Origin of the sequence: Arthrobacter sp. M2012083 (assembly GCF_000281065.1) — a bacterium.
In the GTDB taxonomy this organism is placed as follows: domain Bacteria; phylum Actinomycetota; class Actinomycetes; order Actinomycetales; family Micrococcaceae; genus Arthrobacter.
Map to the genome: position 1 here is coordinate 172169 of NZ_AKKK01000006.1, position 56781 is coordinate 228949.

The following is a 56781-nucleotide window of genomic DNA, read 5'->3' on the forward strand; positions in this document are numbered from 1 at the left end:
ACTACCTGCTCATCGGCATCTACATGAACGCTGCCTTCCCAGCCATACCGGCGTGGGTGTTCATGATCGTCTCAATCCTGGCCGTGACCGTTCTGAACATCTTGGGCATCACCGCGATTGCCAAGGCCAACTTCGTTGTGGTGGGACTTCAGGCCCTCTTCATTGTGCTGTTCGTTGCGCTGGGACTGTCATCAATTACCGGTACCGGCAATCTTGACTTGATGGCTCCGTTCACCGGCGTCGATGGGGCAGAGGGCGTCTCCCCGATACTGGCTGGCTCGGCGATTCTCTGCCTGTCTTACCTGGGGTTCGATGCCGTTTCAACCTTTGCTGAGGAGACGAAGGACCCGAAGCGCAATCTGCCCAAGGCCATCATGCTCACCACCGTGCTGGCAGGCGTGATCTTCCTCGGGCTCGCGTACATCAGCCACCTTCTACTGCCCGTCAGCACATTCAATGATGTGGACGCGGCGGCCATCGAAGTCATTGGCGCGGCGGGCGGAAACCTGCTCGTCGCCTTCTTCACCGCCGCATACATTGCAGGAAGTCTTGGATCGGCGCTCACGTCTCAGGCGTCCGTTTCGAGAATCATTCACTCGATGGGTCGTAGTGGTGTGTTCCCTGCTGCATTGGGTCGGCTCCATCCTCGATTCCGCACGCCCGTGCTTCCTATTCTTCTGACATCCGCCGTTTCGCTTCTGGCCTTTGTCTTGGATCTCCTGACAATTTCGTCGCTGATCAGCTTCGGTGCGCTGGTTGCTTTCTCCGTGGTCAACCTGGCCGTGATCAAGCATTACTTCGTTGACGAGAAGGCGCGCGGAGCGCGGGGCACGGTTCACAACCTTGTCCTGCCGGGTATTGGTTTCGCCCTGACGGCCTGGCTATGGACGAGCCTCAGTGGGTTGTCGTTCACGTTTGGGCTTATCTGGGCAGGCGTGGGCGTGGTCTACCTAGCCTTCCTGACTCGCGGATTCCGCAAGCCTGCGCCGCAGTTGAAGCTTGAGGAAGTTTAGAGGCCGATATTTCGGAACACATCCTCTACGAGGACGCTGCCCAGATCACAGGATGCTCGCCAAGCGCGTGCACTCTTCCCAGAGGCGCTTCCGCGCGGCAGGATCAGAGCCCATGCCCGGCGTCGGCAGTTCCTTGCGTTTGCCCCAGAGCTTTCCGGACACCGCGGCAGTCTCCGGCGCGGTGGCCAGCCAGACGGGCGTATCGGCAGCCTTCTCAGCAGTCGCGCCGAAGGTGTTCGTCATCCAGCGGAAAGGTCCGCCAACGTCCTGTAGCAGCGCAGTGTGCTTTATGAGGCCCGGGTGCACGGCGTTCACCACAACGTTGGATCCGCGAAGGCGCTCCGCGAGTTCCTGCGTCAACAGGACCCGGCCGAGCATTGTTGGGGGAGTGGCGCGCAGGTAACTGTAACTGCCCTTGGCGGTTTGTAGATCGTCGAAGTCGATCTTGGTGGTGGATGGGCCTCCCGAATACTTGGAAGCGATATTAACGATCCGCGAAGTCCGGCCCCCGTCCGCGCCAGCGCCGCGTTTAAGCGCGTCCAAGAGCAGATTCGTCAGTAGGAAGTAGCTCATCACATTGGTGGCGAACGTGAGTTCAAGCCCATCCGGAGTCACGTGACGCTCCTTGCGGAAGACTCCAGCCGCGTTGACCAGGACGTCCAGCTCGTCCTGGCGCGAAAGCATCTCGTCCACTGCCCAACGGATTGAGCCCTGGCTTGAGAGGTCGCAAGCGAGCGGTTCGAGAACCGCGTTCGGTTCTTTGGTGCGGATATCGCGGATGGCATCTTCTGCCCGGGCTGTGGAACGTCCAACCACGACGACGGACGCTCCCTCGCGTGCAAGTGCAGTGGCAATGGCCTTACCAAGGCCGCCTGTCGCGCCGGTCACGAGCGCTGTTCGTCCATGCATCGAAGGCATAGCTTGATCACAGCACTTCCTGGCACATTTGGCGAGGCATTTGGGCCCAGGATTTCCTAGTTCTTGGGTGCCTTTGCCTTGGGCGTCTTAGGTGCTTTGGGCGGCAGCTCCGCCACATGGGCGAATGCCCGGGCCACCCAAGGCTCTGCCTGTGCGGGATCATCGTTCCACGCTTCGGGCAAGCCGATATACCCGCCCATCGGGCGTTCCGCGGGGCCGAAGGGTTGAGTTACTTCTTCCGCCTCCAGCGCGGCCTTGTCAGTCTCGGACAGGCGGATGCCGATGGTGGGGCCGAACAAGCCGGCGAACATGTTGCCGTTCACGAAGGCGCCCAAGTTGCCGAACATCGGTTTGACGACGACATCCGGATGATCAGGGAGCACAGAGCGGAAGCGTTCCTTGTCGGCCTCTGAGGGTTTGGGCATCTGCATGGGAGTTCCTCCCGGATAAGTGGCGGCGTGACTTGCCTGAAGCATACGACGCCGATGAGTCGCCATCCAGAGGGTTAGGAGCAGCCAATACGGTCCCTCGGGGCACTCTCAAGACCTTCAATGCGAACGTCCTCTGGCAGGGGCGGGGTCTATCTCAAATGGATAAATTTCAGAAGAAGTTTGTCCAGCGCTTCCCATCTCCCCAAATCTCTGTAGACTAGACGGTGTTGTTGTGTTTGGCATTTGGTAGTTCAGGCAGTCCCCACGATCCTTCCGGATCGTGACCTTCTGAAGTAACGGTGGAGAACACCCCACACCCGGAGACCCGAAAGTCGGGACAATCTCCACCTTCAGTAAGGACTGAAAAAATGGCTACAGGTACCGTGAAATGGTTCAACTCCGAAAAGGGCTTCGGCTTCATCTCTCCTGAAGATGGCAGCCAGGACGTTTTCGCTCACTACTCTGCGATCAACTCCTCGGGCTACCGCTCCCTCGAAGAGAACCAGAAGGTTTCCTTCGACGTCGAGCAGGGCCCCAAGGGTCCCCAGGCAGTAAACATCCAGGCTATCTAGTCTTCGGATAACTCAAGAGCGGGGCCGGTCATTGACCGGCCCCGTTTTTTGTCTGCCCTCATGTAGAAGATATCTTCTAGTACCTCTTGTGCCGATAGAACATATATCCACATAGCGAATTACACCCGTGTAATTCCCTTCCAGCTCTCCGTAACGTGGGAAGCAGTCCACCCGCAGAGCTGAAGGAGCATCCTCATGGATCGCCCAATATTCGAACAGCCGCACCACCTAGACGCGTCGCGCCAGCACCTATTTTTGCCCAAATCACCACCTAGACGGCCCAAAACCGGTCTGTGCAAGGCCGTATTGCCACCTAGTCCCGTTTTCAAGATCTAGCCTGCGAAGTGAGCCTCATGACGGGCACCCACAAAAACAGAAGGCTAGGTCGCGTGTTCGATTCAGAGGTTCAGCGAATCCTCGACTTTGTTGCCCGCGGCATCGGTGTGAGGGTTGTTGGCGCCCCTGGCAGCGGGAAGACGTCGGTGGTACGCAACGTCATGAGCAATCTGGAGAAGACCGGAGTTTCCGTGCACTTCATCAGTGGACTCCGTACACACCGCACTATTCCGTACTCGGCCATCAAGGGGCTCGGTCTGGAAATGAGGCCTGGCCGCAGCGGTGTCTTCGATATCGCTGATGTGTTCTCGAGCCAGCTGGCCAAAGCCGGCAAACACCTGCTGGTTGTTGACGATCTCCACCTCGTGGACAGTGAGTCCCTGGCAGTACTGGAGGCCGTCCGGCGGAGATCCGATTGTCCAATGGTGGCCACGGCCCCGGAAACATGGGCTTTCTCCAGGGGGCAGCTGGCCGTCCTCAACAACGGTAGGGAGGCGCACCTGCAACTGGATCCGCTCCACTACGAGCAGGTCCACCTTCTCATCGCCCAGGTTCTTGGTGCCCCGGCAGACGCAGACACGACTGCCCGCATCCTCACCAAGTCCGCCGGCAACCCGCGGCTCATCGTGCGGATCGCAGAGACCGCCTCGCTGAGCAACCTGCTGGTCATGAAAGACAAGCAATGGTGTATGACTGCCGACACTCTATGGAACGAACACCTTCGCGGCACACTTGAGGCTCTCCTGGCTGAACTGAATGCCGAGGAGTTCACGGCGCTGCACATCATGGCGATTCTCGGTACCGCACGGGTTGATGTTCTCCACAAAGTCATCCAGCCCGATGCCTTGGAAGGCCTGGAGCGCAGGGGATTCCTGTCCGTTCTGGCAGACCACCACAATGGCTCAATAGCGGCTATTAGTCCGCCCGTCATCGCTGACTACTTCCGAGGAAACAAGAAGCTCCGGGACCGCAAACTGCTGCGCAGCAAGATCGCTGGCGTCCTTGAAGCTGCCCCTCAGATGGCCCCCGAGGAGCACACCACGGCGGACTGCCTCTCCCGCGTGCTTTCATCTCTCCGTCTGGAGAAGGGCGACGAGGACGCTATAACGTCCAGGCACTTCCACGACCACAACGCGGACCGCGAACGCATCCGCTTCGAACGATGGCAAACCAACAAGTCAGCGGCCAACGCAGCAGCGCTCCTCCGCATCTACTGGGGTGCTCCCGTGAATGTGGCGCGTGCCAGTCTTGTCTGCGCTGAGACAACAGACTCCGACGCCGACCCCAGGGACCGCTTGCTGGTCACCATCACCGAGGCCATGCTTGCGATCCAGACGGGCCGCGGGCCAAGTGCCGCCGTCGACATCCTCCAAAGATTCGCCGGGGACAATCCGCAGCTGGTATCTGAAGTAGAGAACGCCGTTCTGTTTATCAGTGCTTCCCACGGCAGGGTTCCAGCCGGATCCGCTAAGGAGCCAAGTGTTCTTGGGGGTCAAGGATCGGGAATGGGGACGTTGGTCCATGGGTTGCTGGAGCTGTACCGCTTCAAACCAGCTGCAGCTTTGGAGGCCGTTGAGGGTGAAGGAGACGATGATGCTTTTTCCCATCTCCGGCCGTTCATACAAGGCTTCGCCCTCTTCGCCGCTGGACGCGTGGAGGAGTCGTTGGTCTTCGCCTTGGATTGGCGGGCAGAAGCCCGCAAGAATCTGGACCAATTCGGCGTCGTCACCAGCAGCTATGTGGCCGCACACGGCCTGCTCTACCGAGGACACTTTGAAGAGGCCGAGTACCTCATGAGCAGCGTCTTTGCGATGGGGCGTCCGGGCTTCGTGGTGGACTCGCTCTACGACGCGATGCTCAGATTGGCTGGGCTCCGGCACGCGACAACTGCCATATTGCCGACGCTTTCCATAGCCGCCCAGGCGCGGACGGAGGCGCCGGACGTTGGTCCAATACCCGGCATCGGCAAGGGAGCGTACGAGCTCATCGCCCATAACAACGCCCAACCTTCTGTGTTCGACCGCAAAGCCGCCAAACTCATCAGGCGGCAGCTGAAGAGCGGTTACGTCCTTGAAGCCATGATGACTGCGCTGCTTTGTACGTGCCTTTGCCCGGGCAGGCCCGTTTTGGATCTGCTGCAGAAGATCCTGCGGGAGAGCGGCCTCACGGTCCATGACCAGCTCGTTGCCATCGCGACCGCGGTGGTTGAAGGCGACCACAAGCTGTTGGGGCTTCTCCTCAAGCACTATGAACCTGACGTCGACACGTACCAAGTGGGCATGCTGCTCCGAGGAGCTCTCAAGCGCCACGTCATAGACGGTGACGCCGCAGCAGCTGACGCCCTGGCTCAGGCTTCTTCCATCTTCGCCGTCCGCTTCCCATCGGCCAACGAGCAGCTCTCCTTTAATTCCTTCAGGACCACACCGTTGACCGAAAGAGAGATCGAGATCGCCGTACTAGCCGGGCATCGCACTAACGTGGAAATCGCGGAGCACCTCGGCATCAGCGCGAGGACTGTTGAGAACCACATCTCCAACGCGTTGCGGAAGACTGGTGCAACATCCCGCAATAGTCTTTTCATGCTCGTGGGGAATTCACTTCCGCCGCGCTGAGCCGGGATAGGCTGGATTCACCTCCAATCACCGGCCTCTCACGCTCCGCGCTGAGCCCGGTTCCTCAGTGTGAAGGGTGTCCGTGAGCAACTCCCCGGCTTTGGCCCGCCGACTCGGCACGTTCGATGCTTCGCTTATTGGTCTGGGATCAATGATCGGCGCGGGAGTCTTCGCGGCCTTCACCCCAGCCGCTGCAGCTGCAGGATCAGGGCTGTTGATCGGATTGGTAGTGGCGGCCTTCGTTGCCTTCTGCAACGCAACCTCGTCCGCCCAACTAGCTGCGGCCTACCCAACGTCCGGCGGTACCTATATCTACGGTCGGGAGCGGCTCGGCCCTTGGTCCGGGTTCCTGGCAGGGTGGGGATTCGTCATAGGCAAAACGGCGAGTGCCGCTGCCATGGCGATGACCTTCGCGGCCTATGCCGCACCGCCTGGTTGGGAACGCCCGGTGGCGATTGCCGCCGTCGTGATTTTGACCGCTGTGAACTATCACGGGGTGACCCGCACAGCCGGGCTAACGCGAGTGCTGGTGGTCGCCGTACTTGCTGCCCTGACGATTGCTGTCGCAGCGGTCTGGGGTGGCTCGGGTCCTGACTTTGGCGGCTTTATGGGGGAGGGGCTGCTGGCTCATGGCTGGTACGGCATCCTGCAATCTGCGGGCCTGCTGTTCTTCGCGTTTGCAGGGTACGCAAGGATCGCGACGATGGGTGAGGAAGTGCGCGAGCCCAAGCGCACCATCCCCCGGGCGATCAGTATTGCCTTGGGGATCACCATCGTCATCTACGCCGCGATAGCGGTTACTTTGCTGGCGGCGCTCGGCCCCGAAGGAGTGGCCGCCACGCCGACACCCTTGGCCGATTCGGTGAGCGCCGGCACCTTTGCCTGGGCTTCCCCGGTGGTCAGAGTCGGTGCCGCCGTTGCGTCTCTGGGGGCGTTGTTGGCACTCGTCGCAGGACTTGGCCGGACCAGCCTGGCCATGGCGCGCGAACACGATCTGCCGCACTGGCTCTCCGCTGTGCATCCGCGCTACAAGGTCCCGCATCGTGCCGAAACCGCGCTGGCTGTAGTGGTCTGCCTGATCATCGCCGTGGCTGATCTTCGAGGGGCAATCGGCTTCTCGTCATTCGGAGTGCTGCTCTACTACTTGGTTGCCAACATAGCCGCTTACACTCAGCCGCCGGAAGACCGCCGCTACCCGAAGTTCCTTCAGGTGGCCGGAGCTGTTGCATGCGTGGTTCTTGTTGCCACCCTTCCGCCTGTGTCCGCCGGATTGGGTGTGCTGATGTTCGCAGTGGGCATCGTGTACCGCTTGGTTCGTTTGCGTATTGATCGTCCTGCCGGCTGATGTCCCGGCTGGGCACGGCCCCACCTGGGGGTAGTCGGGTGGAGCCGTGCCGCAGTGCCTCCTTTGCGTGGAGCGAGTGGGTAACCCGCCGGACACCGGGAATCCCGCCCCGAGAGGCACAAAAAGAGACTATGGCCAGCAATGGCTTCTAGGTGTTCGAATCCTCAAACTAGGTGGTGGGGAGACCTATATTTGGGGGAAAATTCACCAAAAATAGGTGCTGAGTGACAGCGTCTAGGTGTTGGCCCGCCGTCGAGCGTTCCTGCGTTCCACAGACTCCATGTAGGTGATGATGCTCGCGATAGTCAGAGCTACCGAGCAAACAACTGCCAGTGCGGTGGACGCTTCCTGGAACGGAACCACCACCAGGGGGCTGAGCATCATTGCATTGCCAAAGCCGGATGCAGCGAAGAGTCCTGCTTTAAGTAGCAGGCAGGTGAGCGGTTCGGCAATCAAGATCGCTACGGGTGCCACCACGCCCAGAGCCATTGTGAGAACGACAGCCGTGGTCCGCAAATCTGCAGGATCAAGGATTGCCAGGCCTTCTGGAGGGGGCGCCGTTCCCAGCAGGGTGGCCGACACCGCCGAGCAAACAGCTATGACGCACGTGATGATGCGAAGCGCCGCCGGGTAAAAGTGCGTGATCACTGGCAAGTCCTTGTCGTTGTAGGTTCAACCCCCGTCCGTAGTGGTAGTAGTCCGAACCAAGGACATATGACGCGAAACCCCTTCTTCGCGCTGAGAGAATCACGAAGATTTGGGGAACCCCCCCACGACATCGAGCGAAACCTGCACACGTTGGAGCTGTGGGTGGCCGCAGCTTCTGAGGCTGCGGCCACCCAAACTGCCGGTTACCTCTCGCAGCCGATCCCATCATTGTCATTGCCGTCAAGCTGGTAGATATCCGTACCGATCACAGTTACGGGACCCTTCACGTAAGCCGGACCGTTGCCGCTGCCACCCGCGCAGTCAACGTCCGATGCAATGGGTACGCAGGCTCCCGCATAGTTTGGGTCGCAACCGCTCTGGGCAGGAGGGGCAGGCGGAACTACTTTCGGCTGGACTTGGGCTGCAGCGGCGTCCGCAGCTGCTTTATCGACAGCCGCCTTATCAGCCGCGGCTTGAATGGCTGCCGCCGCATCGGCGGCAGCCTTGTCGGCCGCCGCTTTATCAGCCGCAGCTTTGTCCGCCGCCGCCTTGTCTGCAGCCGCTTGGTCGGCCGCAGCCTTCTCAGCAGCTGCCTTTGCCGCCGCTTCCGCACTGCGCTGATCGGACAGTTTCTTGGCGCTCGCAGAGTCCAACCACGTCATTTTGCCAGCCTGGTCGATGGCGCAAACATAGGTCTCGCCAGCGGAAGTCTGAGTGGCCTTCTCAGCTGTGCACGCCGTGCCAGCGACCTTGCTGGGTGTTGGAGAAGGTGTTGTGGAAGGAGTTACCTTCGTACTGTTTACAGAGCTGGCGCTCGAGGGCGCTCCCGGAGCGCACGCTGTGGCCGCAACCAGCAGCGACGTCATGGCCACCAGCCCCAGTGCTTTTCGCCCTTGCGACCACGGAGAGTTGCTTCGGAAATGCCAGTTTTTGGTCATGCGAATAGAACGCTTTTTCAATGTATTGCCCCCTTGTAGACGCGCCGATGCGATGGCGCGTCCAGTGACCCTAACACCGTGCCGAACAGAAAAGGGAGGCGGAGTTGTCTATGACTTAGCGCGCCGCGTGCTTCTTCCGGTCGGCGGGCTTCGCCTGGTCTCCATCAGCACCAACAACCGAAGCACCCGTCCCCAACCCGCGGACCGTCCACCCCGCACTCCGCCAGGCTTCAGCGTCCAATACGTTGCGAGCGTCCAGCACCATCCGGCGTCGTACGAGTGCTCCCGCAACAACAGGCGAGAGCGACACGTATTCGTCCCATTCCGTGAGTAGCAGCACCAGTTCGGCGCCTTCCAGGGCACGCTTGGTGGAGGCTTCGAAGCGGATTTGCGGGTAGCGGATCCAGGCGTTGTTGATGGCTTTGGGGTCGGTGACGGTCACGTGCGCGCCGGCGGCGGCGAGTTGTTGGGCGACGTCCAGGGCGGGGGAGTCCCGGATGTCATCGGTGTCGGGCTTGAACGCGGCACCAAGGATGGTCACCGTTCGTCCCGACAGGAAGCCGCGGCACATCTCGCGGGCGACCTCCACGGCGCGGGAACGCTGGTCCAGGTTCACTGAATCGACCAAGCCCATCCACTCATCCACCGACGGCACGGAAAGCTCGCGCGCCTGGGCCCGAAACGATCGGATGTCCTTGGGTAGGCAGCCGCCACCGAAACCGAGCCCCGCGTGCAGGTACCTGTTGCCAATGCGCGGATCCAGGCCCATGGCTTCGCTGAGCTCGCTCACGTCGGCGCCCGATGCGTCGCACAGCTCAGCCATCGCGTTGATGAAGCTGACCTTCGTGGCCAGGAATGCGTTCGACGCCGATTTGATGAGTTCAGCCGTCGCGAAGTTGCAGACCAGTCGCGGGATGCCGGCGCTGATCAAGGGCTCGTACACCGCATCCAATACCGCGGTGATGGGCGCACCTGCTGCGGCACCCTTGCCGCCGGGGACGCCGTAAACCAGGCGGTCAGGCACCAGCGAGTCCTTGACGGCCGTGCCTTGGCGAAGGAACTCAGGATTCCAGCCGAGCAGCACGTCCGAGCGTCGGGCCAGGATCGCGCGGAGCGTCTCCACCGTGCCTACCGGCACCGTTGATTTACCCACGACGGCGGCGCCCTTGGCCAGGTGCGGCAGGAGGCTCTTCGTGGCGCCCATCAGGTATGAGAGGTCGGCTGTGTCTGAGGTTTTCGATTGCGGGGTACCCACGCAGAGGAAGTGGACCTGGGCATCAGCAGCAGCCGCGAAATCCGTGGTGAACACGAGCCGGCCGGTGGTGCGGCCATCCTTGAGGAGCTCATCCAAGCCGGGCTCGTGGAAGGGTGCCAGCGCCTTGTTGAGATGCTCAACCTTGGAGGAGTCGACGTCGATGCCCACCACGGTGTGGCCCATCGAAGCGAGCGTTGCGGCGTGGACTGCGCCGAGGTAGCCGCAGCCGATCACGGAGATCTTCATGAGGGGGGTCCTTTGCTTGAGGTGAATTCACTGGGCCCGGTAGTTCCGCTTGGCACGCCGGAGATGACTTCGTTGTAATGGCGCACCAGGTCGGCGCTGAGCACCGGCCACGTCCGGCCCTGGACTGAAGCGGTAGCTGCCGTTGCGAACGCGCGGCGCTTGGCGTCGTCGCCGATCAGGTCCTGCACATAGCCGCGCAACTGGCCAAGGTTTCCCGGCTCATACAGCCAGCCCGTGCGTGAGTTCTCCACGAGGTCCAAGGGGCCTCCGCGGCCGGTCGCGACCACGGGAACACCGGATGCCATGGCTTCTTGGATGGTTTGGCAGAAGGTCTCGAATTCGCCGGGATGGACGAAGAGGTCGAAGCTGGCAACAGCTTGAGCCAGCGCATCCCCGCCGAGGAACCCGGCGAAGTGGGCGTTCGGCAACGCCGCCTGGAGTGCTTCCCGTTGCGGGCCATCACCAACGATGACCAGCTTCGTGTTCGGCAAATCCGCTAGTACGGCCAGATCCTCAACCTGTTTCTCGACGGCGAGCCGGCCGACGTAGCCGATGATGCGGTGACCGTCGGGCGCCACTGAGCTGCGCCACGCCGTCGAACGCTTTGCGGGATTGAAACGCGCGGTATCCACACCACGGCGCCACATGTCCACGCGCAGGATGCCGCGTCCGCGCAACTGATTCAGCGCGAACGTCGACGGCACCAGGGTTCGTGTGGCCAGGAGGTGGATGTTGTCCACGCGGTTCCAGGCCCAGTTCTCCAGGAACGGCACACCGTAGCGGGCGGCGTAGCTGGGAACTTCGGTTTGGTAGATCGCTACAGTCGGGATGCCGAGCTGATGGGCGGCCTGTACGGCGCGCCAGCCGAGGACGAACGGGGAAGCGAGGTGCACCACGTCGGGGGAGAAATCGGCAAGGATTCGCTTGACCCGATTCACACCACCCAACGCAACCCGCACATTCGTGTAACCGGCCAGCGGCACCGAAGGAAGCCGGTGCACATACGCACCCTTCTCGACGCTCGAAACATCAGTGTCCGACGTCGACGGCGCGATCACCATCACCTCATCCCCGCGCTCCTGCAGATGCTCCAGCACCCGCAGTATCGAATGGGTTACCCCATTCATCAGTGGCAGGAATGATTCGGCGACGATTGCGATCCTCACGCCTTCAACGGTGGTCGTGGCGGTTGGCGGTGCGGGTTCGAACGGGTGGCTTGTGGGGGAAGAGTGGGTTAACAGGTGGGTTGGGTGGCTCGCGATTGTCCGGCGGTATAGCCACGCACGGTGCGTCATGACGCCCAGGGGATGTGGACGGCTGTCCGGGCCTAAGTGCTTCCAGTGATGGAACCCCGGCTAGGAATGTTCCGATGAGAGGGGCGGCTTCCGCACGTCCGGCGGTTGATGATGTGCTTTAGTCAACCCCACCCCGCGCCCGCTTCAGATCCTTCCGCAACCCACGGTTATCTGCCCGCAGCTCCCGGTTGTCGTCAGCCAACCCCTTGTTGTCCTCCGTCAGCCCCCGGTTCTCCGCTTCCAACTCGAGCACCAGTTTCACGCCGGCCAAGTTCAACCCCTCGTCCAACAACACCCCGATCCTGCGGAGCGTCGCAAGGTCACTTTCGCTGTATCGGCGAGTGCCGCCGTCGGTCCTTTCAGGGGTGAGCAGACCTTTGCGCTCGTACTGCCGGATGTTCTGCTGCCCTGTGCCGACGAGTTCAGCTGCCACCGAGATCGCGTAGACCCCGCGGGCGTCCCGGCCATCAGCCGAGCCCTCATCCGAGGTGCCGTCCGCACCAGAAGAAGCCAGGCCGCCGTCGTGCTCTTCAGCGGCAGTCTCAGCATTCGAAGCTGCCATCAAAGACCTCCAAAAATCTTCCGGAAAACTACTTGCATCAACTTTCTCACCAGTGCTATAAAAAATCTATACCAGCCAACACAGATTGAGCATGAGTGAGCAGGCTGGTACCAACAACAGAATCAGCATCAAGATCCAAAGGAGTGAGAACCACATGCTGATGCGCACTGACCCGTTCCGCGAATTCGACAGGCTCGCCCAACAGGTTTTTGGCACAACAGCACGCCCGGCCGGAATGCCGATGGATGCATGGCAGGAGGACGGACAATTTGTTGTTGCCTTCGATCTGCCAGGGGTGGATCCCCAGACGGTTGACCTCGACGTCGAGCGAAATGTCCTCACGGTAAAGGCAGAACGTAAGTCGCCCGCGGGCGAGAACACCGAGATGATCGCCGCCGAGCGCCCACAGGGCGTCTTCAGCCGCCAACTTATCCTCGGTGACACCTTGGATACCGACGGCGTGCAAGCCAGCTACGACGCCGGGGTGCTCACGCTCCGCATCCCCGTCGCCGAGAAGGCCAAGCCGCGCCGCATCGAGATCCAATCCAGCGGGCAGAGGCAGGAAATCAACGCCTAATGCAGTCCGCCCTGCCGGAAGGCTCACCCGGGGTGGCCAACCGGCAGGGCGTCAGCCGGGAACAACGGAGGCGGCCGCATCGGAATAGTTGGGCGCAGGCTTCGCGCCACGTCACAGCGTTTTTTAGCGCACATGAAAGCGGTCCCCGCCCGTCGTCTCCCGATTGATGGCCCCCGGTTTACGCCGGGGGCCATCTCCAAATCCGCAGCAGGAACCGGAACCAGCAGTGAGCATCCAACCTGACCACTACGCCGCTCTCCACGTCTCGCCGGACGCGACAGCCCGTGAGATCAGCCGTGCCTACCGCACGCTGCTTCGAACCCATCACCCGGACACACGCCCAAACGTCGACGACGGCGATACCACCTCTGCGGCCGACCTCCAGGAACTGCACGCCATCATGCAGGCGTACGTCGTTTTGTCGGACCCAGGGAAGCGGGCGGCATACGATCGTGCGCGGCGGAGTCCTGGCGGTACAGGCGGCTCGGAGGGAACGGGCGGTTTGGGCGGAACACCGGTGAAGGTCCGATTCCATCGGCGCGAAACTACCCCCGGCCGAGACTCTGCCGGCCGCGACCGGGACCAGTCGCCGCTCGCGTTTGGACCACCCCGTTGGGAACCTTCACCCCGCAATTTGCGATCACCGAGGAGTAATCCATGAGTGCTTGGCGTCCGTACGACGGTCACATCATTCCCGCGTTCTACGAGCGGTTCGAGAAACGCTGGGGGAGAGGGACGGCCCCGTTCCTGGACCCCGAAGTCCATGAACAACCCTTGCCCCGCGCCCAATGGATCAACCCGGACACCGGTGCTGCCGTTGCCGTGGTCCCCATCTGGACCGACGACCCCGAGCACCGCTCCTTCGGTGTCTTCTACCTCCCGCCGGCCGGGGACATCTGGATGCTTCGCCCCGGACCAACGACGTTCCTGGAACCCAGCGGGGGTGCCAACAAGGAGCAGGTGACACTTCGCAACGACGCGTTCAAGAAGGCCGTCAACCACGCCAAGGAGTTCATTTACGGGCCCCAGCTTTGAACGGCCGGCGGGGTCGGCACGTACATAACGCCCGCCGTCGACCATTCCCGTCACCCAAATTCCTACGGGCCACGGATACCCGTCGACGCCACTCGGATGTGCGCGTCGAGAGCGTATATGCGCGGCGCGGACCGGATTGCGTGGCGTGGACCGGATTGCGCGGCGCGTGGACAACCCAAAAAGAAGGCTGGTGCAGCCTTTGGAAGAATCCAAGGCGGCTGCACCAGCTGCTAGTACGACTTTCTGTTATGCGTTGTGACACCTATTCATTGGCCGCTCCTAGTTCCCGGCTTCGATTTTTTCCGGGCCTTTCAAAATCCTGTGCAGGGCGGGTCGAAGCTGAGATGGTCGTTGAGGGCTCCGTCCCCGGGAGAACACCTCCCATTTTACGGCGGCCCATGGGAAAAAGCGCTGGAATTCACGGTATTTCAGGGGTGCCTGCCGGGGGAGCGCTGCCTGCCGTGGCACGATAGATCACGATGAAACTGCGCGCTGATCAGACCGGAAACCGTGGCCTCCCGATGCCCCTTTGGCTGCAGGGTGGTTTGGAAGCGGCTCAGGCAGCGTTCATTTCAGCCATTGTCGTGATTCTTCCCCTGGTGGGAGTGTGGGCTACCGACGGATTCCAGAACCGGAACGTGGACGCCTTGGCGCGCCTGGCCGGCCAAGCCTGGCTGCTGATCCACGGTGTCCCGTTGGAGTTGGCGCACGTCAACCTCGGCACCGCGGCCCAACCGGGCTCAGGACTGCTGTCCCTCATCCCGCTTGGCCTGACACTCATTCCGTTCCTGCTCGCTTGGCGTGCGGGCCGTCGGCTTGCCCGGGCGTCGTACACCGACCAACTGTGGCAGGCTTTCCTTGGCGCGTTCGTGGTGTACGCGGCATTCGGGACGGCCACGGGATTCGTCTGCCGCACCCCCGAGGTCGTCATCAACCTGTGGTTCGCCATGACCATCCCTCTGATCTCTTTCGGCCTCGGCATGATTGTTGGCGCCCGACGCGAAGCGGGGTCGTGGAGCCGACTGATCGGCGTGGACGCCGTCGCTTGGCTCGCCAAGACCAGCCAGCATTCCCGCTGGGCAGGCTCGTATGTGGGTTCGGCGTTGAAGGCCGGCTTCGTAGCGGCGATGGCCGCCGTTTGCTTGGCCGCGCTCCTGCTGGCTGTGACCATCGTGTGGCATTGGACGGACATCATCGCCGTCTACGAAGGTTTGCAGGCGGGCGCCATGGGCGGGGCCGTGCTCACCATCGCCCAGCTCGGCTTCCTGCCAAACCTCGTCATTTTCGCTCTCTCCTGGTCCACCGGTGCAGGCTTCTCACTCGGCGTCGGCTCAACAGCGGGTCCGCTGGGTACCGCCGTCGGACCGCTTCCGGCCGTCCCGGTCCTTGGGGCACTTCCCGCAGGACAACTCGACGCCGGCGCAATGGCCTTGGCGCTTCCCGTCGTCGCCGGGATCCTGGCGGGTTGGTGGTTCCTGCGTGAAGGCGAGAACCACTTCGACGAGTGGCTCTCCATCAAGATCAAGGCCCGCTGGTTCACGGCGACGGCCTCCACCCTGTTCCTGGGCGCGTTTATAGGCATCGTTGCAGGGCTTCTGGGCGGGGCCCTGGCGTGGATCGCACGCGGTTCAGCAGGTATTGGACGGCTCACGGAAATCGGACCCCACCCGTTGTGGACGGCAGTCTGGCTGGCCGCCGAAGTGGGCATCGGCGTCGTGATTGGCTACGCCGTGGGGCCGTGGCTGGAACGCCGCCAGAAGCTGCGCGAGGCCAACCTCGACGAAGTAGCGTACGACGACGAACACGCCTGAGCGGGTTCGTTCACGTTACCGCTGGACTAACGCAGCGGCCCCGGCATCGAGTCCTCGAGCTGGGTCAGGCACTGTGTCTTGGCGGATTCCGTCAGCGCTCCGCGAGAGCAGTCCTGGTACGTGCTGACCTGGTTGAAGAAGAGCACGGATGTCAGGATCAACAAGCACATGACGGCCGTGACAACCAGGCCCGAAATTGTCCCGAACAGCATCAGCTTCGGGTGCTTGTGCTTCAGCGTCCGCACCAAGACGACGATGCCCAACACCAATGCTGCGAGCGTGAGGATGGCGCTCAACCACACGTAGTTCACGTTCAGTGAGAACACGAAGAACGCACCCAAAGCCGCCAAAAGGAAAGCGCGGAAGAGGTTCTGGCTCACGCCGAGGGCGGACTTTTCGGCCTCGGAGCGGGGTTGTTGGCTCGGCTTGGAACCGACGTCGGGATTCATGTTTTCCAGCCTACGCGAGCCGCCCATAAGCTAGTGCAATGCGCATTGTTGTCCTTGTCTCCGGTACCGGCTCAAATCTTCAGGCTGTCATCGACGCCGTGAAGTCGGGTGAACTGGATGTCGAGATCGCGGCGGTGGGCGCCGACCGGCCTGATACTTACGGCGTAGAGCGCTCCGACGAGGCTGGCATTGAGACCTTCGTGGTCAATTTCAACTCGTTTGAAACCCGCGCTGAATGGGATTCCGCCTTGCGCGACAAAGTCCTGTCCTACAAGCCGGATGTGGTGGTTTCCTCCGGTTTCATGAGGATCGTGAGCGCCGACTTCATCGACGCTTTCGGCGGCAAGTACGTCAACACCCATCCCGCCCTGCTGCCGTCGTTCCCAGGCGCCCACGGAGTGCGCGACGCCATCGCGTACGGCGTCAAAGTCACGGGCTGCACAGTGCATTGGGCCGACGCCGGCGTGGACACCGGACCCATCATCGCGCAGGAAGCCGTTGCCATCCTCCCCGAGGACTCCGAAGAATCCCTGCACGAGCGCATCAAGGTAGTGGAGCGCCGCCTGCTGGTCCAGACCTTGGCCGACCTCGCCGCCGCCCCCACCCCCTGACCTTAGTAGGCCGCGCATCAGGTCGTTCTCAGTGCTGGGAACGACCTGCACTGCAACGCAGCTGCGTACAAAGGGAGTGCGGCTACTCGAGGACGCGCTGCTTTGTCTCCGGTGCAAAGAAGGCCATCCACAGTACGGAGAGCAGCACCAGGCCACCAGCCATCGCAAACGACTGCGCCAAGCCGAACTCCGGCCAGAAGAACGAGGCAAACACCAAGGGGCCGAACCCTGCGCCGATACGGGAGAACGTCGAAGCCCAGCCGAAGCCCGAACCGCGAAGCTCGGTGGGGTACAGCTCAGATACATACGCATAGAGCACAGGAATGGCCACCTGCACCACGAATCCGAACACCAGCAGCCAGAACACAGCGGCCGACGGCACATCCACCACAATCGCCACGATCACAAGGGTCAACGCGGACAGAGGGCCTGTCACGGCAAGGATCCACTTGCGGCCAACACGCTCCACGAGCAGCGCTGCGACCACCACGCCCAAGAGTCCGACGGCGGCCATGCTCGCCGTCGTGACGAACGCCTTGTACTCCTCGAATCCGGCGCCGATAAGAATCCGGGGCATCCACGTCAGCGACAAGTAGTACACCAACAGGATGCTGAAGAACAGGGCCCAGGCCGCCGTCGTGATTTTCCAGTTGAACTCCCAAATCCGACGGAGCTGCGTCCACGCGCTGCCGGGGGAGAGACGCGGGGCGGCCTGGGGTTCAGGCAGGCTGTACGCGCGCGGCTCTGCACCGGTTGCCTCGACCAAACCGTCAATCACAGCCGCAGCCTCAGCGCGCCGACCCGCACGAATCAGGAACAACGGAGACTCGGGAACCGACCGCCGAACCCAAAACACGAGTAGGGCGGGCAGCACCATGATCAGCATGGTGAGTCGCCAGTCGCCAAAGGCTGCAACCAGCCCGGCCGAGACGAAACCGCAGAGCGCAGCGCCGATCGGCCACCAACCATCCATGGCAGTGAGCACCTTGCCCCTTTGCTTGCGGGGCGTGAACTCGCCCACCAATGCATAGTCCACGGGGATGCAGCCGCCCAAACCGAAGCCGGCCATGAAGCGGAAGATGCAGAACCACACGATGTCCGGGGCAAACGCACCCAGGACCGTGAAGATGCTGAAAATGAGGAGGGTGGCAGTGAACGCCTTTTTGCGGCCGATGGTGTCCGCGATGGTGCCCCACGCGAACGCACCCACAGCCATGCCGATCAGGTTGGCCGTGCCGATCCATGCGGCGTCAGCCGGTTGCAGCGACCAGTGCTTGGACAGCAGCGGAATCAGGATGCCGTTGAGTGTGACATCCCACGCGTCGAACATGAACCCGAGCCCGCCGATCAGGAAAATCCGTCCTTGGACCTTCCACCTCCATGGCAGTTCCTGCACAACTTGTTCGCCGCTGGGCACGGCTGTGTATGTATTCATTTGCCCTCCTGCATGCAACTTTATGCGCTGGGGCCAACACCGCCGTCCGCATTACTTCTGGTTTTCGATGGCCCTTCGCAGGAAACCGCCGGCTTCTTCCAAGGCACCCTTGGCCTGGCCAGCCTCGATGCCCGTCAGGAGCACCAAAATGGCCGCCTTCACGGAACCGCCCACAGCGTCCAAGGCAGCAACAGCCTCGTGCGCGTCCACCCCGGTTGCGTGCTGGACGGTTCTTTGCGAGCGGGCCAGCAGCTTCTCGTTGGTGGCACGCAGATCCACCATGAGGTTCCCGTAGGTCTTACCCAGCTTCACCATCACCAGCGTGCTGATCATGTTCAGGACAAGTTTCTGGGCCGTGCCCGAGTTCAGCCTGGTAGAGCCCGCGATAAATTCCGGACCAACAACAACCTCAATTGCCGCATCCCCCAGGTGGCTCACGGCAGAGCCCTTGTTGCAGGCCAGCGACGCCGTAAACGCGCCCCGCTTCCGGGCCTCCTCGAGAGCGCCGATCACGTACGGCGTCCGGCCCGAGGCTGTAATACCCACGACGGCGTCGGCTTCGGTCACGTTGATGTCGTGAAGGTCCCGCGCGCCGGCAGTCGCGTTGTCTTCGGCATACTCAACGGGTTTCTGGATCGCCTGCACTCCGCCGGCAATAAGTCCGACGACGAGTCCCGGCGGGGTGCCGAACGTCGGCGGGCACTCGCTTGCGTCGAGCACACCCAGTCGTCCGGCCGTTCCGGCTCCCACATACAAAAGGCGGCCACCGCGCTGGAGCCGCTCCGCTACGGCGTCGACGGTTTGAACAATGGCGGGACTCGCAGCCTCCACGGCCGCGTGTACTCCTGCACTGTGCGCCAGCATCGCCGCAACCAGTTCTTGGGTACCCAGGATGTCCAGGTTCTCCAGGCCCTCAGCCGTCGCCTCGGTCTGCAATCCGGCGAGCTCCGTGCGCAGGCCCGCTAGTTTGTCGGCGTCAGTCGGGCCAGTTTGTTCCGTCACGGTGGATGTACCTTTCCTGGATGAGCCCGCGGCGCGTCGCAGCGAGGGCGGCACCGTCCAAGCCATCGCCGAGCGGTGCAACCACCTCAATCCCAGCCGAAGCGAGGGACTTCCGCAAGAGCGCAGCGAAGAAGTCCGATTGCACCACTCCACCCAGCATCGCCACGCGGGGTGTGCTGTCGTTGTCGCCGCCGGATGCGAGCTCCACGGTATGGGTCAGGATGCGGCAAGCCTCGCCGATGATGCCATGTGCGACGGCGTCACCCGCCTCCGCTGCGTGCAGAACCAGCGGCGTGAAACGGGCCATCGCACGGTAGGGGTTCTCGTTGGAGGCGAGCCACCCCGGAAGCATGTCCGGTGACTCCACCAGAGCGCCGGCTGCAGCTGACAACGATGTGGCCGGGCCGCCGTCGTGCGCTTCAAGAACTGCCTGGAGTCCTTGCTGACCGATCCATCGTCCGCTGCCGCGATCGCCGAGATAGGGGCCCCAGCCGTCGGCCCGGTGCAGGACGCCGGCTTCATCGAAGCGGAAGGCCACGGCACCCGTGCCCACGATGAGTGTGGTGCCGGGGGCGCCTTGAAATGCGCCGAGCTGGGCGGCCGTCGCATCTGAGAGGACCGCCGCAGGAACCGAAAACCTCCGGGACAACATGGTGGCCAATTCCTGCGATTTTTTAGCGGACGCTTCGACACCAGCCACAGCCGCTCCAACGCTGGTAATCCCAGCCAAGGGAAGCCCGGGTGGCAACAAGCCAACGGTTTCAAGGAGGAGCTCGAACGCGAGCGTGGGCCCGTTGTCCACGTGGACCCCGGGGAAGCCATGCTGGTCGGCGGCGCCCAGCAACTCCTTATCGCTGCGCAACTCCACGCGGCAGCGGCTCTTCCCTACATCGGCAACAAGAACGACCTCGGTGGCTTCCATGGATCAACCCTATGTTGTGGGGCCGGTTCTGCAGGGTATGGGGTGTGCTTAGCGTGCAGAGCGGGCCTCGCAATGCCTGGGCTTTCTGTTGTGGGGCCGGTTCTGCAGGGTATGGGGTGTGCTTTGCGTGCAGAGCGGGCCTCGCAATGCCTGGGCTTTCTGTTGTGGGGCCGGTTCTGCAGGGTATGGGGTGTGCTTTGCGTGCAGAGCGGGCCTCGCAACTTCTGTGGAGGAACAGTCGCAGCCCCCTTCAGGGGCCAAATCTGTGGATAACCGAACATCGCTCCACGTTTCCGGCGAGCATGGTCCAATGCGGAAACCCACCCCTTTGCCGTCGGAAATAGACCCGCAAGGCTTCCTTGTCAGAGACGCGTATGCGGCCGGCGTTCCGCGTGGGAGGCTGCAATCGGAAGGCCTCGTCACGCCCAGCCGGGGAATCCGGCTTGACCGGAGCGATAGCCCCAACGTGGCGCTGCTTGCGCGGCTGCACACAGCCGTCACTCCCCGCTGTGCGGTTAGCCATGTGACGGCTGCGCTTCTCTGGTCGATCCCTCTTCCGATATATCTGGAGGAGGAGGGCAACAACGGCGTTATTCACGTGACGCGACGACACGAGATCGGGCGGGTCAAGCGTCGCGGCGTGATCGGGCACCGGGCTCCGCTGCTGGCCAGGGATGTTCGTGCAGTGAATGGGGTCCAACTGACGTCGCCTGAGTGGACCTGGGTGGACTTGGCCCGGCATGTGGGGCGGTCTTCGCTTGTGGCGGCCGGTGATTTTCTGTTGGCACGGGAGAACCCGTTGTCGTCGATCGACGCGATCCAGGAAGTCATTGATCGGCGCCCCAAGGTTAAGGGGATCAGGATGGCAAGGGAGATACTGCCCCTGTTACGCACAGGCGTCGATTCACCGCAGGAGTCCAGGCTGCGCATCAAAATCGTCGACGCCGGCCTGCCGGAGCCAGCTGTCACCCAGCCAATTTTCGACGATCATGACCGGTACATTTCCACGCCCGATCTCCAGTACAAGGAATACAAAATTGCCATGGAGTATGAGGGGGATCATCATCGATCCGACCCCGTGCAGTGGGGAAAGGACATTGAGCGTGACGACCGGCTTCGCGCCTTGGGGTGGATCGTGCTGAAGTTCTCGGATGCTCAGATGAAAGGCCGATGGGCCAACGCCGAACGTAAGGTGCGCGATGCGTTGGTGTCGCGCGGGTGGCGAGGGCCGGCGTCGTAAAGTCCATGCCAGGGGGTGGGTTTGTGGGGCCTGGTGTGCTGGGTTTGTGGGGCCTGGTGTGCTGGGTTTGGGGGCGCCTTTGCGTGTTGAGTGGGCCTCGCAACGGAGGGGCTATTGAAGACGCAAAACGGGACCAACCACGAAACACGATAAACTCTCCGTATCCCCACCACCCGCGATATCTACGCGAACTAAGACGGAGACTTTTGTGAGCTTGACGCAGCTTGACCGTGTTCCCATCCGCCGTGCACTGATCTCGGTTTACGACAAGACGGGACTGGAGGAGCTCGCGAAGGGCCTGCATGCAGCAGGCGTCGCCATTGTTTCCACCGGCTCCACCGCCAAGAAAATCGCCGCCGCAGGCATCCCGGTGAAGGAAGTCGAAGAAGTCACCGGCTCCCCGGAAATGCTGGACGGCCGAGTCAAGACCCTGCACCCGCGCGTGCACGGCGGCATCCTGGCCGACCGCCGCGTCCCGGCCCACATGGACACCCTGGCCGGTATGGAGATCGAAACGTTCGACCTCGTGGTGGTGAACCTGTACCCGTTCGTCGAGACCGTGAAGTCCGGCGCAGCACAGGACGATGTTGTTGAGCAGATCGACATCGGAGGTCCCGCCATGGTGCGTTCGGCCGCGAAGAACCACGCCGCCGTCGCCATTGTCACGGACCCTAACTTCTATGGCGCAGTGGTCGACGCCGCAGCACACGGCGGTTTTGACCTGAACACGCGTCGCCGCCTGGCTGCCAAGGCCTTCGCCCACACGGCCAGCTACGACAACGCTGTTGCCACCTGGACCGCCAGCCAGTTCCTGGACGAAGACGGCGACGGCATCATCGACTGGCCTGCCTACGCCGGTCTGTCCTTGGAACGCTCCGAGGTCCTCCGCTACGGCGAAAATCCGCACCAGCAGGCCGCGCTCTACGTGGACAAAGCTGCTCCGGCCGGCATCGCCCAGGCTGACCAGCTGCACGGCAAGGCCATGAGCTACAACAACTTCGTTGACGCCGATGCCGCCCTCCGCGCTGCCTTCGACTTCGCCGAGCCCGCCGTTGCCATCATCAAGCATGCCAACCCGTGTGGTGTCGCCGTTGGTTCAGCCGACGCAGCAGATCCGATCGCTGACGCACATGCCAAGGCCCACGCCTGCGATCCCGTCTCCGCTTTCGGTGGCGTCATTGCTGCCAACCGCACCGTCACCGCAGGCATGGCCCGCACGGTTGCCGACATCTTCACCGAGGTTGTCATCGCCCCGGACTTCGAGCCCGAAGCCGTGGAGATCCTCTCCAAGAAGAAGAACATCCGCCTCCTCGCCCTGCCCGAGGGCTACGGCCGCTACCCCTCCGAGATGCGCCAGGTTTCCGGTGGCGTCCTGGTCCAGATGAGCGACAAGGTAGACGCCGACGGCGACGACCCCGCCAACTGGACCCTCGCAGCCGGCGAAGCCGCCGACGAAGCAACCCTCGCCGACCTCGCTTTCGCCTGGACTGCATGCCGCGCTGCCAAGTCCAACGCCATCCTGATCGCCAACCACGGTGCAGCCGTGGGCATCGGCATGGGCCAGGTCAACCGCCTGGACTCCTGCCGCCTTGCCGTGGAGCGCGCCAACACGCTGGGCGTGAAGGTGGAGTCCGACGTCGAAGGTGCTGGCGGAGCGTCCAACACCAGCGGTGGTAACGCACCTGAGCGCGCTCGCGGTGCCGTTGCATCCTCCGACGCGTTCTTCCCGTTCGCTGATGGCCTGCAGATCCTGATCGACGCCGGCGTCCGCGCCGTCGTCCAGCCGGGCGGATCCGTCCGCGACGAGGAAGTCATCGCCGCGGCCAACGCTGCCGGCATCACGATGTACTTCACCGGCGCACGCCACTTCTTCCACTAGAAGTCCCAGCACAACTGGAAGTTCCAGCACAACGCAACGGCGGCCGCCCCCGGAAGGGGACGGCCGCCGTCGTGCTTAGCACGTACTTAACAGGGACGTGCCAACACAAGAGAGTCCGCTACGAAGCCGCCGCAGCAGTGTTGTACGTGGACTGGATCACGGTGCCCCAGTACGGGCCGTACATGGTGGTGGAGTTACTGCCGTATCCGTAGCTGTTCACGGAGTTCTGGTAACCGGTGGAGCTGGTGCCGATGAACCACGGACCGCCCGAGGATCCGCCGGTCATGTTGCAGGGGATTCCCTGGCTGTTGAACTGCGGGTTGTAGGGATCGTTGGTGGCCGTGCCGGAGCAGCTCTTGAGCGATTCACCGTTGAAGGGCGAGCCTGCCGGGTAGCCGAATGCCTTATAGCTCAGGCCGCGGGCTGCGTTGAACTGTACGCCGGAGGAACCTACGACGTCGGCGAGGCGTTGGCCGTTGAGGGTGTTCATGACGGCGAACGCGGTGTCGTACTGCATGTTGCCGTTGGAGGCCCACTGGGTGGGGGCGTACAGCGCCTTTGCCGTCCACTTCCCGTAGGGTGCTGCGCCGTTGAGGTAGGCGGGAACGAAGACGAAGTTGGTGGCGTAAGCGCCCGGGCCTTCGTTGAGGCAGTGTCCGGCGGTGGACACGGTGCTCTTGTTGGCTGCGGTGACGGAGTTGCCTGAGCAGACGTAGTTGGAGCCGCCCAGGGTGAAGAAGATCTTGCCGATGTGCTTGACCGGCGTTTCGCTCTGATTCACCTTCCGGTCAATGGTCTTGGAGTCGGCTGCTGCAGGCTGCCCTGCAATGCTGCTGACGGCGCCCGGGGCTTCAGTGACCGGGGCTTTGCCGAGGTTGAGGAGCTTGCCGCGTTCCAGTGCTTTGGCGGCAAGGACATCGCCGGACTTGGCACTCTTCATGCGTTCCGGCGTCCAGTAGTCTGCAGCGCCGGCGTCCGACACTACATGGCTGCTGACCGTAGCGCCGCTGGAGTCTGTGTTCTGCACCGGGGCCGCGTTGGCGCTGGTGGTTCCAACCAGCGCCAGGATTGCGGCAGCGGACAGACTCAGCAGGCTTGTGGCCAGGGTCTTGGTTTTTGTCACGTTGTTCCTACCTATCGAGGGAGTGAGGCGGTCAGTGATGGCGACCGCCGACTGACGGAATTGAAGGTATCGAACGTATGACAAGTTTGTAAAGAGATGTTTCATAGTTTGTGATAATTTGCTGTCACTTCCAGTTGAGGCTAGGTGGGCCATGGTTGCGCGCCCGGATTCCGACCGCAGAAGCAGTGTTCGACGGCGGCCGGCAGCGGCGGCGGCCGGGTCGCCGTCGGGCGCTGTCCCTGTTGTGAGCGGTAACGCAAAGAGTGATCCCGGACACGAAGGGCCGCCAAAACGGCCTACTCGGGTAAGTTAGAGATGTTGAAATCTGCAGACTTTCAGGGAGAACCCCGCCAATGGCCAAGATTATCTATACCCACACAGACGAAGCGCCGATGCTGGCAACTTACTCATTCCTGCCGATTGTGGAAGCGTACGCCTCGACCGCAGGAGTGGAGGTTGAGACCCGCGATATTTCGCTGGCCGGCCGCATCATCGCCGTCTTCGGTGATTTCCTGACTGAAGAACAGCGCACGGGCAACGCCCTTGCTGAACTTGGTGAACTGGCAAAGCGGCCGGAAGCCAACATCATCAAGCTGCCCAACATCAGCGCCTCCGTGCCGCAGCTCAAGGCTGCCATCGCCGAGCTCCAGGCCCAGGGCTACGCCCTCCCGGACTACCCGGACAACCCCTCCTCGGACACCGAGACGGACATTCGCTCGCGCTACGACAAGATCAAGGGCTCCGCTGTGAACCCGGTGCTGCGTGAGGGCAACTCGGACCGCCGCGCACCCCTGTCGGTGAAGAACTACGCCCGCCAGAACCCGCACTCCATGGGTGCCTGGTCCGCTGACTCCAAGACCAACGTTGCCACCATGGGTGAGAACGACTTCCGCTCCAACGAGAAGTCCGTTGTCCTGAAGGCCGACGATTCCCTGACCATCCAGCTGGTGCGCGAAGACGGCACCACCAAGGTCTTGAAGAAGGACTTCCCTGTCCTGGCCGGCGAAGTCGTGGACGCTACCGTCCTGCGCGCCGAGGCACTGGATGAGTTCCTCAAGGCTCAGGTTGCCCGCGCCAAGGAAGAGGGCATCCTCTTCTCCGCTCACCTGAAGGCCACCATGATGAAGGTCTCGGACCCCATCATCTTCGGCCACGTGGTCAAGGCTTACTTCTCCGAGCTGTTCGACACCTACGGCAAGCAGCTCGCAGCCGCAGGCATTAGCCCCAATAACGGCCTGGCAGCCATCCTCAGCGGCTTGGAAGACCTGCCCGAGGACGTCCGCGAAGGCGTTAAGGCAGCCATCACCAAGGGCCTCGAAGACGGCCCGGCCCTGGCCATGGTCGATTCCGACAAGGGCATCACCAGCCTGCACGTCCCGTCGGACATCATCGTTGACGCCTCCATGCCGGCCATGATCCGTTCCTCCGGCCACATGTGGGGCCCGGACGGCAAGGAAGCCGACACCCTGGCTGTTATCCCGGACAGCTCCTACGCCGGGATCTACCAGGTTGTGCTGGACGACTGCCGCGCCAACGGAGCGTTCGACCCCACCACCATGGGTACCGTTCCCAACGTGGGCCTCATGGCTCAGGCAGCCGAAGAATATGGCAGCCATGACAAGACCTTCGAGATCCAGGCAGCCGGCACCGTCCAGCTCGTGGACAGCAAGGGCAACGTCCTCACCGAGCACCAGGTCTTCCCCGGTGACATCTGGCGCGCATGCCAGACCAAGGACGTCCCGGTCCGCGACTGGGTCAAGCTGGCCGTCACCCGTGCCCGCGCTTCCCAGACCCCGGCTGTGTTCTGGCTGGACGAGACCCGTGCACACGACGCCAACCTCATCGCCAAGGTCAACGAGTACCTCAAGGAACACGACACCGAGGGCCTGGAAATCAAGATCCTTTCCCCGGTTGAGGCCACGGCCTTCACCCTGGAGCGCATCCGCAAGGGCGAGGACACCATCTCCGTCACGGGCAACGTCCTCCGCGATTACCTCACGGACCTGTTCCCGATCCTCGAGCTCGGCACCAGCGCCAAGATGCTCTCCATCGTTCCGCTGATCAACGGTGGCGGCCTGTTCGAGACCGGCGCCGGTGGCTCCGCTCCCAAGCACGTCCAGCAGCTGATCAAGGAAAACCACCTCCGCTGGGACAGCCTGGGCGAGTTCCTTGCCCTGGCCGTCAGCTTCGAGCACCTTGCCACCACCACGGGCAACGCCCGCGCACAGGTCCTGGCTGACACGCTTGACCGCGCCACGGGCACGTTCCTGCTGGAAAACAAGTCCCCGCGCCGCAGCGTCGGCGAGCTGGACAACCGCGGCAGCCACTTCTACCTGGCCATGTACTGGGCCCAGGAACTGGCCAAGCAGACCGAAGACGCCGAGTTGGCCAAGGACTTCGCAGCGATCGCTGAAGCCCTGACCTCCAACGAAGAGGCAATCGTCGGCGAGCTTGCCGCAGTCCAGGGCCCCGGCGTCGACCTTGGCGGTTACTACCGTCCGGACGCTGCCAAGGCCGCTGAGATCATGCGCCCGTCAGCTACCTTCAACAAGGTCCTCGCGACCCTGAAGTAGTCCCGGCATAACGCAACCGGCCCGCAGGCGATGCCTGCGGGCCGGTTGTTTTTAAGCGTGGATTCAGCGTTCCGCGTGGAACCGCTCCGGTGCCACGCCGCCGTCGACGATGTCCTTCAGCACCCGGCCAATAGCCGGCGTGAACTTGAAACCGTGGCCCGAGAAACCAGCGCCCACCACCAGCGGACCGAAATGGTCCAGCACAAAGTCCTCGTTGGGTGTGGTGGTGTAGGTGCAGCTGATGGGAACCGCGGTGGAAGGGTCGACGCCGGGAAGCCACTCTTCTGCGTACCGCACCAACGCTTCCATCTGGTGGGGGATGGGCTCGAACGTGCGCTCGTCCGGATCCATGACCGGGCCGACTCCGTGCCATCCGGCCTTCACGCCTTCGCCGGGGGTGAGCATCCCGTAGACGGGGCTGTACCAGTACTCGTAGGCTTCGTTGTTCGGATCGGGGTCCGGGCTGTGGTTGAAGCTCGGCCACACCAACGTGTTGTCCCTGGGAGTGAAGTGCGCCGGCTGCTCCTGGGTTACCACCAAAGGGGGCAGATCCGTGAGCTTGCCGATGAGTTTCGGAGTCCAGGCGCCGGCTGTGACCACCACGCGGCTGGCCGTGTACTCCGCCTCCTCCGTTACCACCACGGCTGATTCGCCACCCGTGACACGGATGTCCTTGACAGGCGTCGAGTATTTGAAAACGGCACCGTGGGCTTCAGCTGATTTCCGCAGCGCCAGTAAAGCGTCGGCGGAGCGGATCCGGCCGGAGCCAGGCACGAAGAGCACATCGGTGGCAAAGTTCATCCCCAACCAGCGGTTAGCGGCTTCGTCGGGGGAGATGAAGTAGCTTTCGATGCCGCGGGCCTCGTGTGCTTCCCTCACCTGTTGCAGGCGGGGGACGTTTCCGTGGTTCACGAGCCCCACCATGTCCAGGAGCGGTGCGCCGTGCTCTGCCGCGAGCTCATCCCAGAGGATTTTCGACTCGGCGAGCAAGTCCAGGTAGTCGGCTTCTGCGTACGCGGTGTTGAAGTTGCGGGTGGCGCCATGGGACGCGCCGATGTGGTGTCCGGCCTCGAACTGCTCCAACAGAACCACCGAGCGACCCGCGCGGGCGAGTTGCCACGCGGCGGCCGATCCCATGGCTCCTCCGCCAACAACTACAACGTCAATCTGCATGCCTGCTCCATCCGCCGTCGGCCCTCTTGAAAACACGACCCCCAAAGAGGGCCACCTCCCATTCTGCCCCCATCCACCCACCTGAACTGCTTCCCAGGTGGGTAGGCACGCAGGTTACGCGGCCAGACGCCGACGGATCCACGCGGAGAACTGGTCCACTACGATGATCAGCACCAGCACGATCAGGATGTGCGTGAGCATGGAGTCGAACTGGAACGACTTGATGGACTGGTTGATCAGCAGGCCAATGCCACCGGCGCCCACCAGGCCAAGGACCAGCGAGGAACGCACGTTGACGTCGAAGCGGTAGAGCAGCAGGCCCACGAACTGAGGAACCACCATGGGCAGCGTTGCGTTGGCTACCTGCTGGATCCGGTTGGCGCCCGCGGTCCGGAGTGCTTCCTGGGGGCCGGCGTCGATCTCCTCCATCGACTCCGCCCACAGTTTTCCCATCACGCCGGTGTTGTGGCAGATCAGGGCGAGCACGCCCGCAAACGGTCCAAGGCCGACGGCGGTGACGAAGATCAGCGCGAACACGATGTCCGGCACGGCGCGGAAGAAGGAAAGGATGGCGCGCGCAACCTGGTACACAAGCCGGTGCGGGCTGGTGTTCTCAGCAGCCAGCGCTGCGAGCAGCAGGGCGAACGGCACGGATAACGTGGTGCCCAGGAGTCCGATCCACAGGGTCACAAGCGTGGCTTCGAGGCCAGGCTTGAGCGTCTTCTCCCAGCTGAGGTCCGGCGGGAAGGCGTCGCCGATGAACGCTGCCATGCCCTGCCAGCCATCAACCAAAAGTTCGGGTTTGAAGTCCGTCCCTTCGATGGCCACGGCGTGAAGTCCGACGACGGCGGCAGCCACTGCCGCCGTCGTGATCCACCGCAGCGGCTTCTTCGGGCGGACCAGTGCCACACGGGGTTGGGCCGAAGAGCCCCGTCGCGCGACGGCCGGGGTCAAGGTGTGGGGAGTCATGCTGCCTGGGTCCTGTCTGAAACGATCGTGTCGGAAGCGATCCTGTCCGGGGCGTACAAGGTATCGAGGTGCTCCGCCGTGACCTCTGGGGAGGGGAGGTCGAAGGTCATGGAGCCTTGGAGTAGGCCGATGGACCTGTCCGCGTACCGAAGTGCGAGGTCGGGCTGGTGCAGCACAGCGGCCACGGCCAGTCCTTCCGAATGCGCGAGTTCCCGCAGCAGCGCCATGACTTGCTCGGCAGCGTGCGGATCCAATGCGGACACCGGTTCGTCGGCGAGTACGACGTCGGCCCGCTGGCAAAGTGCCCGGGCTACGGCCACGCGCTGCTGCTGACCGCCGGACAAACGGCCGACACGGTCGAATGCCCGGTCCGCGAGGCCGACCCGGTCCAGGCAGTCGAGGGCTTCCTGTTGAACGTCGGCGGGGAACAGCAGTGGACTGAGTGAGCGGACGGTGGGGATCCGCGACAGTGCGCCGGCGCAGACGTTGTCCAGGGCCGTGCGACGGGGGACCAAATGGATCTTCTGGAAGATCATGGCCATCCGTTGCCTCGTCTGCTGCAGTTCACGGCCCTGCAGGTTCTCCAGCGCAGTGTCGTCGATGCTGATGCTTCCGGAATCCGGCGAAGTGATGCCCATGACGCAGCGCAGGGTGGTGGACTTGCCGGAACCGTTAGCGCCCAGGAAAGCCACCAGCTCACCGGCTGCAACGGAGAAGTCGACACCCTGCAGCACGGTCCGTCCGTTGAAGGATTTGCGCAAGCCCTGCACAGAGAGAAGCGGGCCCTGCCCGGCGCGAGGCATTACAGATCCTTCTCGGTGAGGCCCATGGTCTCGGCGAGCTCAAACAAGGGCGTGTAGTTGTCCTTGGTGACCTCCAGCAGGGGTCCCGGCGGGGTGACATCCAGGAACTCGCCCACTTTGGCTACATCGCTGGGATCAAGGCTCAGGAACGCATCCTTCACGGCTGCCTTGAATGCGGGATCGGCATCGCCGCGGACGGTGATGGGATCGTTGGGGATGGGGTTGGATGTCCACACCTGGCGGAAACTCTCCGGAGTGAAGGTGCCGGCGGCAATGGCCGTGGCGAGCGTCTGCGAGTTGATCTGCGCTGCGTCCACCTTGCCGTTGGTGAGCGCCAGCAAGGCTTCAGGATGGCCACCGGTGTAGTCCATCTTGATGTCGGCATCGGCGATTCCGGCTTCCCGGAGGCCGAAACGGGGCAGGACATCGCCTGAAGTGGAACCAACGCTGCCTAAGGCGAGGGACTTGCCCTTCAAGTCACCGATGGCCTTTATGGGGCTGTCCTTGGGTACCCAAATCCCCGCGGTGTAGGTGCTGAGTTCCTTCTCCGCAGTGCCGAACGAAACCAGCGGCTCAGCACCCGCTTTGGCGTCAGCGAATACGTAGCCTAGGGGGCCGAACTGGCCCAGGTCCAGCTTGCCGTTGCGCATAGCCAGGACCTCGGCGGCGTAGTCCTCCACAACTTGGACGCTGACAGGGCATTCGAGCTTCTTGGACAGGGCTGCAGCCAGGACATCGTAGGCCGGTTTGAGCTTGGCCGGGTCTTCGTAGGGCTCGATGCCGAACTTGATCTCGCCGTTCGGGCAGGTAGCCGTTGTGGCCTCGGGGGAGGACTGTGCCGGGCCGCCACAGGCAGTGAGCGCCAGAACGGTGGCGAGGGCAAGCGCGGAACCGGTGAGGAGCGTGGTTTTCATGGGAGTCCTTATGCGAAGGGGAGTGCGGGTACAAAGGATGAATCAGTGCAGGCGCGACACATTGCGGTGTGCCAGGCCGAAGGACAGGGTCATTCCGACGCCGGAAGTCACGGACACCACCGTGAGGCCGGGCTGGACTTCGCGGACCAGGATCGGCGCCACGTCGGATGACGCGTAGATGCCCTGCCAGCGCTGGATGATCTCCAGCGGTTTGCCGATCCGGCCGGTGATTTCAGCGTTGAGCGTGGCGGTAACGGATTCGTCCAGGAACGGATCGGCCGTGCGGTGGTAGTGGTGCGAATCACCCAGGATGATGGTGCCGTCGGGGCGTTGGGTGAACATGACGTTGGCGCCGATCTCCAACAGTTCGGGCTGGTTCTCCAGCACTTCGGAGCGCAGCGTTGCAGCAGCGGGCATGTCCGTGAACGCCGGGTACCGGAGCATCGATGTTGCTGTGAGAACTGCCGGCGCGAACCCGACCCCGGTGGGCTTGGCCGCCAGCGACATCTGCAGGGCACAACGTTGAATCCGGTGGTCCTCTGCAACGTCCGGGAAAAGGTAATCGACGTCGTGGCCGACGCACACGAACACGTGCTGCGCGTGGAGCTCGCCGCGCGACGTCTGGACGGTGACACCTTCAGGATTCTGGTTGAAGCCCAGCGCGGCCGTGTTCCAGTGAAGTTCGACGCCGGGCTGCCGGCTTAACCACTCGGCCAACTTTGCGACAGTTGTACGGGGATCCACCCGGAGATCGTCCCGGAGGAAAGCACCGCCCATCAGGCCGGGCCATTCTGCGCCTGAGGTACCGCCGTCGTCGTGCGCTTCTTCAGTCGCGGAAGCCGACGAGCCCAGACGGGCCCGCGTCGCGGCGGGGGTGAGCAGCTCGACCTGTCCCGGTTCCCGCGCAGCGGAGAGCTCACGCAAGACATTCATTTCGGCTTCGGACCGGGCAAGGACTACGGCTCCCGCTTCGGCGGCCCAGAATCCGGCGCGCTCGGAAAACTCGAGCCAATACTTCCGGGAGGTCTGCGCGAGTTCATACAGTTCGCCGGATTGGGCCGTGACGCAGCAGTGGCCGAAGTTGCGCACGGAAGCGCCGGCTGCGTGGTGGTCGCGCTCGATGATGGTGACGGTCAGGCCGTTGGCAACAGCGTGGGCGGCGTGGGCCAGTCCCACAATTCCGGCGCCGACAATCACGACGTCGGCAGGCTGGCTTGGGCTGCTGTTAGCGGCTTTGGGAGAGGTGCTCGGGTTGTTCACACCACTGACATTGGCCGCTCCGGGAAGGGGAATCAAGCCAGAACAGGACTTGTATATACAAGTTAATCTGAATTTAATATTTGTTCACCTAAATTCATGGTGTGTTCACTTGGAACGCCTCAAAACCAGTTCGGATCGCCGGGCGGACTTGTATGATCAACTTGTGAGCACCCAGCAGAATGCGCCCCTCCACGTCCGTCTCAGCGAGGAATTCATGCGCCGGATCACTGACGGAGACTGGCCTCCGGGGTTCCAGTTACCCAGCGAGGCGGAGCTGTGCCGCGAGTTCGGAACGTCGCGTGGTCCGATTCGCCAAGCGCTCGCCTTTCTGCGGTCTGAAGGTGCTGTGACCGGCGGGCGCGGGCGACCTCCCATGGTGCGCTCGTCCGTACCATCGCAATCGTTCTCCACCTTCAACTCGTTCACCGAATGGGCCAGCGGGATCGGCAAAAAGCCCGGCCAGCGGACCCTTGAGGTGGCACGGCGCGAAGCCAGCCCGGAAGCGGCGGAGGCACTTGGCTTGATGCCCGGGACCACCGTGGTGGAGGTCTTGCGCGTCCGCTACCTGGATGAGGCTCCGGCCATGATCGAGCGCACCACGTTCATCCTGGACGTTGGCCGGAAACTGTTCGACTTCGACACCGATTCCGGGTCCATCTTCGCGTTCCTCAAGGAACAAGGCGTGGACCTGCACAGTGCCCGCCACACCATTGACGCCGTCGCTGCCAGTGACGAGGACGCCGAACTGTTGGAGCAACCCGAAGGTATTCCGCTCCTGCGTGAACGCCGCATCACCCGATCCGCCGACGGGCAACCCCTCGAATACTCCGAGGACCGCTACCTGCCGGCATTGACCAACTTCACCATCGACAACACCGTGGACCGCCGGGCCGCCCTGGTCCGCATCCACACTGAAGGAGCCACCCCATGATTAAGCTTGTTGCCTGCGATATGGCCGGAACCACCATCGACGAACATGGCGACGTTTACGTAGCCCTTGCCCGCTGCGTTGAAGAAACCGGGGTGACCACCACGGCAGGGGCTGTGCAGGAGTGGATGGGTGCGGACAAAGTTGAGGCTATTACGGCGCTGATTGAAGCCGGGGGAGGGGTGGCCACGCAGGAAGTAGTGGCTGCCTCCTTCAAGCGCTTCAAGGAATTGCTCGTGGAGTTCTACGACGCCAACCCCCCGGTTGCGCTCGAAGGCGTAGAAGACGCGTTCCGCGAACTCCGCCGCCAAGGCATCAAAGTGGCCCTGACTACCGGCTTCTCACGCGACGTCGCCGAGCCTCTCCTGGAACGGCTGGGCTGGAGCGTCGACGACGATAACCTGCTGGACGCCGTCGTATGCTCCGACGAAGTAGCCGCTGGCAGGCCGGCACCGCACATGATTCACCGGGCCATGGAACTGACGGGTGTGCAGGATGTCCGCGCAGTCATCGCGGCGGGCGATACCGTGAACGACCTCGCCGCAGCTAACAACGCGGGCGTCACCGCCGTGGGTGTCCTCACCGGCAAGCTGGACCGCGACGCTTTGGCCGCGCACCCGCACCACCACATTCTGGAGGGCGTGAAGGACATTCCGGCGCTGCTGTCCTAGCAACCCGCCGGGTGGCGTATGCCGTGTTGGCGGGAGGCCTGCAGGCATGGAAGATTGGAACCCGTGAAATTCCTTCACCCGTCTCCCAAGTCCTCTGCCCGCGGCGTCACCATCCTGCGAGTGGTGTTCGGTGCGCTCCTCATGGTGCACGGCTTCCAGAAGTTCATGGCCGGGCATGCTGCATTCGCCGCGTCGGTTGCCGCCATGGGAGTGCAGAAGCCGGAGATCGTGGCGTGGCTGGTGATCGCCGGCGAACTGGGCCTTGGCCTGCTCTTGGTACTCGGCGCCCTGACCCGGGTGGCTGGATTCCTGGCTGCGATCATGTTCGCGGGGATCTGGTTCGTGACCGAAGCGGGCAAACCCCTGCTCACGGACAAATCCGGCGTCACCGCGGAGCTCCTGATTATCTACGTCGCGATCTCCATTGCGTTCGTCTTCCTTGGGCCCGGCGCGTTGTCCTTGGACCGCAAGCTGGCAAGGCAACCGGCCCGCCAAGGGCGTTAGTACAGCTGAGTCAACCCACGACGGCGGCACGCGCCCAGCGAGCTGAGCCACCAGGCTGGATGGCGGCCTTGGTGGCGGTCAGCGCGCATCGTTGGGGTACCGAATACCCAACTGTGACCGCACCCCGTCGAAGAGGCGCATGACGTTAATAGAGTCTTCCAGAGGCATGACCGGGCTCTCGGTGAGGCCCTGCTGGATGCAGCGGTTCACCTCCCTGAGTTCGTAGGTGTAGCCGATGCCCACAACGTCAAAATGTTCGCGACGTGGCTCGTCCCAACCAAGACGGATCATCAGCTCGCGGGGGTTGTTCACGGAGCCCACGGCCTGCAGGAACCCGAGCCCGCCGGCCACCGTTGCGGTCCGAGGTCCGTGCGCCATCAATGACGATGTCAGTTGCGCCTGGGCACCCGTGTCGTAGCCGAGGGTCAGGGCGTTCTGGCTGTCCACGCCGTCATCGTTGAGGGTGCCGATCGCGGTGACCGACTGCGGAAAGCCCAACGTTCCCAGTGCCCAGAGCAACGGGTAGACGGTGATGTCCAGCAGCGCTCCGCCGCCGTCGTTGAGGGCCCAGATCCGTGCGGCGGGATCGTAGGGTGCCGGGAATCCGAGGTCGGCGCTGACCCACTGGATCTGCCCCAGCTCACCGGAGGCCGCGATGGAAAATGCCCGCTGCATGCTGGGCAGGAAGCGGCTCCATACGGCTTCCATGAAGAACACCTTCTGTTCCCGGGCCAGCCTCACCAGCTCGCTGGCTTCGCGGGCGTTGATGGTGAGGGCCTTTTCGCACAGTACGTGCTTCCCTGCCCGCAAAGCGGCGGCTGCGATCTGGAAGTGCTGGGCATGCGGCGTAGCAACGTAGACCACGTCTACGGCGGGATCGTCGAACAAACGCTGGTAGCCGGGTACACGGTCGTCGTCCCCGTAGCCCTTGGTAAAGCCGAGCGTACGGGCGAAGGCATCCGCCGCAGCCTGGGTGCGGGAGCTCACGGCGTACAGCTCCGCATCATCAAGCAGCGCCAAGTCCTGGGAAACGCTGTTGGCGATGTTGCCTGTAGATACCACTCCCCATCGCAGGGGCCGCCCGGTGGCTGCCCGGGGATCCTGGTTGGTTTGGGTGGAAAGCCACGGCACGGCGATAGGAAGTGTCATGCCGTTTATCCTCTCATTCCGCAGTTATCAAGGACGTGGTGCGCACACTTTTACGCCGCTCGCTGCCGTAACGACGCTCGCGACACGGTAAGCATTCTGTCAAGTCATACGAATGACCGGACCGACGATTTTCCTCGCCTAGGCTTAGGCCATCATCCCTCGCAGAGGTTCTGTGGGGAGTTACCGAAATGGAGCAGGGATGGGTACTTTTCGGCGCGTCATTTTGCCGGTTGCCTGGCTGTTGGTTTTCGCGATTATTGCGGTGGCCCTGGTTAAGATCGCTTTTGTGGACGGCCTGGAATCGGCCGCTGCCGAACCCGCACCTTTGGCTCAGGTGGACATACCGGTAGTCCCGGCCACGCGAGCCACCGTCACCAACACCGTGGAAATCAAGGGCACCGTACAGAGCGACGCAGCCCAGACCGTCCGCAGCACATCAGCGGGAAAAGTGGTCCAGGTCTTCGTTGAGCAAGGTGCCACCGTCGCCAAGGGCGAGGTCCTTTTCCAGGTCAAGGCTGAGCGCGCGGTCGCCGCCACCCAGACTTCTCAGGAGGGGCCGCAAACAGCTCCCAAGCCCGTGTACGACTACTTCGACATCCTCGCGCCGGGTGCCGGAACCCTGCAGCAGCTCACAACCCTCATTGACCAGCAGGTGACCGTGGGCGAGTCCGTGGGCAAGATCGATCCCGGAACGTACACCGTGGCGGGATCCGTCACAGCCGCGCAACAGTACCGCCTGCTGGGCAAACCCGGTCCTGCGGAGATCGCCTTGGTAGGTGGACCGGCGCCGTTCCAGTGCGCCGACGTGACGCTCAAGAACAACGCGTCCGACGACGGCGGAGCGGCCTCGGGCGGGCTGGCCGCCACAGGCGGAGGTGCCGGCATGGGCGTCGGCGCAGCGATTGCCGGCCCCGGCGGAGGCAACCAACCGGAAGAGGGCGGCACTCCTACAGGAACGCTGAGCTGCCCGGTTCCTTCAGGCCAACAGGTCTTCGCAGGACTTGGCGCCACCATGACGGTCAGCGCCGGAGTTGCCCCCGACGTGGTGACTGTTCCACTGACCTCCGTGAAGGGCAGCGTGAAGGACGGGATCGTGTGGATCGCCGGCCCGGGAGGAACGGGTGCCGCTCCCGAGCAGCGCACTGTCCAGCTTGGGCTCAACGACGGCTCTGTGGTGGAAGTGACCTCCGGACTGACCGAAGGCGAACAGGTCCTGGAATTCGTTCCCGGGGCACCGGCCGTTCACGATCCCCTGATGGGTCCGGGCCAAGCCGTCTACGGCCCGATGGGCTGAGGGCAGCTAACGGCATGGACGAATCACCTAAAGAAACCCTCGTCAGTCTCAGGGCAGTCACCCGATCCGTCAGGCTGCCCGACGACCAGCAGCTGAATATCCTCCGGGGCATTGACCTCGAGGTCCGCAGCGGAGACCACACGGCCATCGTGGGCCGTTCCGGCTGTGGCAAGTCGACACTGCTCAATTTGCTTGGACTTTTGGACATTCCGACGTCGGGCGAGCTGGATTTCCTTGGCCAGCCGGCGGACCGGCTGGGCAACAACGCCCGCGCCAGGCTGCGGGGCTCCACGGTGGGCTTCGTTTTCCAGCAGTTCAACCTTTTGCCTGGCCGCAGTGCTTTGGACAACGTCATTACGCCGCTGTTCTACGCCAAAGGCAAGGAGTTCCGGCGACGTCGCGAGATTGCCATGGACATGCTGGACCGGGTTGGCCTGGCCTCCCGCGCCCAGACCATGCCCAACATGCTTTCGGGCGGCGAGCAGCAGCGCGTAGCCATCGCCCGTGCTTTGGTTCGCAGGCCGAGGCTGATCCTCGCCGATGAACCAACCGGTGCGCTGGACGTGGAAACCGGACAGTCCGTAATGGCCCTGCTGGATACCGTGGCCACGGAAACGGCCGCCGCGTTGGTGACCATCACGCACGACACCAATGTGGCAGCCCTGGCCCGAGCCTGCTATCGCCTGGACTCCGGGGTGCTCAGCCCGCTGCCGGCGCCGGTTCCCGCCGGAGCCGGCGCATGACCGGCTTCATTTCCACGCTCGTTGAAGCATGGCAGGAACTCCGCATCAATAAGGTTCGCATTCTCCTGGCCCTGCTGGGTGTTGCCTTGTCCGTTGCGGCGTTGACCTCTGTGGTGGGCGTGGGAAGTTTGGCCCGGGAAGGCATGAAAGTTCAGTCCGAACGTAACGGCGGCCGGGTGGCTACGCTATCCCTGAACGTCCAGGGGCCAACCATGCCGGACCCGGTAAAACTTGAGAAGGCCTACCAAGGTATTCAACAGCGCTACGGCATCACCACCTCCACGCACGTCAGCCAGACCCAGGCCGGTTTTCAGTTTCCCCGCGGCGTGACAACCGTGAACGTGACCATTGTGGATGTCGGCTACGGCGTCATCCACCGGGTCCCGCTTCAGCAAGGAAGCTGGTTCGCTGCCGACGACGGCAAAAGGCTCGCACCCGCCGTCGTCGTCTCTGAATCCTTCTATAACCAAGCGGGCAGGCCCAACCTCACCACCCATCCCACGGTGAGTATCCCCGGTGACCAGCCGGCAACGGCGGTGATGATCGGCGTCGTGCCTGATTCCTACCCGGACTCGCCGCCTTCCGCGTTCATTCTTGCCGAGGGTGCGGCCATGACCGGAATCAAGCCGCAGATGTCGGAGTTCAAAATCTGGGTTGGCGAGGCACAGGCGGGAGCCCTCACCGCAGCAATCTCCGCCGATCTCCAAGGCCAGTTCCCCGGCTACTACGCCCAGGCCAACCGCATGGACTATGCAGCATGGGGAGATCCCTTGGCCCCCGTCCAGCTGGTGGTGGGCGGCGTGGCCGGGCTGGTGCTCCTGCTCGGAGCCGTGGGGATGCTCAACATTTCGATGGTCACCGTGCGCTACCGGGTCCGTGAAATCGGCATCCGGCGCAGCTTCGGGGCAACGTCCGGGCGGATTTTCGTGGGCGTCATGATGGAATCCGTGGTGGCCACCGCAGTTGCCGGCCTGGCGGGCGTCATGCTGGCAGTCGCGGTGGTGAAGCACCCGTGGATCGAATCGAAGGTCGCGCCGGGACTCACCGAGTATCCGGCCTTCCCCTTTGACGCCGCGTTGATGGGCTTTGGTGCGGCTGTCCTCGTGGGCGCACTCGCCGGAGCCATCCCTGCGCTCGTTGCAGTGCGCGTCAAGGTCATCGACGCAATCCGGTTCTGACCTCCTCGGTGAGCCTGCCCTGCTGAAGACGGAAGCAGCGCCCGGTTTTCTGCGCCAGGCTGCGATCATGCGTGACCACCAGGATGGTGGTGTCGTGATCGCGGCTCAGGGAACTCAACAGCTCGATGATGTGCTCGCCGGTTTGCTCATCCAAATTTCCGGTGGGCTCATCGGCGAGGATCAGCTTTGGCTCATTGGCCAGGGCCCGGGCAATCGCGACGCGCTGCTGCTCGCCACCTGACAGCCGGTTGGTGCGGCGCGAGTGCTTCTCCGGATCCAACTGCACCTGCTCCAGCAGCTCCCTGGCCCGCTGCAGCCGTGCCGCTTTGCGCATGCCCGCGAACTCCATGGGCAGCATGACGTTGTCCACGGCACTGAGGTTGGGAATCAGGTTGAACTGCTGGAACACGAAGCCGATGTCCCGGCGACGGTACTCGGTCAGCTTGCCGTCCGGCAATCCGGCCAGGCTGACGCCGTCCACGACGACGTCTCCCGAGGTGGGCTTGTCCAGCGCACCCAGGAGGGACAACAGCGTGCTTTTGCCGCTGCCGCTCTTGCCGACGATCGACGCCAGCGAGCCCTTGTCGAGCTCAAAGCTGACCCCGTTTACTGGCTTGATGGTCCGATCACCGGACTTGAACTGACGGACCAGGTCCTTGACTACGATCACGGCTATTCTCCTCGGAGTACTTCGATGGGACGGATGCGGGCGGTCAGCAGTGCCGGTACCAGCGCACCGATGATGGCTACCGCGAAGACAGCGGTGATGCCTGCAGCGAGGACGCCGGGGGAGACGCTCGCCGTGACGGAGGTGAGCAGCTGCGACGCTCCGCCGAACGGGCCACCCTGGCCGCCGCCCATCCCACCGCCGGGCATCCCGCCACCCGGGACTGTGCCGTTGGGCATGGCCCCTGCAAGTCCGCCGCCGCGCTGGGTGGTGGTGGCCGCCGTCGTGGTGGTGTTTGAACTGATGAGTGCCGACGCGATGCCGCCGCTGGCCAATGAAGCGATCACAGCGCCCACAACACTGCCCAAGGCAACCAGGACCAACGACTCGAGGACGAACTGCAGGCCGATAGTGCGGTTCCGGGCACCGATGGCCTTCAGGACGCCGATTTCGCGGCGGCGCTCGCGGACCAGCATGACCATGATGAGCATGATGATGATTCCAGCGGTGGCCAGGGCGGCTATGAAGGCGATCATCGAGATGTTCTTGACGCTGTCCAGTGAGCTGACAGCGGTTTCGAGGTTGCGCTGGCCTTGGGTGACGTCGGCCTTGTCGGTGCCGAGTGCGTCCTGAACGGCAGTTTTGGTGCTGTCCACGTTCTCCAGGCTGTTGACCGTGACGATCATGGTGGACAGCTCATCCGGGGTCTCCGCCAACGTCTGCGCTTCAGGAAGCGTGACGTAGACGGCGTTGTTCCCGAAGGCGGTGCCGGCGTCGAAGATTCCCGTTATGGTGAAGGTCTTGTCCTGGATGGTGAACGTGGAGCCTACGGTCAGGCCATTCTTCTCAGCCAAGGACGTGCCCACCAGAGCCTTCGCCTCGGATGACGTGTAGTCGCCCAGACCTGTGCCGCTGGTGATCTCCAGGGCCTTGCCGGTGCTGTCTACCTCGGCGCCGATGCCCGTAGCGGTGATCGGCAGGGTGCGCGCGGGCAGGGTAGTTGTTCCGCTCGCGTTGTTGCGGTTTCCCAGCGTGCCGGCGTCGACGGCGGCCGTCAGGTTGGTGCTGACTGTCGCCTGCTGCCCGCCGGGACCGAAGCCGCCGCCCGGGCCGGCCTGCTGGGTGGTGGCTGCGTCGGTGCTCCCCGTCGTGGTGGTCGTCTGGAGGCGCAGTGCTTTGGTGCCAACTACTGACGTCACGTTGGCGACCGACGCCGTAGTCTCAGCCTCCGCCGTCGTGAGGGGTTCGCCGCCGCCTTCGAAACCTTGGCCACCCGCCGGATTCACCGTCAAGGTGGTGCCAACTGAGGCGTTGAGCTCCTGGACTTTGGCACCCACGGCCTGATTGGCCACGAGCATGGCCAACGCCAGGCCAATGGCTACGGCCAGCACGGCGACAACCGCCGCCGTTCTGATTTTGTTGCGGAAGGCATTGCCTACGCTTCGGGCAAGGACGCTCACGTTTCTCCTCTTGACCTGCAAGTTCGTGGGGCCCACTGGACGTGGGCTGCAGATCCAAGACTCGTGAGTGCTGCTGTGCGGAAAGCCTGCCGAAGCTATGCGTGGGCTGTGAAAGTACTCGTGCCCCGTTTGAGGGCAAGAGAAAGCCCCGGCCCGCCGAATTGGCGGACCGGGGCTTTCTGCTGTTAAGCGGTGTTACTTGTGACCACTTACTTGGTGATCGGGCCGAGTACCGGATCGTCAACGTAAGCCGTCTTGACGTTCTCTGCCGTAACGATCTGCGGAGGCAGGAGGAATGCCGGGACGGTCTTGACGCCGTTCTTGTAGGAATCCTTGTCGTTGATCTCCAGTTCCTTGCCGGCCTGGAGGTCCTTCACCATGGTGATGGCGTGCTCAACGAGCTTGCGGGTGTCCTTGTTGATCGTGGAGTACTGCTCGCCTGCCATGATCGACTTGACGGACTCAACTTCGGAGTCCTGGCCGGTCACGACGGGGAGCGGCTTGCCGGCGGCCTTGACTGACGTCAGGACTGCGCGGGCCAGGGTGTCGTTCGGGGAGAGGACGCCGTCCAGGGAAGCGGTGCCGTAGCTGCCGGTGAGCAGCGTGTCAGCGCGACGCTGGGCGTTCTCTGCCTTCCAACCCTGGGTAACAGCCTGCTCGAACGAGGTCTGGCCGGAGACAACCTTGAGGGTGCCGTCGTCGATCTTCGGCTTCAGGACGCTCATGGCGCCGTCAAAGAAGACCTTCGCGTTGGCATCGTCGGGGGAACCGGCAAAGAGCTCAATGTTGTACGGGCCGGAAGGCTTTTTGGCCTTCATGCCGTCCAACAGCGCCTGGCCCTGGAGTTCGCCAACCTTGAAGTTGTCGTAGGCCACGTAGTAGTCCACGTTCTCGGTGTTGAGAAGCAGGCGGTCGTAGGCGATGACTGTGGCGCCGGAGTCCTTGGCCTGCTTGAGCTGCGTACCCAGCTGGGCGCCGTCGATGGCTCCCACGATGATCACCTTGGCACCCTTGGTGACCATGGCGCTGATCTGGTTCTGCTGCTCGGACACGCCGCCGTTGGCGAACTGGACGTCGGGCTTGAACCCGGCGCTGCTGAGGCCATCGTTGAACAGCTTCTCCGCGAGGACCCAGTTTTCACTGGTCTTCTGCGGAAGTGCGACGCCGATCATTGAGTCCTTGGGGAACGCTTCCCCGCCTGCTGTGCTGCTGCTTGAGCCGCTGTCAGTGCGGCCGCAGGCTGTCAGCGCCAGTGCCGCGATGGCAGCGACTGCTGCTGCCTTTCCTGCTTTACCAAACATTCGCATATCTTGGTTCACTTTCTGTGTGGGTGGGGTGGAGCGTGTCTGCGGGAAACCGGTCAGGCTTCCTTGGAGATGACCTCTTTGGTGGAAGTGGTTTCATCGGGCTTGATGTCATTGTTGCGCTGGAAGTTCTTCATCAGCAGGCCGGTAATGGACCGCTTGCCCTGGGACTTGTTGTAGACATCGAAGGCAACGGCGGCCAGGAGAACCAGGCCCTTGATGATCTGGGTAAGGTCGGCACCAACACCCAGGAGCTGGAGGCCGTTGTTCAGGACGGCCATCACCAGGCCACCGACGATGGAGCCGATGACGGTACCAACACCACCGGTGACGGCGGCGCCACCGATGAAGACAGCTGCGATCGCGTCTAGCTCCCAACCGACGCCGTCGAACGGGCCGGATGCTGTGGAGCGGCCAACGAAGATCATGCCCGCGAGGCCTGCCAGGACGGACATGTTCATCATGACCAGGAAGTTGACCTTCTTGGACTGCACGCCGGAGAGTTCGGCTGCGTGGCGGTTGCCACCCACGGCGTAGACGTGACGGCCAAGGACCGTCTTGTCAGCGATGAAACCGTAGATGAGAACGAGGACAGCCAGGATCAGTCCGGGGATGGGGAAGGAGGTCCCGGGGCGGCCGGTAGCGAACAGGTACGTCGCGTAGAGGATGGCGCCGCAGATCAGGACCAGCTTGGTGACCTCAACCCACAGTTCAGGTACCTCGGCGCCAAGGGCCTTGCTGGCCGCCCGCGCACGGAGGGACATGATGACCACGAACGCTGCGGCAATGATGCCGATCAGCAGGGTGAGGTTGTTGAAGCCTGTGTTGGGGCCAATCTCGGGCAGGTAGCCGGAACCAAGGAACTGGAAGTCCTGGGGAACGGGGATGGTGTTGGACTTGCCCACGAACTGGTTGAAGCCACGGAAGAGGAGCATGCCGGCCAGCGTCACGATGAAGGCTGGTATGCCCACATACGCCACCCAGAATCCTTGCCAGGCTCCGATCACTGCTCCCAAGAGCAGGCCGAAGAGCACGCCTGCCCACCAGGGCAGGCCCCAGTCGCGCATAGCGAGGGCCACGAAGACGCCGACGAAGGCAGCGACGGAACCCACGGAGAGGTCGATGTGGCCGGCAATGATGACCAGGACCATGCCGATGGCGAGGATCAGGATGTAGGAGTTGCCGTTGAACAGGTTGATCACGTTGCCGGGCGTCAGGGTACGGCCGTCCGTGAAGATCTGGAAGAAGACGATAAGTGCCACCAGGGCGAAGATCATGCCGAACTGGCGGGTATTGCCACCAAATAGCTTCTTGAGCGCGTTCATTGTTTTGGTCCTTGTGTCAGGAAGGGGCGGGGCGGGGCCAAAGGGTCAGGCTGCTTTGCGGGCGGACGTCATAAGCTTCATCAGGCTTTCCTGGCTCGCTTCGTTCTTGTCCAGGACGCCTGTGATGGCGCCTTCGAAGATGGTGTAGATCCGGTCGGACAGGCCCAGGAGCTCAGGAAGCTCCGAGGAAATGACAATCACTCCCTTGCCCTGGTTCGCCAGCTTCTGGATGATGCCGTAGATCTCGTACTTGGCGCCGACGTCAATGCCACGGGTGGGTTCGTCCAGGATCAGGAGATCCGGATCTGTGAACATCCACTTGGCCAGGACCACCTTCTGCTGGTTGCCGCCGGAAAGCTTGGCAACACCTTCTTCAACAGAAGGGGTCTTGGTCCGCAGCGACTTCCGGTATTCCTCTGCAACCGTGAACTCCTTGCGGGTGTCCACTACCGTGTAGTTGCTGATGGCTCGGAGGTTTGCCGCAACCGTGGTGGTCTTGATGTCATCCAGGAGGTTGAGGCCAAGGGACTTGCGGTCTTCGGTGACGTAGCCCAGTCCGGCGTCGATCGCTTGGCGAACGGTGCGAAGGTTGACCTGCTTGCCGTCCTTGTAGACCTGGCCCTTGATGAACCGGCCGTAGGAGTGCCCAAACAGCGAGCGGGCCAGTTCAGTGCGTCCTGCCCCCATGAGCCCTGCGAAACCAACGATTTCGCCGCGCCGCACAAAGAAGTTGGAACCCTTGCAGATCAGGCGGTCCTGGATCTGCGGGTGCCCAACGGTCCAGTCCTTGACCTCGAAGAAGACCTCACCAATCTTGGGTTCGTGATCCGGGAACCGGGACTCGAGCGTCCTGCCCACCATGCCCTTGATGATGCGGTCCTCATCCACGCCGTCACGCTTGACGTTCAGTGTTTCGATCGACTTACCGTCACGGATGATGGTGATCTCGTCAGCGATCTGTTCGATCTCATTGAGCTTGTGGGAAATGATGATGGACGTGATGCCGCGGCCCTTGAGGCCAAGGATCAGGTCCAGCAAGTGCTGGGAGTCCGACTCGTTCAGCGCGGCCGTGGGCTCGTCCAGGATCAGGAGCTTCACGGACTTGTTCAAAGCCTTGGCGATCTCCACCAATTGCTGCTTGCCGACGCCGATTTCCTTGATGGGAGTATCGGGATCTTCCCGAAGGCCAACCCGGGCCAGGAGCTCGAGTGAACGCTTTCGGGCTTCGGTCCAATCAATCACTCCCCACTTGGTGGGTTCGTTTCCCAGGAAGATGTTCTCCATGATGGACAGTTCGGGGATCAGCGCCAGTTCCTGGTGGATGATCACGATGCCGGCCGCTTCACTGGCCCGGATGTCCTTGAACTGCTGGGTTTCGGCCTGGTACACGATGTCGCCCGTGTAGCTGCCGTAGGGGTAAACGCCGGACAGGACCTTCATCAGCGTGGATTTGCCAGCGCCATTTTCACCGCAGATAGCGTGGATTTCTCCTGCCATCACCCGCAGGCTCACATTCGACAAGGCCTTCACTCCAGGGAATTCCTTGGTGATGGAACGCATCTCCAAAAGGATGGGTTCACCTTGCGTGTTGAGGGTTGTCATCAGCCCGTACGCCTCCAATGCATGACTTCGTTGTCGGCTCCGCAAACGTCGGAGCTGTCTGATGAAAAAGTAAACTGGATCACGGCCCTTGTCGTCAAGACTTGAACGCAAGACCCAGCTAACGATTTCGTTACCTACCGGTAATCCCGGCATGTTGGAACACCAGTGCCGCCGCCCCAAGGGCCTCTGCCCTCGCTCCCAAGGAGGACATCGCGAGGTGTGTTGTTTCGCCCACCACGGGTACGGCATGGCGAACCAGACCCCGGCGGATGGGGTCCAGAAGCAGGTCGCCGAGGCCTGCCAAGGGTCCGCCGACAACGATCACTTCAGGGTTTATCAAGTTGGAAACGTTGCCCAAAGCGCGGCCCACGGCCAGGCCTGCATCGTCAACCACGCGCTGGGTCGCGGAGTCTCCGGCCAGGCAGTTGCGGACGATGTCCTGCGGTGTCAGCAGCTTCTCCTGCCCGCGACCCAACAGTTCGATCATGGTGGTGGTTGAAGCAATGGTTTCCAGGCATCCGCGGTTGCCGCAGCGGCACACCAACCCGTGTTCGTGGATGGTTGCATGGCCGATTTCACCAGTGATTCCCACGTTCCCGTAGTAGGGGAGTCCGTTGAGAATCAGGCCTGCACCGATGCCCGAGCCAATCTTGAGGAACATGAGGTTGGACACGCCGCTATGCGGTCCCCACGTCACCTCGGACAGGGCGCCGAGATTGGCGTCGTTGTCAACAAAGACGGGGCAGTTGAGCGCTTCCTCAAGCCGATGAAGTATGTCGATTCCCACCCATTCGGGGAGGATCGCACCTTGGGCAACCGTGCCTGTGCGGCGGTCGATGGGGCCCGGAATACCGGCACCTGCTCCCACCACGGCGGTACGGTCGATGCCATTTTCACGAAGCAGCCTGTCAAGGAGGGGGACTGCCGCGGCGATTCCCTCTTCCGCTTGGTGGCCCAGCGGCAGTTCCATGTAATCCTCGGCGATTACGTGGTAGCCCAGCGATGCCAATACCACTCTGAGGTGCCGGCGCCCGAAGTCGATTCCGACGGCGACGGCACCGTTGCTGTTGAGCCTTACGTTGGTTGCCCGGCGCCCGGAACTGGTGGTCGGCTCGGTGGAAACCAGCCCGGCATCCTGCATGATTTTCACGATGTTGGAGACGGTTGCCGTGGAGAGTCCGGTCTGCCGGGAAAGCTCTGCCTGCGTGGACGGCCCGCTCAGCAAACATTCGATGATTCGTTGCTGGTTGAGATGGCGGAGCGCGGACTGCGAGCCGGGTTTTCTTGGATGGCTCTTCGTTGAGCGCTGCGTAGCGGGCATGATAAGAAGATTGCCCCACAAGCCACGTTGTAGTCAAGAAGTGAACACAGCGAGTCAACCCTGCCCGACATACTCCAACGCAAGAACATGAGGTATGTACCCCTTGTGAGGCCCGTTATGCACGCTATGAACCGGTGTTTGCCTGCAGAGCGGGCCCCGCAACAGGCGAGTTGCGTGCATTGCGTCCCGATTCGGAAGCCTCCGGGTCCAATTGCCTCGCCCGATGCGTGGGTGGCGCGCCTACGCTGGAAGCAAGAAACGTCCCGGGCCCGTGTACGAATCCCCGGGAACAGAAGAAACCAAGGTGGTAATGATGCTGCTCTCAGTCCTGCAGGCGAACGCTTCCGTCATGGACGTTGAGGCGAACCTGCGCACAATCGACGACGCCGCGCAGCGCGCCGCCCAGGCAGGGGCCGGACTGCTCCTCACTCCGGAGCTCTTCCCCGTGGGCTACGCACCCTTACGTCTCCACGCGGAACTGGACCCGTCAACACTCCCGGGCATTCGTGAACGGCTTGCCGCGATCGCCCGGACCAACGGCATTGGCTTGGTCTACAGCCTTCCGGCGGCCGAAGAAACAGCGCACGACGACGGCGCCGAGCCGGCTTCCGCCGCTGGTCGCTGGCATATCACGGCAACTTTGTTGGACGCTTCGGGGAACGAAGTCCTCAACTACGCCAAGGTGCACCTCTTCGGGCCGGAGGAGCATAAGGCGTTCATCGGCGCCCAAGAACCTCCCGCCGTCGTGGACTTCAACGGGATCCGCACATCGATGCTGATTTGCTACGACGTGGAGTTCCCCGAGGCCGTCCGTGCCGCTGCCACAAGAGGAGCTGAACTCCTGCTGGTGCCGACGGCCCTTTCCGCCGGTTTCGATAATGTTCCGCAGGTACTCATCCGCGCGCGTGCGCTGGAAAGCCAGCTGAACGTGGCGTACGCCAACCACTCCGGCCACGAGGATGTCTACTCGTTCCTGGGGGGCAGCGTGGTGGCGGGACCGGACGGGTCTTTGCTCGCCGCGGCAGGGGAAGGGGCTGCGTTGTTGTTTGCCGAAGTTGGTACGGAATCCGTGAAGGCAGCACGCAACGAAGTTCCATACCTGCGGGAGCGCAGGCCGGACCTTTACAAGCGATGGGCGAACTAAGGGTCCAGCTGCAGCAGTTGCACGGACCCTCGCCATGTTGCGAGGCCCTTCACCAGGCTCCTCCCGTCGCCGAACAGTGGTAACAAAAAGACGGAGTGCAGGAAGAACCACCAGTGAAACGCCTGGTCAGGCAGCGCCAGAGCCAGTGGGACTCCTGCAACACAGGCCCCCAGTGGGCCAGCCAGGGCTATCAACGCTGCCTGCCAGCCGACGAGGTTTCCCACAGGAACCACGGAGAAGCGAAGCAAGGTGCCCGCAAAGACGACGTGGGTAATTCCCGGGGCGAGCTTGAGGCCGATGATGTGGGAGCCCTCATGGATGACAAAGCCGATCAGCAAGCACGATGAGTGGACCAGTAACCAAAGAGCAGGCTGCAGAATCGCCGGAAAGCCCGTGACGGCGCAGGCTGCGCAGACAGCGAAGCCGGCAGCCAGCGCCGCGGCAGGGACGCGGACGGCCACAAGCAGGCTTCTGGCGGCCAGCATCACCTTGAGATCGCCAATGGGAACAGCGTTGAGCTTCACCGTTGCTGTGCTTGCAGCAGCTGCCTTTTGCGGAGCTTGAGCTTTTCAAGGACAACTGTGACTGCCAGGCAGAACAAGAAGGCAATGCTGAAGATGATCGCAATGGGTGTGCCGTCAGCAACCCCCATCTCCAGGGCTGTTGCACCGCTGGGCTGATCGTGGGCCTCGAAGAAGATTGCGCCGAAAAGCCCAAACTTCCTGACACCCACGTCCATTGTGGAAAACATGGCCATGATGAAGCCGCCGACCACCAAAGCCATGGTGATGACAAATGCGATGGACAATGAGGTAATAGTTCTAAGAAGCCATTTCATGGCGTCTAATCCTTTCCATCCTCTGCATGCCGAGGATGCTGTAGGTCACAACCAAAATATTTAGGACTGAATAAACTACTGCACTCATCACTGGTTCAAGATTGAATACATTGAGGCCGAGTGCGATGGTCAAGATGATGATGATAGCCAGTATCGCGCCGACCAAAACCGTGAAGGGATTTCCCTTTTCGGGTGGGAACGCTATGCCTATGAGGGTGGAGATAAGTATGTTGCTAAGGCAGAATCCTGCTACAGGTAAACACGCAGAGATCTCAATGCCTTGGACGAGGCTGGCTGCGACGACCGGAATCGCCACTGCCACCCAGAGGATCACTTGCGAGCCGATGATGCTCAGGTAGTTCTTCCACGCGCTGACATCCAGTGCAGACATGCGCCGCAGTGGTTCGGAATTTACGTAGGCATACACCCCTTGGAAGGTAATGAGTGCCAGGACGTAGGGTGGAATCGTCATATGTTGCAGCCATGCGAACAGGGAAAATGCAAAGACGAAGATCACGGCAACGAGCGTTTCGAAGCTCCGGAACAAAACCAGCGTATAAGCCCCCAGCCTCCATGTGGCAATTCTTGAAGGAAGCATAATAATGAAGCGGCGGAGGGGAACCCAGGCTCTGGGAGCAGCTGCTACGATGCCTGCAACTATTGCCATGGCTGCCGCGGCAAAGATCAGCATTGCCAGCCACAATCCGAAGTTCTTCTCGAGCGTGGCGTACATCAGCAGTGGTGAACTGTACTCACGCCCTTCGATAAAACTCTGGGCAATCACCGCAGTCTGCTCGTTTGTGTACGGGAAAAGTAGTGAGAGACCCGTGGCCAGGATAATAGGTACCACTAGTCCCCTGAGTCGTCCCAGCCTCATCAGGAGGAGGGCCCGTTCCAAAAGATAATATGCCAGGCTGAGGAGCAGATACACAGAGGCCACGGGCAGCCAAATGGACACCACAATCTTCGGGATAAACGTTGGACCCTCAAGGAGCACAGTGGATATCGAGAATGCGCCGAAGACGAAAACTGTCATCACCGCCACTACCGATGCTTCGAACAAGGCGAAGGCCAACGTCCGTTCTTTATTGGTAGCGGGAAGGTTGAAGGACAATTTCAGCAGTTCATCGGCTTTTAAGAAGAGGACCCGTATCAGCGTGTACGCGATGAGGACCCAAAAGCCCACGGAAACGTTGGCAATCGCGAGAACGGGTCCGAATAAGTCGGTTCCACCGAGATACTGCCGCATCACGGTGTAGCTAAGAACATTGAAACCTGCGAAGCCGATGACTATGACGAAGGCACCTGCGATTCGCATCGTTCTGGTGGCCAGGAGTCCCTGACCCAGGACGCGCCGGAGAATGAAAATCCAGAACAGCCGAAACAATAGGACAGTACTCCCCAGCCGCATCTACTCGGCTCCCATGGATTGGATGTATTCAGAGGCGAGTGCTGCGAGACTCCCGTAGTCTCTATTGATTGATTCCAGATCCCCTTGGAATACCAGGGCACCTTGGATGAGGACAGCAACCTCATTGGCTACGTTCTCAAGGACGCCGAAGTCATGGCTGCACAGCAGTACTGATCGTCCATCGTTTGCAAGCTCCCGAACGTCCTTTTCGAACATTTTTACTGATTCGATGTCCACTCCGTTGAGTGTCTCATCGATAACAGTGAGGCGACGCTTGAGCATGAAAGCGGCAATGAGCTGGAGTTTCTTCCTCATTCCGTGCGAGTAGTCCTCGATGAGATCGCGGTGACGGCCACTCATCGAATAGCGATCAAAGTGACTCTCAAGCACTTTGAGATCGAGCGGTTCTGCGTAGAGGCCGTGCATGAACCGAAGGTATTCTTCACCGGTGAGGAACTCTGGCAGGTAGTCATTGCTGGAGAGATAGATTGCCGACATCTTGGCACTGCGACTGGAATTTTTTTGTCCGTCGATGCGGACGGTTCCGCCCTGCATCTGCAGAAGGTCAAGAATCACCTTTATGAGGGTTGACTTGCCCGATCCGTTGGGACCGATAAGTCCCATGATTCTGTTCCCGGAAATGCTGAGCGAGACGTCATGCAGGACCTGCCTTTGAAGGTTGTACGCGTAATCGACGTGGTCGACAGTAAGGGGCATTGGGTTTCGGCTCCATGCTCTGGCTGTGGTGGCATTGCACGAGAATGCCACCACAGTGGTTATCTGACGACTAGACGCACTCAACCCAGACGGAGACTCCCCACTGGCTCCAACTCCAGTTGCCGACAAACCGCCCGCGGCCGGACGTCAGGCACCAGATAGCCATGGCGCCCAGAATGGCGAATGCGAGGACCATGAGAACAGCAAGCAGGACGAGGAACCACCCGTCGTAGCGGATGACCATATCGTCGATTTTGCTTCTGATGGCGGCCAAAGTGCTGGTGGTCTGTACTGCTGTCGTAGCGAGCATATTTCCCCCTCGGAAATCATGATCTGTACGGCGCCGGTGAATTTCGACGCCCAAGGGGAGGCTAAGCGCTTTCAGCAGCCACCTAGCTGGCCTTATGCCCGAAATATGTGCCGAAAACGACAAAAATGAGTGGCGAATGTGGCTTGCACAGGCCAATTCGGCTTCATCTAGGTGGTGCCGGCCAGCTCACTAAAGACCGCCAGCTCTTCCACGTACTGCAACGCAAACCACAATTCGGCGCGCACTTGTGCCTGGTTCAGGTCCATGTCCAGCAGCTCGCCGAGCACGCCGATCTGCCGCCGCACGCTGTTGCGGTGCAGTCCCAGCAGCTTGGCCGAGCCGTCCCAACTGCCGTTCTCGCTAAGCCAACCGCGCAAGACAGCAAGAAGCGGGTCCCGACGGTCCGGTTCAAGCGCGAGCACGGGTGCAAGGAGTCGTTCGGCCAGCATGGTTCCGGCTTCGCGGCCCAGCAGTCCTGTGACAGACCACGTGACCTCGTCCACGCGGGCACTCTTCCCGGTTGAAAGAACGCGGCCGCGCAGGGAGCTTGCACGTTGGTAGGACGCTTGGAGTCCAAGGAGCTCGGTCGGTTCCCCGATGACCAGCCGCCAACCCAGCTTCTCCACGTCTGCCTGCAAGGAGTCGTCCACGCGCAAGCGCGTAATGGCCGCGAAACCGTACTCGGTAAGTTCCACCAGTTTGGTGTCGAACAGCCTCCGCCACTGCAGCAGTTCCCGCACCGGACCGTCGTCTGCGGCACCGTCCACCCTGATGCCTTGAACTATCCGCATCTGCCCCGAACGGGTGGAGGACAAGCTCTGCGCCAGCAGATCCTTGAGCCCGTTGACCTGTTTGGTGCCGCCCGAAGCCAGCGAATCCGGGTGCAACAAAACAGCCGTAGCCAGCTGGCTCGGTGCCAACGAGCCACTGGTCCGCTGCCTGACCAGTAACTCCAGCAAGCCCACGGCCGACTGGACCACGTTATTTTGAGCAGGAGTCAGCGGCGCATCCGAGCCGAGGATCAAAGCGCCGAGGTTGGCGTCCTTGGTGCTGCGCAACGGGTGCCCGAACACCAACGCCGAACCGGGCTGTTCGAAACTGTCCATCTCCACCCGCGGACCGCTGCCGGACAGCAACCGCTCCAGTAGCGGTGCCAACAAGGCATGCTCGACGCCGTTGCTGCCGCCGGCGTTGTGCCCGCGGGCCCGGACTCGCCCGTCGGCGCCCACGAGAACAGCCCAGACGGGCACCCTCTGCACCAGGGCGGCCAACAGTTCATGTTCCGGCCGGGGGGAGAGGACCGCCCGCATGAGTTGGCGGTTTGTCTCGGCCAGTTGCCTGAAGACCCTCGCGTTGCCGGTTTCCAGAAGTTGGGAGAACTCCAAGCCGATCGCCGCGAACGGCACAGACTCCGGTATCTCGAACAAGGTGAGGTTGTGCCGGCGGCAAGCGTCCACCAGGACGTCGGGGACGGCGTCGAAATAGGGCCTGATGCCGAAACCGAGCGCCGCAACTTTGGCACCCACGAGCCGCCGGACGTAGGCATCCACCTTGGCCGCCGAGCCGCCCTTCCCGAGGAAAGGCAGCCCGGCGGTGAGGAGGAACTCGCCCTCCGGCAGGTACGGCGTGGGGTCTTCGAGCTCACTGGGTTCCACCCACCGCAGCAGCGAGGCGCCGCTGCCGCCGTCGTGAAGCATTTTCAACTCCGGCGGCAGCTGCTCCAGGAACTGTTCGAGCGTGACGAAACTCAGGCGGGCGGTGGCGGGCTCAGGCGACATTGTCCTGCCCGGCGGTGGCCGGCTCCTGGTAGTCGGGGCACTCGTAAGCGGTAGCCTGGTTGGCTCCGCTTGCGTATGCGCGTGGCAGGCGCGGGGCAATCCGGTTGATGATCTCGTCCCCGTGGCTGCCGATCGCGGCACCCCAGTCGTCGGCGCTCGCCGCCCCGCAGGCCGGGTCACCGAACAACACTGCGGTGTCCCCGACGTCGATGCCTGAAGCATCCGGACCGAGGTCCACCATGAACTGGTCCATGCAGACCTTGCCAATTACCGGTACCGCGCGTCCGGCCACGTTCACAACGGAGCGGCCGCTGATGCCCTTGGGGATGCCATCCGCGTAACCGAGCGGGATTAACCCCAGGTAGCGCGGTTCGTAGGTGATGGCTTGGTGTTCGTAGCTGACGCCTGTGCCTGCGGGGACCTTTTTGACCATGACCAGCGGTGCCGTCACGCTGAGTGCCGGACGTAACCCGAAGTCGGCCGGGTTCAGGTGGTCGGCCGGGGCAAGCCCGTAAATGGCGAGCCCCGCGCGGACCATGTCGAAATGGAATTCGGGCCGGTCCAGGATGTTCGCCGAACTGGAAACATGCCTGAGTTCCGGTTCCAGTCCTGCCTCGCGGGCTTGCCGGACTGCGTCTTCGAACTCCGCGACGGCGGTGACGTTACCAGGGTGGGCCGGGACATCGGCCCAGGCCAAGTGGGTCCACAAGCCCCGAACCCGCAGGGTCCCGTCGAGTTCAGCTTGCCGTGCCTGCGCCACGAGTTCAGCCCAGTCTTCCTTGCGTGCGCCACCTCGGCTTAGGCCGCTGTCCAGTTCCAAATGCACGACGGCGGGACGGCCAAGGCGTTCGGCGATACCTGCGAGCACCTCAAGCTGGCTGACGCTTCCGAGGGAAACATCAATGTCGTTTTCCTGCGCTTCAAGGATGGCGGCACTCGTCTGGGATGCCAGATAGAGCCACGAAAGGATGGGTACCGTAATGCCTGCCCGGCGGAGTTCGATTGCTTCGCTGAGCTGCGCCGTTCCGAGCCAGTCAGCCCCTGCATCAACTGCCGTGCGAGCTACTTCCACCAGTCCGTGTCCATAGGCGTTGCCTTTGACCACGGCCATGAAATGCGGCGCCACAGTGCGCTTTTTCAAGGCTTTGATGTTGTCTGAAATGGCGGACAGGTCCACTGTGACCTGTCCCGAAAGGGCTGCTGAGGCGGCCTCTTGATAGTGTGCATTACGTCTCATGGTTGAACACTATAGGTCATTTTGCACTGCTGTGAGAGGTGGCTCACATGCCAGTCTTGTGGAGGGGAAATCGAAACTACTTTGAAGGGACGTCAAGGGTGACTGTGCCTGTGAACACCAAAAACCAGGCTGCGGCTAGCGTGGGCAAGCCGAGCCTCGGCGCGCAACTCCTGCGCCGCAAGCCCATTGGCCAGATGGTCAATGAAGCCGGAAGCAGCGAAGGAGGAACGCCTCTGGTCCGCAGCTTCGGCGTCTTCCAGCTGACCATGATCAGTGTCGGTGCCACGCTCGGCACCGGCATCCTGGTGATCCTCGGCGAATCCGTGCCGCTGGCCGGTCCTGCCATTTGGATCTCCTTCGTCGTCGCCGGCCTCGCTGCACTGCTCTCCGCCGTGTCCTATGCGGAAATGGCAGGGCTCGTCCCTGTGGCCGGCTCCAGCTATTCCTACTCCTACGCCACCATGGGCGAGGGCATGGCGTGGATTTGTGGCTGGTGCCTGGTGCTGGAGTACGCGGTCTCCGTAGCAGCCGTTGCCGTGGGTGCAGGCCAGTATGTGAACGAGACACTCGCCGCGTTTGGCCAGTTCCTGCCGGACGCGATGAGCCAGCCGCCTGGGGACGGCGGGCTGGTGAACGTTCCCGCCATGGTGATCGTGATCCTGGCGATGGTGCTGCTGGTCCGGGGTGCCCGCGAGAGTGCATGGATCAATACGGCGATCGTCGTGACCAAGGTGGGCATCCTGATCTTCTTCTGCGCAGTAGCCTTCACAGCCTTCAACGCCGGCAACTTCGAGCCGCTGCTGCCCATGGGCGCCGCTGGTGTTTCCGCCGCCGCTTCGAGCGTCTTCTTCTCCTACATCGGATTTGATGCAGCCTCCACGGCCGGCGAGGAAGCGAAGAATCCCAAGCGCGACCTGCCCCGGGCCATCATGCTCTCCATGGTCATCGTCACCACGATCTATGTCCTGGTTGCCGTTGCAGCCATCGGCGCCCGCCCATGGGGTTGGTTCGACGGCACGGAAGCCGCACTCGTCCAGATCCTCCATGAGATCACCGGACAGCCGTGGATCGCCCTGGTCTTCTCGGCCGGTGCCGTGCTTGCCATTGCCAGCATCGTGCTGACAGTGCTCTACGGACAGACCCGCATCCTGCTCTCAATGTCCCGCGACGGCATGATGCCCAAGGTCTTCGGCCGCGTTTCCCGCCGAACCGGCACCCCCGTGGCCGGAACGCTCATTGTGGGCATCGCCGTCGCCCTTGCCGCGGGCCTGGTTCCGCTGGGCGCATTGGCAGACGCAACCAGCATCGGGACGCTCTTTGCGTTCGCCCTGGTCAATGTGGCCGTCATTTACCTGCGCCGCAACCGGCCCGACCTGGAGCGCAGCTTCCGGGTCCCGCTGTACCCGATCACGCCGATCCTGGGCACCCTGATGTGCGCATACCTGATGCTCAACCTGGGTGCCGATACCTGGATCACCTTCGGTATCTGGATGCTGGTGGGCGTCGCCATCTACTTCGGCTATGGACGCCGGAACTCAAAGGTAGCCGCGCTCAGCGAGCAGGACTACCGTGAACTAACCACCAGGGCAGTGAGCCCGGAATCTGTGAAGGCAGCAAATTCATGACCATCGCCACAGAACTCCCTCTTATCGAGGAACCAGGGGCGCCTGACGCGGCCGCTGGAGCACCTATCACCATGCTGAACCCGGACTTCCCGTTCAGCTACGACCACTATCTGGCACACCCCGAGGGGCTCGGCTCAATCCCGGAAGAGCTTTACGGCACGGAAGTAGCCATTATCGGCGCAGGCCTGTCCGGGCTCGTCACGGCCTATGAGCTGATGAAGCTTGGCCTCAAACCGGTCATCTATGAGGCCGACCAGATCGGTGGACGCCTCCGGACTGCGAGCTTCCCCTCGGCTCCCGGCGTTGTGGCGGACCTTGGCGGCATGCGCTTCCCGGTCTCCGGCAAGGCGTTCTATCACTACGTGGACCTGCTTGGCCTGGACACCAGCGATTTCCCCAACCCCATGGCGCCGGCAACTTCCTCCACAGTGATCGAGCTTGCGGGCAAAAAGCACTACGCCACCACGGCTGACGAGCTGCCGGAGTTCTTCCTGGAAGTAGCCGACGCCTGGAAAGCAGCCGTCAACGACGGCGCCGCCTTTGCGGAGATGCAGGAAGCCATCAAGGCCCGCGACACCAAGCGGATCAAGGAACTCTGGAACGCACTCCTCCCGGAACTGGACGAGCAAACCTTCTACGGCTTCATCGCCGCCAGCAAGTCCTTCAAAGAGGCCGGCTTTGCGCACCGCGAGGCATTCGGCCAGGTGGGCTTCGGTACCGGCGGTTGGGACACCGATTTCCCCAACTCCATCCTCGAAATCCTGCGCGTGGTCTACACCGACGCCGACGACCAGCACCGCTCCATTGTGGGAGGAGCGCAAAGGCTCCCCGAGGCACTCTGGAACCACGCGCCGTCGGGCCTTAAGTACTGGCCGGAGGGCACCTCACTGGCGTCGCTGCATTCCGGCTCGCCCCGCGGAGCCGTGGACAACATCCGCCGGGTAGAGAACGGAGACCTCCTGGTCCGCGAGAACTGGGGACGCGAAGCCACCTACCAGGCCGTGGTGACCACCTGCCAGTCCTGGCTGCTGTCCACGCGCATCCACACTGAGGAAGCGCTGTTCCCGGCCGAGCTGTGGACCGCGATCGAGCGCTCGCATTACATGCAGTCCTCTAAGACCTTCGTGATGGTGGACCGCCCGTTCTGGAAGGACATCGATCCTGAGACCGGCCGCGAGGTCCTGTCCATGACGCTCACCGACCGCCTTAACCGGGCCACTTACCTGCTCGACGACGGTCCGGACAAGCCCGCTGTCATGCTCCTGTCCTACACATGGAACGACGACGCCCTGAAATGGCTGGCCCTGACCGCGGACGAGCGCGTGAAGCTGATGCTGCACTCGTTGGAACAGATCTACCCGGGCGTGGACATTGCGAGCCACATCGTCGGGCAGCCGATCACGGTGTCCTGGGAAGCTGACCCCAACTTCATGGGCGCATTCAAAGCCAACCTGCCCGGCCACTACCGGTACCAGCAGCGCCTGTTTACGCACTTCAAGCAGGACCAGCTGCCGGAGCATCAGCGCGGCATCTTCCTAGCCGGTGACGATGTGTCCTTCACCGCCGGCTGGGCCGAGGGTGCCGTGACTACGGGCCTGAACGCCGTGTGGGGAGTAGTTAACCACCTG

Annotated in this window: 52 protein-coding genes (2 of these 52 only partly in view); 21 read left to right on the forward strand and 31 right to left on the reverse strand. The window is 62.5% G+C overall.

The genetic code is table 11. From position 1 onward, the window contains the following. Positions 1–1013, forward strand: partial view of an APC family permease gene (locus A477_RS0104160; RefSeq protein ID WP_017197763.1) — the 3' portion only. 379 nt of this gene lie to the left of the window's left edge; 1013 of the gene's 1392 nt are visible here — the last part of the coding sequence; its start codon lies off the left edge, out of view; its stop codon occupies positions 1011–1013. 45 nt (positions 1014–1058) lie between these two features. On the opposite strand, the gene A477_RS0104165 is transcribed toward A477_RS0104160, so the two are convergent. Next, a complete protein-coding gene (locus tag A477_RS0104165; protein ID WP_157367029.1) occupies positions 1059–1931 on the reverse strand; it encodes an SDR family NAD(P)-dependent oxidoreductase in 873 nt (290 codons plus the stop codon). Between the two features lie 56 nt (positions 1932–1987). Further along, positions 1988–2362, reverse strand: coding sequence for a TfoX/Sxy family protein (locus tag A477_RS0104170; RefSeq protein WP_017197765.1), 375 nt, complete (start codon positions 2360–2362; stop codon positions 1988–1990). A gap of 368 nt (positions 2363–2730) precedes the next feature. Between A477_RS0104170 and cspE the strand changes: the two genes are divergently transcribed. From cspE to A477_RS0104185, 3 genes are all read left to right on the forward strand, one after another. Then, positions 2731–2934, forward strand: coding sequence for a transcription antiterminator/RNA stability regulator CspE (gene cspE, locus A477_RS0104175; RefSeq protein WP_011773907.1), 204 nt, complete (start codon positions 2731–2733; stop codon positions 2932–2934). 389 nt (positions 2935–3323) lie between these two features. Next, positions 3324–5882, forward strand: coding sequence for a helix-turn-helix transcriptional regulator (locus tag A477_RS23645; protein ID WP_017197766.1), 2559 nt, complete (start codon positions 3324–3326; stop codon positions 5880–5882). A gap of 82 nt (positions 5883–5964) precedes the next feature. Further along, a complete protein-coding gene (locus A477_RS0104185; RefSeq protein ID WP_017197767.1) occupies positions 5965–7227 on the forward strand; it encodes an APC family permease in 1263 nt (420 codons plus the stop codon). A gap of 234 nt (positions 7228–7461) precedes the next feature. Here the strand turns inward: A477_RS0104185 and A477_RS0104190 are convergent, their stop codons facing one another. The 5 genes from A477_RS0104190 to A477_RS0104210 form a co-directional block, all read right to left on the reverse strand. Next, a complete protein-coding gene (locus A477_RS0104190; protein ID WP_017197768.1) occupies positions 7462–7875 on the reverse strand; it encodes a hypothetical protein in 414 nt (137 codons plus the stop codon). Positions 7876–8078: 203 nt separating this feature from the next. Then, positions 8079–8537 carry a hypothetical protein gene (locus A477_RS23650; protein ID WP_237715714.1) on the reverse strand — a complete coding sequence of 153 codons (459 nt, stop codon included), beginning with the start codon at positions 8535–8537 and terminating at the stop codon, positions 8079–8081. A gap of 391 nt (positions 8538–8928) precedes the next feature. Beyond that, positions 8929–10314: a UDP-glucose dehydrogenase family protein gene (locus tag A477_RS0104200; RefSeq protein ID WP_017197770.1), complete on the reverse strand. Its 1386-nt coding sequence runs from the start codon at positions 10312–10314 to the stop codon at positions 8929–8931. Then, a complete protein-coding gene (locus A477_RS0104205; RefSeq protein WP_026005348.1) occupies positions 10311–11480 on the reverse strand; it encodes a glycosyltransferase family 4 protein in 1170 nt (389 codons plus the stop codon). Before A477_RS0104205 ends, A477_RS0104200 begins: the two co-directional genes overlap by 4 nt. 247 nt (positions 11481–11727) lie before the next feature. Beyond that, positions 11728–12171, reverse strand: coding sequence for a MerR family transcriptional regulator (locus A477_RS0104210; RefSeq protein WP_017197772.1), 444 nt, complete (start codon positions 12169–12171; stop codon positions 11728–11730). A gap of 154 nt (positions 12172–12325) precedes the next feature. On the opposite strand from A477_RS0104210, the gene A477_RS0104215 reads away from it, so the two are divergent. From A477_RS0104215 to A477_RS0104230, 4 genes are all read left to right on the forward strand, one after another. Continuing rightward, positions 12326–12748: an Hsp20/alpha crystallin family protein gene (locus A477_RS0104215; protein ID WP_026005349.1), complete on the forward strand. Its 423-nt coding sequence runs from the start codon at positions 12326–12328 to the stop codon at positions 12746–12748. 226 nt (positions 12749–12974) lie between these two features. After that, a complete protein-coding gene (locus A477_RS22890; RefSeq protein WP_083848007.1) occupies positions 12975–13409 on the forward strand; it encodes a J domain-containing protein in 435 nt (144 codons plus the stop codon). Beyond that, entirely contained in the window at positions 13406–13783 is a 378-nt protein-coding gene (locus A477_RS0104225) for a hypothetical protein (protein ID WP_017197775.1), read from the forward strand. The genes A477_RS22890 and A477_RS0104225 overlap by 4 nt, the downstream gene beginning before the upstream one ends. A gap of 479 nt (positions 13784–14262) precedes the next feature. Next, positions 14263–15594 carry a cell division protein PerM gene (locus A477_RS0104230; protein ID WP_017197776.1) on the forward strand — a complete coding sequence of 444 codons (1332 nt, stop codon included), beginning with the start codon at positions 14263–14265 and terminating at the stop codon, positions 15592–15594. 26 nt (positions 15595–15620) lie between these two features. On the opposite strand, the gene A477_RS0104235 is transcribed toward A477_RS0104230, so the two are convergent. Beyond that, on the reverse strand, positions 15621–16070 hold the full coding sequence (locus tag A477_RS0104235) for a hypothetical protein (protein ID WP_017197777.1): 450 nt from the start codon (positions 16068–16070) through the stop codon (positions 15621–15623). An 11-nt stretch (positions 16071–16081) separates the two neighbouring features. On the opposite strand from A477_RS0104235, the gene purN reads away from it, so the two are divergent. Continuing rightward, positions 16082–16654 carry a phosphoribosylglycinamide formyltransferase gene (purN, locus tag A477_RS0104240; protein WP_017197778.1) on the forward strand — a complete coding sequence of 191 codons (573 nt, stop codon included), beginning with the start codon at positions 16082–16084 and terminating at the stop codon, positions 16652–16654. 82 nt (positions 16655–16736) lie between these two features. Here purN and A477_RS0104245 read toward each other — a convergent pair whose 3' ends face one another. The 3 genes from A477_RS0104245 to A477_RS0104255 are packed head-to-tail and all read right to left on the reverse strand — an operon-like array spanning position 16737 to position 20013. Continuing rightward, a complete protein-coding gene (locus tag A477_RS0104245; protein WP_017197779.1) occupies positions 16737–18089 on the reverse strand; it encodes an MFS transporter in 1353 nt (450 codons plus the stop codon). Between the two features lie 51 nt (positions 18090–18140). Next, a complete protein-coding gene (gene murQ, locus A477_RS0104250) occupies positions 18141–19091 on the reverse strand; it encodes an N-acetylmuramic acid 6-phosphate etherase (RefSeq protein ID WP_017197780.1) in 951 nt (316 codons plus the stop codon). Continuing rightward, positions 19066–20013 (reverse strand): N-acetylglucosamine kinase, encoded by a 948-nt coding sequence (locus A477_RS0104255; protein WP_017197781.1) that lies wholly within the window; start codon positions 20011–20013, stop codon positions 19066–19068. The genes murQ and A477_RS0104255 overlap by 26 nt, the downstream gene beginning before the upstream one ends. Positions 20014–20323: 310 nt before the next feature. Here A477_RS0104255 and A477_RS0104260 point away from each other — a divergent pair, with 310 nt between their 5' ends. Both A477_RS0104260 and purH read left to right on the forward strand, forming a co-directional pair. Further along, complete coding sequence (locus A477_RS0104260; RefSeq protein WP_237715715.1) at positions 20324–21253, forward strand: endonuclease domain-containing protein; 930 nt, start codon at positions 20324–20326, stop codon at positions 21251–21253. A gap of 208 nt (positions 21254–21461) precedes the next feature. After that, positions 21462–23132, forward strand: coding sequence for a bifunctional phosphoribosylaminoimidazolecarboxamide formyltransferase/IMP cyclohydrolase (gene purH, locus A477_RS0104265; RefSeq protein ID WP_017197783.1), 1671 nt, complete (start codon positions 21462–21464; stop codon positions 23130–23132). A 118-nt stretch (positions 23133–23250) separates the two neighbouring features. On the opposite strand, the gene A477_RS0104270 is transcribed toward purH, so the two are convergent. Continuing rightward, the gene (locus A477_RS0104270) at positions 23251–24360 is read right to left on the reverse strand and encodes a hypothetical protein (RefSeq protein ID WP_017197784.1); all 1110 of its coding nucleotides are present in this window, start codon (positions 24358–24360) and stop codon (positions 23251–23253) included. Positions 24361–24608: 248 nt separating this feature from the next. Here A477_RS0104270 and A477_RS0104275 point away from each other — a divergent pair, with 248 nt between their 5' ends. Beyond that, entirely contained in the window at positions 24609–26828 is a 2220-nt protein-coding gene (locus tag A477_RS0104275; protein WP_017197785.1) for an NADP-dependent isocitrate dehydrogenase, read from the forward strand. A 63-nt stretch (positions 26829–26891) separates the two neighbouring features. Here A477_RS0104275 and A477_RS0104280 read toward each other — a convergent pair whose 3' ends face one another. The 5 genes from A477_RS0104280 to A477_RS0104300 form a co-directional block, all read right to left on the reverse strand. Further along, complete coding sequence (locus A477_RS0104280; RefSeq protein ID WP_017197786.1) at positions 26892–28001, reverse strand: FAD-dependent oxidoreductase; 1110 nt, start codon at positions 27999–28001, stop codon at positions 26892–26894. A gap of 114 nt (positions 28002–28115) precedes the next feature. Continuing rightward, positions 28116–28970 carry a phosphonate ABC transporter, permease protein PhnE gene (phnE, locus tag A477_RS0104285; RefSeq protein WP_017197787.1) on the reverse strand — a complete coding sequence of 285 codons (855 nt, stop codon included), beginning with the start codon at positions 28968–28970 and terminating at the stop codon, positions 28116–28118. Further along, positions 28967–29773, reverse strand: coding sequence for a phosphonate ABC transporter ATP-binding protein (locus A477_RS0104290; RefSeq protein WP_017197788.1), 807 nt, complete (start codon positions 29771–29773; stop codon positions 28967–28969). The genes phnE and A477_RS0104290 overlap by 4 nt, the downstream gene beginning before the upstream one ends. Next, positions 29773–30687, reverse strand: coding sequence for a phosphate/phosphite/phosphonate ABC transporter substrate-binding protein (locus A477_RS0104295; protein ID WP_017197789.1), 915 nt, complete (start codon positions 30685–30687; stop codon positions 29773–29775). Before A477_RS0104295 ends, A477_RS0104290 begins: the two co-directional genes overlap by 1 nt. 42 nt (positions 30688–30729) lie before the next feature. Further along, positions 30730–31983, reverse strand: a complete 1254-nt coding sequence (locus A477_RS0104300; protein WP_157367030.1) for a TIGR03364 family FAD-dependent oxidoreductase — start codon at positions 31981–31983, stop codon at positions 30730–30732. A gap of 127 nt (positions 31984–32110) precedes the next feature. Here A477_RS0104300 and A477_RS0104305 point away from each other — a divergent pair, with 127 nt between their 5' ends. From A477_RS0104305 to A477_RS0104315, 3 genes are all read left to right on the forward strand, one after another. Continuing rightward, complete coding sequence (locus A477_RS0104305; protein ID WP_020372790.1) at positions 32111–32878, forward strand: GntR family transcriptional regulator; 768 nt, start codon at positions 32111–32113, stop codon at positions 32876–32878. Next, positions 32875–33546 carry a phosphonatase-like hydrolase gene (locus tag A477_RS0104310; protein ID WP_017197792.1) on the forward strand — a complete coding sequence of 224 codons (672 nt, stop codon included), beginning with the start codon at positions 32875–32877 and terminating at the stop codon, positions 33544–33546. Before A477_RS0104305 ends, A477_RS0104310 begins: the two co-directional genes overlap by 4 nt. Positions 33547–33609: 63 nt before the next feature. Then, positions 33610–34050, forward strand: coding sequence for a DoxX family protein (locus tag A477_RS0104315; protein ID WP_017197793.1), 441 nt, complete (start codon positions 33610–33612; stop codon positions 34048–34050). A gap of 78 nt (positions 34051–34128) precedes the next feature. On the opposite strand, the gene A477_RS0104320 is transcribed toward A477_RS0104315, so the two are convergent. Then, complete coding sequence (locus tag A477_RS0104320) at positions 34129–35199, reverse strand: Gfo/Idh/MocA family protein (RefSeq protein ID WP_017197794.1); 1071 nt, start codon at positions 35197–35199, stop codon at positions 34129–34131. Positions 35200–35398: 199 nt separating this feature from the next. Between A477_RS0104320 and A477_RS21975 the strand changes: the two genes are divergently transcribed. Genes A477_RS21975 through A477_RS0104335 form a run of 3 tightly spaced genes read left to right on the forward strand, consistent with a single transcriptional unit; the run spans position 35399 to position 38414 of the window. Then, complete coding sequence (locus A477_RS21975) at positions 35399–36493, forward strand: efflux RND transporter periplasmic adaptor subunit (RefSeq protein WP_017197795.1); 1095 nt, start codon at positions 35399–35401, stop codon at positions 36491–36493. 14 nt (positions 36494–36507) lie between these two features. Next, the gene (locus tag A477_RS0104330; protein WP_017197796.1) at positions 36508–37236 is read left to right on the forward strand and encodes an ABC transporter ATP-binding protein; all 729 of its coding nucleotides are present in this window, start codon (positions 36508–36510) and stop codon (positions 37234–37236) included. Next, positions 37233–38414: an ABC transporter permease gene (locus A477_RS0104335; protein WP_017197797.1), complete on the forward strand. Its 1182-nt coding sequence runs from the start codon at positions 37233–37235 to the stop codon at positions 38412–38414. The genes A477_RS0104330 and A477_RS0104335 overlap by 4 nt, the downstream gene beginning before the upstream one ends. On the opposite strand, the gene A477_RS0104340 is transcribed toward A477_RS0104335, so the two are convergent. From A477_RS0104340 to A477_RS0104365, 6 genes are all read right to left on the reverse strand, one after another. Further along, positions 38392–39084, reverse strand: coding sequence for an ABC transporter ATP-binding protein (locus A477_RS0104340; protein WP_017197798.1), 693 nt, complete (start codon positions 39082–39084; stop codon positions 38392–38394). The two genes, A477_RS0104335 and A477_RS0104340, sit on opposite strands and share 23 nt — an antisense overlap. Positions 39085–39086: 2 nt before the next feature. Continuing rightward, positions 39087–40541, reverse strand: coding sequence for an ABC transporter permease (locus A477_RS0104345; protein ID WP_017197799.1), 1455 nt, complete (start codon positions 40539–40541; stop codon positions 39087–39089). Between the two features lie 209 nt (positions 40542–40750). Further along, a complete protein-coding gene (locus A477_RS0104350) occupies positions 40751–41848 on the reverse strand; it encodes a substrate-binding domain-containing protein (protein WP_017197800.1) in 1098 nt (365 codons plus the stop codon). A gap of 53 nt (positions 41849–41901) precedes the next feature. Beyond that, a complete protein-coding gene (gene mmsB / locus A477_RS0104355) occupies positions 41902–43170 on the reverse strand; it encodes a multiple monosaccharide ABC transporter permease (RefSeq protein ID WP_017197801.1) in 1269 nt (422 codons plus the stop codon). Between the two features lie 45 nt (positions 43171–43215). Further along, entirely contained in the window at positions 43216–44772 is a 1557-nt protein-coding gene (gene mmsA / locus A477_RS0104360; RefSeq protein ID WP_017197802.1) for a multiple monosaccharide ABC transporter ATP-binding protein, read from the reverse strand. Positions 44773–44902: 130 nt separating this feature from the next. Then, positions 44903–46093 carry an ROK family transcriptional regulator gene (locus A477_RS0104365; RefSeq protein ID WP_017197803.1) on the reverse strand — a complete coding sequence of 397 codons (1191 nt, stop codon included), beginning with the start codon at positions 46091–46093 and terminating at the stop codon, positions 44903–44905. A 310-nt stretch (positions 46094–46403) separates the two neighbouring features. Here A477_RS0104365 and A477_RS0104370 point away from each other — a divergent pair, with 310 nt between their 5' ends. Then, positions 46404–47237: a carbon-nitrogen hydrolase family protein gene (locus A477_RS0104370; protein WP_026005353.1), complete on the forward strand. Its 834-nt coding sequence runs from the start codon at positions 46404–46406 to the stop codon at positions 47235–47237. On the opposite strand, the gene A477_RS0104375 is transcribed toward A477_RS0104370, so the two are convergent. From A477_RS0104375 to alr, 7 genes are all read right to left on the reverse strand, one after another. Beyond that, a complete protein-coding gene (locus A477_RS0104375; protein ID WP_017197805.1) occupies positions 47234–47761 on the reverse strand; it encodes a hypothetical protein in 528 nt (175 codons plus the stop codon). The genes A477_RS0104370 and A477_RS0104375 overlap by 4 nt on opposite strands. Next, positions 47758–48075, reverse strand: coding sequence for a hypothetical protein (locus tag A477_RS0104380; RefSeq protein ID WP_157367031.1), 318 nt, complete (start codon positions 48073–48075; stop codon positions 47758–47760). Before A477_RS0104380 ends, A477_RS0104375 begins: the two co-directional genes overlap by 4 nt. After that, positions 48059–49462, reverse strand: a complete 1404-nt coding sequence (locus A477_RS0104385; RefSeq protein WP_157367032.1) for a hypothetical protein — start codon at positions 49460–49462, stop codon at positions 48059–48061. The genes A477_RS0104380 and A477_RS0104385 overlap by 17 nt, the downstream gene beginning before the upstream one ends. A gap of 24 nt (positions 49463–49486) precedes the next feature. Then, entirely contained in the window at positions 49487–50203 is a 717-nt protein-coding gene (locus tag A477_RS0104390; RefSeq protein ID WP_017197808.1) for an ATP-binding cassette domain-containing protein, read from the reverse strand. A gap of 70 nt (positions 50204–50273) precedes the next feature. After that, positions 50274–50513: a hypothetical protein gene (locus tag A477_RS21980; RefSeq protein ID WP_017197809.1), complete on the reverse strand. Its 240-nt coding sequence runs from the start codon at positions 50511–50513 to the stop codon at positions 50274–50276. A 167-nt stretch (positions 50514–50680) separates the two neighbouring features. Next, on the reverse strand, positions 50681–52291 hold the full coding sequence (locus tag A477_RS0104400; protein WP_017197810.1) for a PucR family transcriptional regulator: 1611 nt from the start codon (positions 52289–52291) through the stop codon (positions 50681–50683). Next, a complete protein-coding gene (gene alr / locus A477_RS0104405; RefSeq protein WP_017197811.1) occupies positions 52281–53528 on the reverse strand; it encodes an alanine racemase in 1248 nt (415 codons plus the stop codon). Before alr ends, A477_RS0104400 begins: the two co-directional genes overlap by 11 nt. Positions 53529–53722: 194 nt before the next feature. Here alr and A477_RS0104410 point away from each other — a divergent pair, with 194 nt between their 5' ends. Both A477_RS0104410 and A477_RS0104415 read left to right on the forward strand, forming a co-directional pair. Beyond that, positions 53723–55153 (forward strand): amino acid permease, encoded by a 1431-nt coding sequence (locus A477_RS0104410; protein WP_237715720.1) that lies wholly within the window; start codon positions 53723–53725, stop codon positions 55151–55153. Further along, on the forward strand, positions 55150–56781 hold the 5' portion of the coding sequence (locus tag A477_RS0104415; protein ID WP_017197813.1) for a flavin monoamine oxidase family protein. Its footprint extends 75 nt past the window's final position; 1632 of the gene's 1707 nt are visible here — the first part of the coding sequence; its start codon is at positions 55150–55152; its stop codon lies off the right edge, out of view. The genes A477_RS0104410 and A477_RS0104415 overlap by 4 nt, the downstream gene beginning before the upstream one ends.

Excerpts from the sequence above, each read along its gene's own strand:
- A477_RS0104165 (WP_157367029.1), bottom strand. The coding sequence starts at position 1,931 with ATGCCTTCGATGCATGGACGAACAGCGCTCGTGACCGGCGCGACAGGC.
- A477_RS0104170 (WP_017197765.1), bottom strand. The coding sequence starts at position 2,362 with ATGCAGATGCCCAAACCCTCAGAGGCCGACAAGGAACGCTTCCGCTCT.
- cspE (WP_011773907.1), top strand. The coding sequence starts at position 2,731 with ATGGCTACAGGTACCGTGAAATGGTTCAACTCCGAAAAGGGCTTCGGC.
- A477_RS23650 (WP_237715714.1), bottom strand. The coding sequence starts at position 8,537 with ATGACGTGGTTGGACTCTGCGAGCGCCAAGAAACTGTCCGATCAGCGC.
- A477_RS0104200 (WP_017197770.1), bottom strand. The coding sequence starts at position 10,314 with ATGAAGATCTCCGTGATCGGCTGCGGCTACCTCGGCGCAGTCCACGCC.
- A477_RS0104210 (WP_017197772.1), bottom strand. The coding sequence starts at position 12,171 with ATGGCAGCTTCGAATGCTGAGACTGCCGCTGAAGAGCACGACGGCGGC.
- A477_RS0104215 (WP_026005349.1), top strand. The coding sequence starts at position 12,326 with ATGCTGATGCGCACTGACCCGTTCCGCGAATTCGACAGGCTCGCCCAA.
- A477_RS0104225 (WP_017197775.1), top strand. The coding sequence starts at position 13,406 with ATGAGTGCTTGGCGTCCGTACGACGGTCACATCATTCCCGCGTTCTAC.
- A477_RS0104230 (WP_017197776.1), top strand. The coding sequence starts at position 14,263 with ATGAAACTGCGCGCTGATCAGACCGGAAACCGTGGCCTCCCGATGCCC.
- A477_RS0104235 (WP_017197777.1), bottom strand. The coding sequence starts at position 16,070 with ATGGGCGGCTCGCGTAGGCTGGAAAACATGAATCCCGACGTCGGTTCC.
- purN (WP_017197778.1), top strand. The coding sequence starts at position 16,082 with ATGCGCATTGTTGTCCTTGTCTCCGGTACCGGCTCAAATCTTCAGGCT.
- A477_RS0104245 (WP_017197779.1), bottom strand. The coding sequence starts at position 18,089 with ATGAATACATACACAGCCGTGCCCAGCGGCGAACAAGTTGTGCAGGAA.
- A477_RS0104255 (WP_017197781.1), bottom strand. The coding sequence starts at position 20,013 with ATGGAAGCCACCGAGGTCGTTCTTGTTGCCGATGTAGGGAAGAGCCGC.
- A477_RS0104260 (WP_237715715.1), top strand. The coding sequence starts at position 20,324 with ATGCGGAAACCCACCCCTTTGCCGTCGGAAATAGACCCGCAAGGCTTC.
- A477_RS0104270 (WP_017197784.1), bottom strand. The coding sequence starts at position 24,360 with ATGAAACATCTCTTTACAAACTTGTCATACGTTCGATACCTTCAATTC.
- A477_RS0104275 (WP_017197785.1), top strand. The coding sequence starts at position 24,609 with ATGGCCAAGATTATCTATACCCACACAGACGAAGCGCCGATGCTGGCA.
- A477_RS0104280 (WP_017197786.1), bottom strand. The coding sequence starts at position 28,001 with ATGCAGATTGACGTTGTAGTTGTTGGCGGAGGAGCCATGGGATCGGCC.
- phnE (WP_017197787.1), bottom strand. The coding sequence starts at position 28,970 with ATGACTCCCCACACCTTGACCCCGGCCGTCGCGCGACGGGGCTCTTCG.
- A477_RS0104290 (WP_017197788.1), bottom strand. The coding sequence starts at position 29,773 with ATGCCTCGCGCCGGGCAGGGCCCGCTTCTCTCTGTGCAGGGCTTGCGC.
- A477_RS0104295 (WP_017197789.1), bottom strand. The coding sequence starts at position 30,687 with ATGAAAACCACGCTCCTCACCGGTTCCGCGCTTGCCCTCGCCACCGTT.
- A477_RS0104310 (WP_017197792.1), top strand. The coding sequence starts at position 32,875 with ATGATTAAGCTTGTTGCCTGCGATATGGCCGGAACCACCATCGACGAA.
- A477_RS0104320 (WP_017197794.1), bottom strand. The coding sequence starts at position 35,199 with ATGACACTTCCTATCGCCGTGCCGTGGCTTTCCACCCAAACCAACCAG.
- A477_RS21975 (WP_017197795.1), top strand. The coding sequence starts at position 35,399 with ATGGGTACTTTTCGGCGCGTCATTTTGCCGGTTGCCTGGCTGTTGGTT.
- A477_RS0104330 (WP_017197796.1), top strand. The coding sequence starts at position 36,508 with ATGGACGAATCACCTAAAGAAACCCTCGTCAGTCTCAGGGCAGTCACC.
- A477_RS0104335 (WP_017197797.1), top strand. The coding sequence starts at position 37,233 with ATGACCGGCTTCATTTCCACGCTCGTTGAAGCATGGCAGGAACTCCGC.
- A477_RS0104350 (WP_017197800.1), bottom strand. The coding sequence starts at position 41,848 with ATGCGAATGTTTGGTAAAGCAGGAAAGGCAGCAGCAGTCGCTGCCATC.
- mmsB (WP_017197801.1), bottom strand. The coding sequence starts at position 43,170 with ATGAACGCGCTCAAGAAGCTATTTGGTGGCAATACCCGCCAGTTCGGC.
- mmsA (WP_017197802.1), bottom strand. The coding sequence starts at position 44,772 with ATGACAACCCTCAACACGCAAGGTGAACCCATCCTTTTGGAGATGCGT.
- A477_RS0104365 (WP_017197803.1), bottom strand. The coding sequence starts at position 46,093 with ATGCCCGCTACGCAGCGCTCAACGAAGAGCCATCCAAGAAAACCCGGC.
- A477_RS0104370 (WP_026005353.1), top strand. The coding sequence starts at position 46,404 with ATGATGCTGCTCTCAGTCCTGCAGGCGAACGCTTCCGTCATGGACGTT.
- A477_RS0104380 (WP_157367031.1), bottom strand. The coding sequence starts at position 48,075 with ATGAAATGGCTTCTTAGAACTATTACCTCATTGTCCATCGCATTTGTC.
- A477_RS0104390 (WP_017197808.1), bottom strand. The coding sequence starts at position 50,203 with ATGCCCCTTACTGTCGACCACGTCGATTACGCGTACAACCTTCAAAGG.
- A477_RS21980 (WP_017197809.1), bottom strand. The coding sequence starts at position 50,513 with ATGCTCGCTACGACAGCAGTACAGACCACCAGCACTTTGGCCGCCATC.
- A477_RS0104400 (WP_017197810.1), bottom strand. The coding sequence starts at position 52,291 with ATGTCGCCTGAGCCCGCCACCGCCCGCCTGAGTTTCGTCACGCTCGAA.
- alr (WP_017197811.1), bottom strand. The coding sequence starts at position 53,528 with ATGAGACGTAATGCACACTATCAAGAGGCCGCCTCAGCAGCCCTTTCG.
- A477_RS0104410 (WP_237715720.1), top strand. The coding sequence starts at position 53,723 with ATGGTCAATGAAGCCGGAAGCAGCGAAGGAGGAACGCCTCTGGTCCGC.